At 52.5% G+C, this 57,671-nt stretch carries 40 protein-coding genes and 1 pseudogene (2 of these 41 running past the window's edge); 26 read left to right on the top strand and 15 right to left on the bottom strand.

Features of this window, described 5'->3' with window-relative positions:
* Window positions 1-589, bottom strand: the 5' portion of a protein-coding gene (plsY, locus tag EO763_RS17955; protein WP_161529770.1) for a glycerol-3-phosphate 1-O-acyltransferase PlsY. It extends 47 nt beyond the left edge of the window; the window shows 589 of its 636 coding nt (coding positions 1-589); the start codon lies at window positions 587-589; its stop codon lies beyond the left edge, outside the window.
* Between the two features lie 128 nt (window positions 590-717).
* On the opposite strand from plsY, the gene folB reads away from it, so the two are divergent.
* Together folB and bacA are read left to right on the top strand one after the other, a co-directional pair.
* Complete coding sequence (folB, locus tag EO763_RS17950; RefSeq protein ID WP_010287496.1) at window positions 718-1,071, top strand: bifunctional dihydroneopterin aldolase/7,8-dihydroneopterin epimerase; 354 nt, start codon at window positions 718-720, stop codon at window positions 1,069-1,071.
* A gap of 271 nt (window positions 1,072-1,342) precedes the next feature.
* Window positions 1,343-2,161 (top strand): undecaprenyl-diphosphate phosphatase, encoded by an 819-nt coding sequence (gene bacA, locus EO763_RS17945; protein WP_161529769.1) that lies wholly within the window; start codon window positions 1,343-1,345, stop codon window positions 2,159-2,161.
* A 71-nt stretch (window positions 2,162-2,232) separates the two neighbouring features.
* On the opposite strand, the gene EO763_RS17940 is transcribed toward bacA, so the two are convergent.
* Complete coding sequence (locus tag EO763_RS17940) at window positions 2,233-3,477, bottom strand: multifunctional CCA addition/repair protein (protein WP_161529768.1); 1,245 nt, start codon at window positions 3,475-3,477, stop codon at window positions 2,233-2,235.
* Window positions 3,478-3,770: 293 nt separating this feature from the next.
* A complete protein-coding gene (locus EO763_RS17935; RefSeq protein ID WP_161529767.1) occupies window positions 3,771-4,391 on the bottom strand; it encodes a TIGR04211 family SH3 domain-containing protein in 621 nt (206 codons plus the stop codon).
* A 264-nt stretch (window positions 4,392-4,655) separates the two neighbouring features.
* On the opposite strand from EO763_RS17935, the gene EO763_RS17930 reads away from it, so the two are divergent.
* From EO763_RS17930 to EO763_RS17910, 5 genes are all read left to right on the top strand, one after another.
* A complete protein-coding gene (locus EO763_RS17930) occupies window positions 4,656-5,993 on the top strand; it encodes a CYTH domain-containing protein (protein WP_161529766.1) in 1,338 nt (445 codons plus the stop codon).
* Window positions 5,994-6,045: 52 nt separating this feature from the next.
* On the top strand, window positions 6,046-8,901 hold the full coding sequence (gene glnE / locus EO763_RS17925; protein ID WP_161529765.1) for a bifunctional [glutamate--ammonia ligase]-adenylyl-L-tyrosine phosphorylase/[glutamate--ammonia-ligase] adenylyltransferase: 2,856 nt from the start codon (window positions 6,046-6,048) through the stop codon (window positions 8,899-8,901).
* Window positions 8,902-9,284: 383 nt separating this feature from the next.
* Window positions 9,285-10,721, top strand: a complete 1,437-nt coding sequence (gene hldE, locus EO763_RS17920) for a bifunctional D-glycero-beta-D-manno-heptose-7-phosphate kinase/D-glycero-beta-D-manno-heptose 1-phosphate adenylyltransferase HldE (protein ID WP_161529764.1) — start codon at window positions 9,285-9,287, stop codon at window positions 10,719-10,721.
* A 335-nt stretch (window positions 10,722-11,056) separates the two neighbouring features.
* Complete coding sequence (locus EO763_RS17915) at window positions 11,057-13,012, top strand: BRCT domain-containing protein (RefSeq protein ID WP_161529763.1); 1,956 nt, start codon at window positions 11,057-11,059, stop codon at window positions 13,010-13,012.
* 152 nt (window positions 13,013-13,164) lie between these two features.
* Window positions 13,165-13,386 carry a DUF3820 family protein gene (locus EO763_RS17910; protein WP_103162284.1) on the top strand — a complete coding sequence of 74 codons (222 nt, stop codon included), beginning with the start codon at window positions 13,165-13,167 and terminating at the stop codon, window positions 13,384-13,386.
* A gap of 92 nt (window positions 13,387-13,478) precedes the next feature.
* Here the strand turns inward: EO763_RS17910 and EO763_RS17905 are convergent, their stop codons facing one another.
* The 4 genes and pseudogenes from EO763_RS17905 to garD all read right to left on the bottom strand — a co-directional run bounded on the left by EO763_RS17905 (window position 13,479) and on the right by garD (window position 18,788).
* On the bottom strand, window positions 13,479-13,835 hold the full coding sequence (locus EO763_RS17905; protein ID WP_109225242.1) for a FlxA-like family protein: 357 nt from the start codon (window positions 13,833-13,835) through the stop codon (window positions 13,479-13,481).
* Window positions 13,836-14,231: 396 nt separating this feature from the next.
* Window positions 14,232-14,642: a FlxA-like family protein gene (locus tag EO763_RS17900; protein WP_039490930.1), complete on the bottom strand. Its 411-nt coding sequence runs from the start codon at window positions 14,640-14,642 to the stop codon at window positions 14,232-14,234.
* 170 nt (window positions 14,643-14,812) lie between these two features.
* A complete protein-coding gene (locus EO763_RS17895) occupies window positions 14,813-16,348 on the bottom strand; it encodes a methyl-accepting chemotaxis protein (protein WP_167521850.1) in 1,536 nt (511 codons plus the stop codon).
* 866 nt (window positions 16,349-17,214) lie between these two features.
* Window positions 17,215-18,788, bottom strand: a pseudogene (gene garD, locus EO763_RS17890) (galactarate dehydratase).
* A gap of 543 nt (window positions 18,789-19,331) precedes the next feature.
* Between garD and EO763_RS17885 the strand changes: the two are divergent.
* From EO763_RS17885 to EO763_RS17860, 6 genes are all read left to right on the top strand, one after another.
* Window positions 19,332-20,684: an MFS transporter gene (locus tag EO763_RS17885; protein ID WP_161529762.1), complete on the top strand. Its 1,353-nt coding sequence runs from the start codon at window positions 19,332-19,334 to the stop codon at window positions 20,682-20,684.
* Between the two features lie 617 nt (window positions 20,685-21,301).
* Window positions 21,302-22,639 carry an enolase C-terminal domain-like protein gene (locus EO763_RS17880; RefSeq protein ID WP_161529761.1) on the top strand — a complete coding sequence of 446 codons (1,338 nt, stop codon included), beginning with the start codon at window positions 21,302-21,304 and terminating at the stop codon, window positions 22,637-22,639.
* Window positions 22,640-22,675: 36 nt separating this feature from the next.
* Complete coding sequence (gudD, locus tag EO763_RS17875) at window positions 22,676-24,016, top strand: glucarate dehydratase (RefSeq protein WP_161529760.1); 1,341 nt, start codon at window positions 22,676-22,678, stop codon at window positions 24,014-24,016.
* 69 nt (window positions 24,017-24,085) lie between these two features.
* Window positions 24,086-24,856: a 2-dehydro-3-deoxyglucarate aldolase gene (gene garL, locus EO763_RS17870; RefSeq protein WP_010309153.1), complete on the top strand. Its 771-nt coding sequence runs from the start codon at window positions 24,086-24,088 to the stop codon at window positions 24,854-24,856.
* 89 nt (window positions 24,857-24,945) lie between these two features.
* Window positions 24,946-25,830, top strand: a complete 885-nt coding sequence (gene garR, locus EO763_RS17865; protein WP_161529759.1) for a 2-hydroxy-3-oxopropionate reductase — start codon at window positions 24,946-24,948, stop codon at window positions 25,828-25,830.
* A 177-nt stretch (window positions 25,831-26,007) separates the two neighbouring features.
* Complete coding sequence (locus tag EO763_RS17860; RefSeq protein ID WP_161529758.1) at window positions 26,008-27,153, top strand: glycerate kinase; 1,146 nt, start codon at window positions 26,008-26,010, stop codon at window positions 27,151-27,153.
* Between the two features lie 537 nt (window positions 27,154-27,690).
* Here the strand turns inward: EO763_RS17860 and barA are convergent.
* Entirely contained in the window at window positions 27,691-30,486 is a 2,796-nt protein-coding gene (gene barA, locus EO763_RS17855) for a two-component sensor histidine kinase BarA (RefSeq protein WP_161529757.1), read from the bottom strand.
* 117 nt (window positions 30,487-30,603) lie between these two features.
* Here barA and rlmD point away from each other — a divergent pair, with 117 nt between their 5' ends.
* The 5 genes from rlmD to eno all read left to right on the top strand — a co-directional run bounded on the left by rlmD (window position 30,604) and on the right by eno (window position 38,702).
* Window positions 30,604-31,953 (top strand): 23S rRNA (uracil(1939)-C(5))-methyltransferase RlmD, encoded by a 1,350-nt coding sequence (rlmD, locus tag EO763_RS17850; protein ID WP_161529756.1) that lies wholly within the window; start codon window positions 30,604-30,606, stop codon window positions 31,951-31,953.
* 53 nt (window positions 31,954-32,006) lie between these two features.
* Window positions 32,007-34,244: a GTP diphosphokinase gene (relA, locus tag EO763_RS17845; protein ID WP_161529755.1), complete on the top strand. Its 2,238-nt coding sequence runs from the start codon at window positions 32,007-32,009 to the stop codon at window positions 34,242-34,244.
* Between the two features lie 387 nt (window positions 34,245-34,631).
* Window positions 34,632-35,444 (top strand): nucleoside triphosphate pyrophosphohydrolase, encoded by an 813-nt coding sequence (gene mazG, locus EO763_RS17840; protein ID WP_161529754.1) that lies wholly within the window; start codon window positions 34,632-34,634, stop codon window positions 35,442-35,444.
* Window positions 35,445-35,670: 226 nt separating this feature from the next.
* Window positions 35,671-37,308 carry a glutamine hydrolyzing CTP synthase gene (gene pyrG, locus EO763_RS17835; protein ID WP_010305827.1) on the top strand — a complete coding sequence of 546 codons (1,638 nt, stop codon included), beginning with the start codon at window positions 35,671-35,673 and terminating at the stop codon, window positions 37,306-37,308.
* A gap of 98 nt (window positions 37,309-37,406) precedes the next feature.
* Complete coding sequence (eno, locus tag EO763_RS17830; RefSeq protein WP_039490950.1) at window positions 37,407-38,702, top strand: phosphopyruvate hydratase; 1,296 nt, start codon at window positions 37,407-37,409, stop codon at window positions 38,700-38,702.
* Window positions 38,703-38,819: 117 nt separating this feature from the next.
* Here the strand turns inward: eno and EO763_RS17825 are convergent, their stop codons facing one another.
* From EO763_RS17825 to EO763_RS17815, 3 genes are all read right to left on the bottom strand, one after another.
* Window positions 38,820-39,620, bottom strand: a complete 801-nt coding sequence (locus EO763_RS17825; RefSeq protein ID WP_161530435.1) for a DUF1460 domain-containing protein — start codon at window positions 39,618-39,620, stop codon at window positions 38,820-38,822.
* A 235-nt stretch (window positions 39,621-39,855) separates the two neighbouring features.
* The gene (locus EO763_RS17820) at window positions 39,856-40,533 is read right to left on the bottom strand and encodes a type 1 glutamine amidotransferase domain-containing protein (RefSeq protein WP_010305804.1); all 678 of its coding nucleotides are present in this window, start codon (window positions 40,531-40,533) and stop codon (window positions 39,856-39,858) included.
* A 47-nt stretch (window positions 40,534-40,580) separates the two neighbouring features.
* The gene (locus tag EO763_RS17815) at window positions 40,581-41,999 is read right to left on the bottom strand and encodes a coniferyl aldehyde dehydrogenase (RefSeq protein WP_161529753.1); all 1,419 of its coding nucleotides are present in this window, start codon (window positions 41,997-41,999) and stop codon (window positions 40,581-40,583) included.
* A 155-nt stretch (window positions 42,000-42,154) separates the two neighbouring features.
* Here EO763_RS17815 and EO763_RS17810 point away from each other — a divergent pair, with 155 nt between their 5' ends.
* The 3 genes from EO763_RS17810 (at window position 42,155) to bglB (ending at window position 46,090) form a co-directional block, all read left to right on the top strand.
* Window positions 42,155-43,045, top strand: a complete 891-nt coding sequence (locus EO763_RS17810; RefSeq protein ID WP_161529752.1) for a LysR family transcriptional regulator — start codon at window positions 42,155-42,157, stop codon at window positions 43,043-43,045.
* 302 nt (window positions 43,046-43,347) lie between these two features.
* Window positions 43,348-44,907 carry an MFS transporter gene (locus EO763_RS17805; protein ID WP_161529751.1) on the top strand — a complete coding sequence of 520 codons (1,560 nt, stop codon included), beginning with the start codon at window positions 43,348-43,350 and terminating at the stop codon, window positions 44,905-44,907.
* 43 nt (window positions 44,908-44,950) lie between these two features.
* Window positions 44,951-46,090 (top strand): beta-galactosidase BglB, encoded by a 1,140-nt coding sequence (gene bglB, locus EO763_RS17800; protein WP_039494700.1) that lies wholly within the window; start codon window positions 44,951-44,953, stop codon window positions 46,088-46,090.
* Window positions 46,091-46,359: 269 nt separating this feature from the next.
* Here the strand turns inward: bglB and EO763_RS17795 are convergent, their stop codons facing one another.
* Window positions 46,360-47,343, bottom strand: coding sequence for an MBL fold metallo-hydrolase (locus EO763_RS17795; RefSeq protein ID WP_161529750.1), 984 nt, complete (start codon window positions 47,341-47,343; stop codon window positions 46,360-46,362).
* A gap of 196 nt (window positions 47,344-47,539) precedes the next feature.
* On the opposite strand from EO763_RS17795, the gene queE reads away from it, so the two are divergent.
* Complete coding sequence (queE, locus tag EO763_RS17790; RefSeq protein ID WP_039470261.1) at window positions 47,540-48,211, top strand: 7-carboxy-7-deazaguanine synthase QueE; 672 nt, start codon at window positions 47,540-47,542, stop codon at window positions 48,209-48,211.
* 84 nt (window positions 48,212-48,295) lie between these two features.
* Here the strand turns inward: queE and queD are convergent, their stop codons facing one another.
* Window positions 48,296-48,658, bottom strand: coding sequence for a 6-carboxytetrahydropterin synthase QueD (gene queD / locus EO763_RS17785; protein WP_010309068.1), 363 nt, complete (start codon window positions 48,656-48,658; stop codon window positions 48,296-48,298).
* Window positions 48,659-48,740: 82 nt separating this feature from the next.
* Window positions 48,741-50,075 (bottom strand): glycoside hydrolase family 28 protein, encoded by a 1,335-nt coding sequence (locus EO763_RS17780; protein ID WP_161529749.1) that lies wholly within the window; start codon window positions 50,073-50,075, stop codon window positions 48,741-48,743.
* 566 nt (window positions 50,076-50,641) lie between these two features.
* On the opposite strand from EO763_RS17780, the gene EO763_RS17775 reads away from it, so the two are divergent.
* Complete coding sequence (locus EO763_RS17775) at window positions 50,642-51,934, top strand: ABC transporter substrate-binding protein (protein WP_161529748.1); 1,293 nt, start codon at window positions 50,642-50,644, stop codon at window positions 51,932-51,934.
* Window positions 51,935-51,984: 50 nt separating this feature from the next.
* Here EO763_RS17775 and EO763_RS17770 read toward each other — a convergent pair whose 3' ends face one another.
* On the bottom strand, window positions 51,985-53,664 hold the full coding sequence (locus EO763_RS17770; protein WP_161530434.1) for a hypothetical protein: 1,680 nt from the start codon (window positions 53,662-53,664) through the stop codon (window positions 51,985-51,987).
* 354 nt (window positions 53,665-54,018) lie between these two features.
* On the opposite strand from EO763_RS17770, the gene cysJ reads away from it, so the two are divergent.
* The 3 genes in view from cysJ to EO763_RS17755 are tightly spaced (at most 12 nt apart) and all read left to right on the top strand, a layout consistent with a single transcriptional unit that may run on beyond the window.
* A complete protein-coding gene (gene cysJ / locus EO763_RS17765) occupies window positions 54,019-55,848 on the top strand; it encodes an NADPH-dependent assimilatory sulfite reductase flavoprotein subunit (protein ID WP_161529747.1) in 1,830 nt (609 codons plus the stop codon).
* Complete coding sequence (gene cysI, locus EO763_RS17760) at window positions 55,848-57,581, top strand: assimilatory sulfite reductase (NADPH) hemoprotein subunit (protein ID WP_039494689.1); 1,734 nt, start codon at window positions 55,848-55,850, stop codon at window positions 57,579-57,581. Before cysJ ends, cysI begins: the two co-directional genes overlap by 1 nt.
* Before the next feature lie 12 nt (window positions 57,582-57,593).
* A protein-coding gene (locus tag EO763_RS17755) for a phosphoadenylyl-sulfate reductase (protein WP_161529746.1) crosses the window boundary here: on the top strand, window positions 57,594-57,671 show its 5' end (the start). 657 nt of this gene lie beyond the right edge of the window; only the first 78 of its 735 coding nucleotides appear in the window; it begins with the start codon at window positions 57,594-57,596; its stop codon lies off the right edge, out of view.

The following is a 57,671-nucleotide window of genomic DNA, read 5'->3' as shown; positions in this document are numbered from 1 at the left end:
GTAGCTTATTCCAGATTTTACTTTCCTGTCCGCGCCAGAGGCGTTGGATATTGTCATGATGACGCATGAGGATCAGGCAAGAGAGCATTGCGACGGGGAAGGTAAACTGTGGCTTGAACCACCAGACATAAAACGGCGCGATGAGCGCACTGACAATCGCGCCAAGCGAGGAATAGCCGCTCAGCAGCACGGTCAGTAACCAGGTGCCGGTCATCAGGCCTGTTAGATCCCAGCCGATCGGGGCGATGGCGCCCAAAGCCGTTGCCACACCTTTTCCGCCGCGAAAGTGGAAAAAGACCGGATAGATATGGCCGAGGCAGGCGGCGATGGCGGTTAGCCCGAGATACAGCGGGGCAACGCCTAGCGCGTAAGCAGCCCAGACTGGCAGCATACCTTTCAGGACATCAAACACCAACACGGTTGCAGCTGCTGCTTTGCCGCCAATACGTAATACGTTAGTGGCTCCGGGGTTCCCAGAGCCATGCTGACGCGGGTCGGGTAGCCCAGCAATTTTGCAAAACAAAATCGCACTGGAAATAGAGCCACACAGATACGCGATTAACATCATACCAAGCGCGGTAACACTCATAACGCTATTCCGTTTAGTTTGTATAGAGAGACGTTTAATAAGGGTCGTTTTACTCTTCTCATCTGTGGATAATACGCACATTCCGTCGGAAGTGGTATCCGACAGCGACAAAAACAGAGAATGGCGTGATGGATATCGTATTTATTGAAGAACTTACTGTAATCACTACTATTGGTGTTTACGATTGGGAACAGACCATCCAGCAGAAACTGGTGTTCGATATCGAAATGGGCTGGGATAACCGTCAGGCGGCCGCCAGTGACGATGTTAATGACTGCCTGAGCTATGCCGATGTCAGCGAGGCGGTGATTGCCCACGTGGCAAACCAGCGTTTTGCGCTGGTGGAACGCGTTGCTGAAGAAGTCGCACACATGCTGATGCAGCGCTTCTCGATTCCCTGGCTGCGGATCAAGCTCAGCAAGCCGGGCGCCGTCGCGCAGGCGCGTCAGGTTGGCGTCATTATTGAGCGCGGCACGCGATAAATCTGATTTAACAGAATAAATACTGATTTACGTGCAACTAAACCGTAACCCAAATAGTCTATAAGCCAGTTATACCCGTCATACTTCAAGCTGCATGTGCGTTGGCTGCGTTACTCACCCGAATCACTTACCTGAGTAAGCTCATAGGGACTCGTTCGCTTGCTGCCTGCATGCAACTCGAATTATTTAGGGTGTGTAGCGGTTCGCGGAAGTACGCGGCCGCTTTTTTGTGGGCTGCATTTTCGTTTTTATTAAAGGCAAGGATTTTTAGATGACTGACCTGCATTCGCTGCTAATCGCATTTATTCTTGGTGTGGTCGAAGGGCTGACCGAGTTTTTGCCCGTATCGTCTACGGGGCATATGATTATTGTTGGTCATTGGTTAGGGTTTGCTGATGAGAAAGCCAAGACGTTTGAAGTTATCATCCAGCTTGGTTCGATTCTGGCCGTTGTCGTCATGTTCTGGCGCCGCCTCTTCGGTCTGATAGGGATTCACTTTGGTGACGTCCCGCACGAGGGGAAAACCTCTGGACGTCTGAAACTGACGCACATCTTGCTGGCAATGATTCCTGCCGTGGTGCTCGGGCTTATTTTTCATGACTTCATTAAGTCGCTGTTTTATCCACAGAACGTGATGTATGCGCTGGTAATCGGTGGCTTCCTGCTGTTAGCGGCGGAATGGTTCAAGCCAAAACAGCCGCGTGCTGTCGGGCTGGATGACATCACGCATCGTCAGGCATTTATGATTGGCTGTTTTCAATGTCTGGCGCTGTGGCCCGGCTTTTCACGTTCGGGAGCGACCATTTCCGGCGGGATGCTGATGGGCGTCAGTCGCTACGCGGCTTCTGAGTTCTCTTTTATTCTGGCGGTTCCCATGATGATGGGCGCGACCGTTCTGGATCTGTATAAAAGCTGGCATTTCCTGTCGCTGGCCGATGTGCCGATGTTTGCCGTGGGCTTCGTGACGGCGTTTATCGTGGCGCTGATTGCGATTAAAACCTTTCTGAAAGTCATCAAACGCATCTCGTTTGTCCCGTTCGCGATTTACCGTTTTATCGTCGCGGGCGTGGTTTACATGGTGTTTATGTAAGACTGAGAACGTCGATTTTAGGTAGACCGTTATAGAGAGAAGAGGCCACGCATTAGCGTGGCCTCTTTGTTTCAGGACGTACCCGAGCTATCCGGCTGTTGTGCTTTCCAGTCTGCCAGTGCATGAATGCGACGACGTGCCAGTTCGTTACGCACGTCAATGCCTTTAAACCCATCGGCGACGACGGCCGCACTGCTGACCTGACTGGCGACGCGGAAGGCTTCACGCAGGTAATCACCTTGTGGATACGGGTTCTCTTCAAAACCGGCACGGCCTCTGGCATCGGCTTCGCTCGTAAGCGCTAACTGTTCCAGACGCTGTGGTTTGCGCCAGACGTCAATCGCATCAAATAACTTCAGCAGGGTTTTGGGTTGCAGCACCTGCACGGTATGAACCAGGTCATGATATTCCGCAACCAGCTTTGCCAGATCGCGAATTGGGTTAGGCACACGCAGGCGCTGGCACAGTGCTTCAACCAGTTTGACACCCGCTGGGCCATGCCCGTGATGACGTGGCCACAGTTCGGGGGGCGTCAGCCCTTTTCCTAAATCGTGGCACAGCGTGGCAAAGCGTACGTCAATCTCAGGGCTGAGGCGGGCGGCCATTGCCACCGTCATCATCGTATGAATACCGGTATCAATTTCCGGATGCCATTTGGCGGGGGCGGGCACGCCGTACAGGTTATCGATTTCAGGGAACAGTACGGCCAGTGCGCCGCAGTCGCGCAGTACCTGAAAATAGACATCTGGTGACGACGTGCCGAGCGCTTTTTCCGTCTCTTTCCAGACGCGCTCTGGTGTCAGGTAGGCCAGCTCGCCCTCATGCGCCATTTTTTGCATCAGCGCCATGGTTTCTTCTGCAATCTGGAAACCGAGATGGGCAAAACGCGCGGCAAAACGCGCGACGCGCAGCACCCGTAACGGATCTTCGCTAAATGCGTCGGAAACGTGGCGCAGTACGCGATTTTCAAGATCGCGACGACCGTGATAGGGATCGATCAGATCGCCCCGTTCGGTGCGGGCAATGGAATTGATGGTCAAATCGCGGCGCAGCAAATCCTGCTCTAACGTGACATCGGGGGCGGCATGGCAGACAAACCCGGTATAGCCTTTGCCAGATTTGCGTTCGGTACGCGCGAGGGCGTATTCATCGCGGCTAACGGGGTGTAAGAAGACGGGAAAATCCTTTCCAACCTGCTGGTAGCCCTGCGCGAGCAGGTTCTCCGGCGTCGCGCCGACCACCACCCAATCTTTCTCGGTGACGGGTAAACCCAGCAGGCTGTCCCGAACAGCGCCGCCGACAAGGTAAATCTTCAACGTCGGGCTCCTGAATCAATAACCAATACTTCACCACATACTACCATCTTTGCGCCGCTGCGTTGGCCGCAAAGAAAAATGCCTGCAAGAAGCAGGCGCCGGACCGTTAACAAACCTATTTGTCGAGCGAAAACGGGAGTAACGGAATAGAAGAGTAAAGCGTTTGCGCCAGGGATGGCGCAAGCCGAGCGCACAGGGATGTGTTTACAGCGTCTTTACGGTCTATCCGTTGCTCCCGCTCTACGGACTTTGTCAGCAACCTCATGCCTGCGTCTCGCAGGCACGTATTCCGATTAGCTCATCCAGCGGTCATTTTTCTTTTTGCGAGGGATGATGTGCGGCAACAGCAGACCCAGCAGCAAGCCGATGCCAGCAACGCCGCCGCCATACATAAACCACTGTAAAATGATGGTGCGCTGCTTATCGTCAAGCTGGACATTCGCCGCGCTGACTTTCTTCTGCGCAACGATAAGCTGATTTTTCAGATCCTGATTTTCCTGACGTAATCCGTTGATAATATTATCGCTGGCAGCGACTTTCTGCTGCATATCTGCGGTACGTTGGTTCCAAGTCTGATCGATATTATTCAGTTTGTCAGTCAGGTCTTTGACCTGATTTTCCAGCTCCGGCACCCGCGTGCGCAGGCTCGGCGTATTGCTAAGCTGGTCGAGTGGGATCCAGGTCGTACGGTTTTTATCATCACGGATCTGCGCATAGCCCGCGCTTTCATTAACGCTGAGTAGCGTGACTTCAGCGCCAGCATTCACGGTGCCGACGATACGATATTGATTGCCCGGCCCGCTGTGGACATACGTCAATAACTCATCGGAAATGTAGCGTTTTTCTTCCGCCTGTGCGGTCCAGCTCAACGTGAGAGAAAATAAAGTAAAACAGAGTAAGCCTAATTTCTGCATAAGATCATCATGTTGCGTTAATGGTGGTCCGATAGTAGAGGCTTAAGTCTGACGAGGCAATGTATAAACCGAAATGAGAACAGTCTTAGAAGGCAGTGGGCGGCGTGTTTAAACGGGGAAAGTGGTGTCGTTGATGGCAGGTTTGCATAAGAAATGCGCGCTTGTTCGCAGGTGAAAAAGAGTGTGTGCGGTAAGAGTAGTAAGGTGAAGTAAAATGTTATTTACTGACATGATAATGAATGTGGTCTTGGTGTTGTGAATGCTATGAGTGAAGAAATTGAGCTGAAGTTTATTGTTCATCCCGACAGCGTTGAATCGCTGCTGACGCAACTGGCTGAATGGGAGAGTGATTACAGTCAGTATGAGCACATGCGTGCTCAGCGTCTGAGCAATACCTATTATGAAACGGCGGATAATTACCTGCGCCGCAATGGCATCGGCCTGCGTATTCGCGGCGAAAATGAACGCTACGAAATGACAGCGAAAACGGCCGGTAAAGTGATTGGCGGGCTGCATCAACACCCAGAATATAACGTTGAGCTGGAGAAAGCCGAGCTGGATCTCAGCCTGTTTCCGGTGGACGTCTGGCCGGAGGATTGCGATGTTATGGGGCTGCAAGCGTCACTCAATCCACTGTTTAGTACGGATTTTACGCGTGAAAAGTGGGTGTTTACTTACTATCAAAGCGTGATTGAGGTTGCGTTAGATCGCGGTGAAATTCGTGCTGGCGATCTGAGTGAACCACTGTGCGAATTGGAGATGGAACTTAAGATTGGGCAGACTACCCACCTGTTGGAGCTGGCAAAGGAAATCGCAGAGTTTGGTGGTATGCGGCAGGGTAGTCTGAGTAAGGCGGCGCGCGGATACCATCTGGCTAAAGGTAACCCGGTTCGCGAGTGTCTGCCTCTCAATCGATTGGTTGTGGATCCAAAGACCAATATCGATCAGGCCATCCGCGCGGCGCTGGAACTGGGGTTGAGTCACTGGCAATACCACGAAGAACTGTGGGTCAGAGGGAATGCCTCTGCCCGTGAAGCTCTGCCAGAAGCCAGTGCGTTGATGCGCGAAATGTTGGTACTGGTGGGAGGTGTCGTGTTACGCAAGGTCACCACGCTTTTTCGCTCTGCACTCGCCACTCTGGAGGCTCGGCTACAAGGCCCTGATGGCGCGGATGTGTGTTACAGCGCTGAGTACCTGCAAAGTAAGTTAGTACTGACTTCCTGGTTGGTCGAGTCTGGCTGGCGTGATCATATGGGTAATAAAGATCGCATTAAGTTACAGGGCTCATTCAAACGCTTTGCCGACATTATGCTAAGCCGCAGCACTGCGGAGCTGAAAAGTGCCTTTTCTTCTAAATTGACGGAAGCACAGTACGAACAGCAGATTCCTCGCCTGCAACGTAATATCTACGCTTTTCTTCTCTTATCCGGTGCCTATCCGGCGGAGCAAGTGGAAGCCTACGTTGAACACTGGCAGGCGTTACTGCACGAAATTGAGCGGCTCGCTGCTGGGCAGGCTGCTTCTGCGTATCTGGAAGCCTACCGTAAAGAGGTGCTGAACTTGTCCCCGTTCTGGCTACATAGCGGCGGACCATCACAGTAACCGTTAACTGCCGCTTGTCAGTGAGGATAGGCGGCGCATCAAGGGAACCCCCATGTCGATACTTCCTTTGCCCGCTTTACCTGTGCTTCTGACGGAACACTCTCAGCGTGCTCTGTCGCGTTTGCGGGAAGCCGCACCTGATGAGCTGATAACGGATAGCGATGCCGCTGTTCTGGCATTGAGCGATTTTGTCAGCGATGCGCTTGCGCTGCATCCTGACTGGTGGCAAGGAATTCATCAACAACCACCACAGCCCGAAGAGTGGCAGCACTACGCCGACTGGTTGAGTCACGCGCTGGCCGATGTGAACGATGAAAATGCGTTGATGGCGGCATTGCGTCGGTTTCGCCGACATATGCTGACGCGGATTGCGTGGTCGCAGGCGCTGCAAACCAGTACGACGGAACACACGCTGCGTCAGCTCAGTGAGCTGGCCGAGGTGGTGATCGTGGCGGCCAGAAGCTGGCTATATCAGGCCTGTTGTCGCGAGTGGGGTACACCTTGCAATGCGCAGGGCGTGGCTCAGCCTCTGCTGATTCTTGGCATGGGAAAATTGGGTGGGGGAGAGCTTAACTTCTCTTCGGATATCGATCTGATTTTTGTCTATCCCGAAAATGGTCATACGCAAGGCGGGCGGCGCGAGCTGGATAACGCGCAGTTCTTCACGCGTCTGGGGCAGCGGCTCATTAAGGTGCTGGATCAGCCGACCGTCGATGGTTTTGTGTACCGTGTGGATATGCGGCTACGTCCCTTTGGTGACAGCGGTCCGCTGGTGCTCAGCTTTGCGGCGATGGAAGATTATTATCAGGAGCAGGGCCGCGATTGGGAACGCTATGCGATGGTCAAAGCGCGCCTGATGGGGGGAATGGACGATGCCTACAGTCAGGAACTGCGCAGTACGCTGAAGCCCTTTGTCTTCCGTCGCTATATCGATTTCAGTGTGATCCAATCGCTGCGAAATATGAAGGGCATGATTGCCCGTGAGGTACGTCGCCGGGATCTGCGCAACAACATCAAGCTGGGTGCGGGGGGGATTCGTGAAATCGAATTTATCACGCAGGTTTTCCAACTGATTCGTGGCGGACGTGAACCGGGGTTACAAGGACGTTCGCTGCTGCCTACGCTCCAGCATGTGGGATCGCTGGGATTATTAACGCCGCAGCAGGTGCTTGACCTCAGTACCTCTTACCTGTTTCTGCGTCGTTTAGAGAACCTGTTGCAGGCCATTGCCGATGAGCAGACGCAAACCTTGCCAGGTGATGAACTGAATCAGCAGCGGCTGGCATGGGGAATGGGTTTCGACAACTGGGACGCGCTGCAATCCATGCTGGAACAGCATATGCAGGCGGTGCGACACGTATTTGATGACCTGATTGGCGATGATGCGCCGGACAATAATGATATCCCTGAACATGGCAGCTATAGCAGCCTATGGCAGGACACGTTGGACGACGGCGAACTGGCTCCGCTGACGCCGCATCTCTCGGAAAGCGTGCGTGAAAAGCTGATGCGGACGATTGTGGAATTCCGTCACGACGTAGCGAAACGCACCATAGGGCCGCGCGGGCGAGACGTGCTGGATCAGCTCATGCCGTGTTTGTTGGCGGAAGTCTGCGCTCGTCAGGAAGCGGATACGGTGCTGTCTCGTCTGACGCCGCTGCTGCTGGGGATCGTCACACGAACCACCTATCTCGAACTGCTGCTGGAGTCTCGCGCTGCGCTCGCCCAATTGATTCGCCTGTGTGCGGCGTCGCCGATGGTTGCCAGCCAACTGGCACGCTATCCCCTGTTGCTGGATGAATTGCTCGATGCGTCAACGCTGTATCAGCCGACGGCACCGGGTGCGTACGCCGATGAGCTACGTCAGTACTTGATGCGCGTCCCTGAGGATGACGAAGAACAGCAGTTGGAAGCGGTTCGCCAGTTCAAACAGTCGCAGCAACTGCGTATCGCCGCAGGAGATATCGGTGGCGTACTGCCCGTGATGAAAGTGAGCGATCACTTAACGTATTTGGCGGAAGCGATTATCGCGGCAGTGGTTCAGCAGGCGTGGGGGCAGATGGTGGCGCGCTATGGCCAGCCGTCGCATTTGCAGCATCGTGAAGGTCGTGGGTTTGCCGTTATTGCCTATGGCAAACTCGGCGGCTGGGAGCTGGGATACAGCTCCGATCTGGATTTGGTGTTCTTGCTGGACTGTCCATCGGACGTGATGACGGATGGCGAACGCAGCATTGATGGTCGCCAGTTTTACCTACGCCTCGCACAGCGGGTGATGCATCTGTTTAGCACTCGGACGTCATCAGGCATTTTGTATGAAGTGGATGCCCGTCTGCGGCCATCGGGCGCGGCGGGTATGTTGGTGAGTACGGTAGAAGCGTTTGATGACTATCAGCGCAATGAGGCATGGACGTGGGAGCATCAGGCGCTGGTGCGCGCGCGTATGGTGTACGGCGAAAGTGGCGTGCAGCAGACATTTGAGTCTATTCGCCGCAACATTCTGTGCGCAGAGCGTGACGCGGAGACTCTGCGAACCGAAGTGCGAGAAATGCGGGAAAAAATGCGTCAGCATCTGGCGAACAAAGATAAAGCACTCTTTGACATCAAAACGGATGCGGGCGGTATTACGGACATTGAATTCATTGCCCAGTATCTGATGCTGCGTTACGCCGCTCAGGAACCGCGTTTGACCCGTTGGTCAGACAATGTGCGTATTCTGGAACTGATGGCGCAATATGGCGTGATGGAAGAGAGTGAAGCCAACGCGCTCAAGCTGGCCTACGTCACCATGCGCAATGAACTGCACCATCTGGCCTTGCAGGAACTGTCCGGTCGGGTCAGCAAAGATCGGTTTGTTGCGGAGCGGGAGCAGGTACTGGTGAGTTGGAATAAGTGGTTAGTGGGAGCGTAAGTTCCTATACCCGTCATATTTCAAGCTGCATGTGCGTTGGCTTTGTTACTCGGCCAACTTATGGCCTCGCCCTAAAGGGCCGCCGCAAGCGGCGTTCAAATCAGCTAGACGCTGATTTGTCGCTCACCCCAGTCACTTACTTATGTAAGCTCCTGGGGATTAATGGACCTCATTTATGAGGTCCACCCTTCGGGCCAGCGCTAGCGCTGTTCAAATCGGTCTCGAACCGATTTGTCACTGCGTCGCCGCCTTCATGCAACTCGAATTATTTAGGGTATATCTCAAAATGTATTGTGCGGTGAAGAGCCGCACGGCAGTGGCGTGTATGATACGTGCCTATGATATTATTACGCGCATTATGCGAAATAAGCTTGGAGTAGAGGATGAAAGTGACGCTGCCTGATTTCCGTCAAGCGGGTGTGTTAGTGGTGGGTGATGTCATGCTGGATCGTTACTGGTATGGGCCGACCAGCCGAATTTCACCAGAGGCACCCGTGCCTGTGGTCAAGGTTGATACGATCGAAGAGCGCCCAGGCGGCGCAGCGAACGTCGCCATGAACATCGCTGCATTGGGCGCGGGCTCGCGTCTGGTGGGGTTAACGGGCATTGACGATGCTGCTCGCGCACTGAATGCCAAACTTGGCGAAGTGAATGTGAAGTGTGACTTTGTCGCTGTTCCTACGCACCCGACGATCACCAAGCTGCGCGTGCTGTCGCGCAATCAGCAGTTGATCCGACTGGATTTCGAAGAGGGTTTTGAGGGGATTGATCCTCAGCCGATTATCGAACGTATTCAACTGGCGCTGCCAAAAATTGGCGCACTGGTGCTGTCTGACTATGCAAAAGGCGCGTTAGCGCATGTGCAAACCATGATTCAGACGGCAAAAGCGGCTGGCGTTCCGGTGCTGATCGACCCGAAAGGCACGGATTTTTCCCGCTACCGTGGCGCGACATTGCTGACGCCGAACCTGTCTGAGTTTGAAGCGGTCGCAGGGCGTTGCAAAACGGAAGAAGAGCTGGTCGAGCGCGGTATGCAACTGGTGGCTGATTACGATCTGTCCGCGTTGCTGATTACCCGTTCCGAGCAAGGGATGACGCTGCTACAGCCGGGCAAGGCGCCACTGCATTTGCCGACGCAGGCGCAGGAAGTGTATGACGTGACCGGTGCGGGCGATACGGTGATTGGTGTTCTGGCCGCTGCGCTGGCGGCAGGTAACTCACTGGAAGAAGCCTGTTTCCTGGCGAATGCTGCCGCAGGCGTCGTCGTTGGCAAGCTGGGTACGTCAACGGTCACGCCGATTGAGTTGGAAAATGCGATCCGCGGCCGTGCCGACACCGGATTTGGTGTGATGACCGAAGAACAGCTGAAGCATGCTGTTGAACTGGCGCGTCAGCGTGGCGAAAAGATTGTGATGACTAACGGCTGCTTCGATATTCTGCACGCCGGACATGTGTCTTATCTGGCAAACGCTCGCAAACTTGGCGACCGATTAATCGTGGCGGTAAACAGCGATGCCTCAACCAAGCGTCTGAAGGGGCCAACTCGTCCCGTCAACCCGCTGCCGCAGCGGATGATCGTGCTGGGTGCGTTGGAAGCTGTCGATTGGGTCGTGCCGTTTGAAGAAGATACGCCGCAGCGTTTGATTGCCAGCATTCTGCCAGACATTCTGGTGAAAGGCGGCGACTACCAGCCACATGAAATCGCCGGTAGTGAAGAAGTCTGGGCCAACGGCGGTGAAGTGAAAGTCCTGAACTTTGAGGATGGCTGCTCCACGACGAACATCATCAACACAATTAAAGCCAACACGTCTAAATCTTAAACGAAATAAAACTGACGGTGCTCGAAAGGTTTCGACGCCGTTAGTCCGCAAGCTAATGATTCTCGCTCTGGTAAATCGCGCCAGTCAGGGCTGAAGTACTCGATTTTTATCGTAAGGTGAACAAACTCGTAGTACATCAGGCTTTGATATTGACGACTGCGCCGTTAAAGCTGACTAGTTAGTGTTGCAGGAGCGGTTAGAAGAGTAGCTCTTACACCTTGCTGGGAGCAGTTCGGAAGCGTTATTCATTAAGCTGAACTAAGTATTTCAAATCACTGTCTATATAAAGTACAGTTTTTAACATAGAGCTACATAAGATAAAACGGTAGAAGAAAATGTCTGTATTTAAGCTAACTAAAGAGCAACTTCTAGTTCTTGATAAGAATAATTTGAAACACAATTACAAGTTAATTGAAAAAACAATCAGAGATGATGTTTTTTACTCATTGAACGATAATGATATGCTTTACTTTCTTAAAGTATCCAATGCATTATATCGTCAGGGGATGCCGATAGTTTCTGATTTTGAATATGATAAGAAAAAAAGTTGGTTTGATGAAAATAATCCTAATAATTATTTTTCAGAATCTGTAGAGTCGGATCTTAAAGGGGAGGGTAAAACGGTTAAGTTGCCTCAAAAAATGTTGTCTACAGACAAAGCCTATTCAAAAGAAGAAATTAATAAATGGCTAGATCGTATAATTAAAGTGGCGTTATCATTGAATATTAGTAGAGAGGATGTCCATATTCGAGTAACTCCAAAATTGGATGGTTACGCCGCTTTTGATGACGGAGAAAGACTTTATACTAGAGGTGATGGCGTAAAAGGACAGGATGTTACTAGGGCTTTTGACAGAGGGTTGCAAGTTGCACATCGAAAAGAACGAGGACTTGGTGCTGGTGAGATAGTTATCGATAAGGTTTTTTTTGAAGAGGAATTAAGCCAATATTTTGAGAACTCCAGAAATATACAAGCAGCTATTATTGCTGAAAAAAATGTTGATGAAAAAATACAAAAAGCCATCAATGATGGATATTGTGTTTTTTATCCATTCTCATTGCTTTATGATTGGACTGGTTATTATGAAGATCTAATGAGAGATTTTGAAAATATAATCGGCGAGGTTTGGAATAAGGAACCATATGACGTTGATGGGGTTGTTCTCGAAGTTACGGATACTCGTATCAAAGAAAAAATGGGTTCTACTAGGAAGTTTCATCGTTGGCAAATAGCCTTCAAGGTTAATCAGGAAACTGCGGAAGTTGAAGTTGTTAAGGTGATCCCACAAACTTCCAGAACCGGGAGGGTTTCGCCAGTAGCGGAGTTAGTTCCTACTAAGATCAGCGGTGTGACTATCAGTAGAGTTACGGTTCACCATTACAATATGGTTAAAGTTAATGGTGTTGGCCCTGGGTCTATAGTTCAAGTTGTTAGAAGTGGCTTGGTTATCCCTAAAATTGAGAAGGTCATCAAAGCCGTTGAGCCTCAAATTCCTGATTATTGTCCTAGCTGCCAATCTAAATTAATTTGGGAGTCAGACCATTTAATCTGCCCTAATAGGAGTGATTGCCCAGCTCAAGCTGAAAATACGATTATCCATTTCTTTAAAACTCTAGGGAATAATGATGGATTTGGAACAAAAAATATTGAAAAACTGAGCCGTTTGGGTATCAAACATATACATGAAATTTATGAAATAAAAGCGCACCAATTCGCAAGTTATGGTTTTGGTGAAAAGACATGTAAAAATTTATTTGATCAACTTCAAGCTAGTCGAAAAATTGAGATTGAAGATTGGCGCTTCCTTTCTGCCTTTGGTGTCAGCCGTTTAGGTGGCGGGAACAGTGAAAAACTTCTTCAACATCATTCGCTACTAGAATTATTTAATCTTTCCGTAGAAGATATCCAAAAAATTGATGGTTTTGCTCGTCTGAGTGCAGAAGCAATTGTTGAAGGTTTGAAGAATATAAAAGATGAGTTTTTTAAAGTGTATACATTGGGTTTTAATTTAAGTATTACGCCTAAAGCGTCAGATAAAAAAAATTCTGCGTCTCCTATATTTGGTACCGTGATCGTGTTCACTGGAACTATGCTCCAAGCAAAAAGAAATGATATGGAAAAGCAAGCTAAATCTCTTGGTGCAAAGGTTGGCTCATCAGTGACCAGCAAAACAACTTATCTTGTGGCTGGAACGAAAGTTGGAGAAACCAAAATAAATGACGCAAAACAAAAAGGAGTCAAAGTGCTTTCTGAGCAAGAGTATCTTGATTTGATAAATAAAAGTCAGTAGTTAAGTAAACTCTTAGTGATGGAACCTGTAAATAATATTTTCTAATAGGAAATTTATTAGTTAGCTTCGCTAAGCGGTCACCGAATTTTGGAAAATATCACTAAAAATCGGAGGGGCTACAGTTACAATCCGACTATTGGGGGCGTAAACGGATGGAAAAAGAAGACCTGATAGACATTGCTAGGATGCAGATGCCGTTTGGTAAATACAAAGGGCGAGTGCTGATTGATTTACCAGAAGAGTACCTGCTGTGGTTCTCCCGCAAGGATGAATTTCCTAAAGGTCGCTTAGGGGAATTGATGCAAATTACGTTGGCAATCAAGATAGAAGGTCTGCAAGGGTTGGTCACGCCGCTGAAACGGCCCCGTCCCTGATTATCCATTTCCTGTCGTAACCCTCGATGAAAAAAGGTCGCTTCAGTGAAGCGACCTTTCACGTTTACTGGCTACCCCATCCCTGACGCAGACTACACGTAGATATTAATCTGGTTGTCTTCTGTCGGGCGGTTAACGCCCTCTTGTTTAGCACTTTGAGTCGGAGCAGAGGAATCAGACTGCTGTTCTGATTTTTCACTCTGCAAGCGGGCAATTTGTGCTTGTAACGCCTGAATCTGTGCCTGAATTGCCTGTTGTTGTTGTTCGATCAGTTTACGTTCTTCATCACTTTCTGCGCTGGAAGCGGATTCGGTCAGTTTACTGACCTGTTTGGTAAGCGCCTGAACCTGCTTGGTGAGCTGCGCAATTTGCTGCTCTGAGGTGTTGCTGCTTTTACTGCTGCTTGCTGTTGTTGTCGATACGCTGATACTGCTGATGGTGTTTGACATTTTCCCTCCTGAAAAGATGCCGATATACCCGTCATACTTCAAGTTGCATGTACGTTGGCTGCGTTTAAATACTCGGCCCGTCGTGGGCCTCGCCCCAAAGGGCCGCTGCAAGCAGCGTTCAAATCTGCTCCCGGCAGATTTGTCACCCGAATCACTTACTTGTGTAAGCTCATCGGGATTCGCTCGCTTGCCGCCTGCCTGAAACTCGAATTATTTAGGGTTTATACCCGAATTATTCGGGGTACAAGCCGTTATATCGGCAATTTAAGCACTTTCTCGAAGGGGATATTGTTGGCAATGAAACATGAAATACTCACTTTCCTGATAGCTCATGTAACAAAATGTATCAATCAGGAAAGAGAGAGAAAAAAGAGGGGAATGTGTCAGATATTGCAGTTAGACGTAGATATCAACACCGCCTTTTTTGTCTTTATTTTCAGTTTGTTGTGATGTTGTTTTTGATGCTTCTTCCATCGCTTTCTTTTCCGCTTCTTCTTTTTGGATGCGGGCAATTTCGGCATAGAGCGCTTGGATCTGCGCCTGAATCATCTGCTGCTGTTGTTTGATGAGTTTACGCTCGGCTTCGCTTTCCGCTTTTTCGGCCGATGTACCCAGCTCTTTTAGCTTGTTAGTCAGCTGCTTGATTTGATTTTGTATTGCGGCGATTTTTTGTTGAGCACCACTACCCGTATTGGCGGTAGAGGCAGCTTTACTCTCTGTATTAGATGAAGCCTTATTCGCTGCAGGCTTATTGGCCGCAGAGGCCGTCGCTGTTACGTTTGACACCGTATTCATTGTAATGGACATCACTTCCTCCTGAAATAAGTCAATTCTCCGACTATTATCGGCTGTGTCGTGCTTTTCTTTACGAAAAATTTACAAATGGGTGGGGTTACTGTGCGTTTGCTGGAAGGAAAAAAAGCTGCTGGCAAGGGCGCTGTCCTACTCCCTTGCCAGAGTTGAAGAGATGATGCTCGTTAACTACCGTACACGTTAATTGCGCTATTCAGTCGTCTGGCCTGAAGGTTGAGCCCTTCAGCGGCTTCTGTAGAGTGCGTAACCATATCGGTGTTGCGCTGTGTCATTTGTTCTATCTGTGCAATAGAGGTATTGATCAGGCCCAATGCCGAGGTTTGCTCATGCGTTGCGTTGCTGATCTCTTTGATCATGGTGGAGACCTGCAAGACTTCATCAACGATATCGCTGATATGTTTGCCCGCGTTTTCGACCATTGTGCTGCCCTGTTTCACACTTTGGACGTTAGCATCGATCAACGTTTTAATCTCTTTGGCCGCAGAGGCGGAATGCTGTGCCAGATTGCGAACCTCAGCGGCTACCACCGCAAATCCGCGCCCTTGTACGCCAGCACGAGCGGCTTCAACGGCCGCATTCAGCGCAAGGATGTTAGTCTGGAAGGCAATACTGTCTATCACGCCAATGATATCAACGATTTTATCGCTGGCGCTGGAGATGGAATCCATCATACCGATGGTTTCCTTCATGATATTGCCACCTTTAAACGCGGTGTTGCTGGCGGCTTCTGCCATGGTGGTGGCCTGTGCCGCCGTTTCTGCACTCTGCTGCACGGCAACGGTAATTTCTTCAATGGCGGCGGCAGTTTGTTGCAGATTGGCCGACGTCTCTTCCGTTCGGCTATTCAGATCGACATTGTTTTCCGCCAGCTTATGGCTGACGTTGGTGATGCCGTTTACCTGTGTACTGACGTCGTCGACAAGCGAATGCAGGTTCAGGGCAAACTGGTTAACAGAGCGTAGCAGCAAGCCAATTTCGTCGACCCGGTTCAGGTGGACATGCTTGACTTTACGGCCCGATACCACATGCTGAGCCTGCTTGAGTATCATCCTGATTGGCTGTGCAATTTGCTTTTGCAGAAACTGATCCATGATGACGATGAGTAACAGCGTCAGTGCCAGCAGCCACAGCGGATTCATGCCGCTGAAAGCAAGCAGTGCGGGAATGAGGCCCACCGCCAGTACTGTCAGGCGCAAGCGCCAGCGGACTGACAATTTCTGCAAGAGCGACAGTGGCGAAAAGAGTCCAGTGCGAACGACTAATCCTTTGTAGAACTTACGGCTGCCCGCCTGTTTTTTCTGCACGGCGCTATACAGCGTTTCGGCATACTTGATTTCTTCGGCGCTGGGCGTGTTACGTACCGAAATATAGCCTGCGAGCTGCTCCTGCTGGTAGACAGGCGTAACGTTGGCGCGAACCCAGTAGTGGTCACCGTTGTTGCGACGGTTTTTCACTAATCCGGTCCAGCTATCGCCTTGTTTCAATGTAAACCACATGTCGGCATAGGCTTCCACGGGCATGTCGGGATGGCGCACAATATTGTGAGGCTGGTTGATGAGCTGCTCTTCGGAAAAACCGCTAACCGTAATAAAGGCAGAGTTGGCATAGGTGATGTGGCTGTGAATATTTGTCGTGGACATCAATATGGTGTCCATGTCTAACAGATACTCCTGCTGTGTAACAGGTGTATTCAATCTCATTAGAAACCCCGGCGTACGTATCCCGCTCAGTTTCCAGGTTCAGCCACGCCGACTGCTTTTCTCGTCTCTGCTGCTCTGTTTATTACAGAGGCTGAAACGCAGTGTCGCTGCCGAATGGTGAGTCCCGTGAAATCTGTCAGGCATATTGCTGTGTAAATATTCAAGTTATTCAAATGGGTATACTGAAATTTTTTGGGCGGCTTGCTCATTTATATAAAATAATGTTATGCATTATTTATGAGCGGGCTATTTACCCTATATTGTGCGTGATGGAGATTTTGTAACTGTATCCGTCATACTTCAAGTTGCATGAGCGTTGGCTGCACTACTCGGCCCACTTCCGCGGACCTCGCCCCGTTGGGGCCGCTGCAAGCAGCGTTCAAACCTGCCTCTGGCAGATTTGTCAGTCACCCGAATCACTTACTCAAGTAAGCTCATCGGACTCCTTCGCTTGCCGCCTTCCTGAAACTCGAATTATTTAGGATATATATTTTTGTAACAAATATGTCATCAGTGTTAGCACGCTTTTTCAGCACGCGTAAATCTATGATGAGGACGATTATCTGTCAATTGATTCATTTTATTGGCAATAAATAATTGGTAAAAAATGATTAAAAATAGGTGGGAAGTAAAATAGGGATTTTTCTTAAAAGGTATTTTAGAGTAGATGAATTTGACGCTAAAAAGAATGACTTGTTAAGTTTTTTTTATCTTTTCTTTGCATGAATGAAATTAAATGTTGCTGCTCTGCGGTTTATTCTTTTAATTACAGCCTTTCTTCTATTTTTATTGACGCTGAATTTATTGCAGATCAAATAACGCTATCCGCAGACCAGATAATGATTCTGGCCTGCGGAGAACGATAATCAGGTTACTGGCGCCGGATTGAAAACGGCCAGTGCGTTATGCAGCCCCCACTGATCGGACCAGGTTTTTTTCCTGCCGCTGGCGATATCCAAAATGAAGTGGAAAAGCTGCCAGCCTACGTCTTCGATCGTGGCCTCTCCGGTAGCAATGGTTCCGGCATCAATATCCATCAGATCGTGCCAGCGGTTTGCCAATGCGGTTCGGGTCGCCATTTTGATCACAGGGACAGCCAGCAGGCCATAAGGGGTACCGCGACCGGTGGTGAAGACTTGCACGGTGATACCGGAAGCAAGCTGCTGGGTGCCACACACGAAATCACTGGCCGGTGTTGCGGCGTAAATCAAGCCACGTTTAGTTGGACGCTGACCGGGGGACAGGACTTCGACAATCGCGCTGGTGCCGGATTTGGCGATGGATCCGAGCGCTTTTTCCACCACGTTCGCGAGGCCACCTTTTTTGTTGCCCGGCGATGGGTTGGCGCTACGATCGGTCTGGCCGCTGTCGAGGTAGTTATCGTACCAGGCCATTTCTTCCAGCAGGCGTTTACCGACTTCTTCATTGATGACGCGCGGCGTCAACAGATGAATGGCATCGCGTACTTCGGTCACTTCGGAGAACATGACGGTCGCACCGCAGCGAACCAAGAGATCGGATGCAAAACCAACGGCAGGGTTCGCGGTGACGCCGGAGAACGCATCGCTGCCGCCACACTGCATGCCGACAACCAGCTCAGAGGCCGGACAGGTTTCACGCTGACGTTTGTTCAACCGTTGCAGGTGCTTGTCTGCCATCGTCAGAATGTCATCCACCATCGATCTGAAACCAACGTGGTGTTCATCCTGCAAGCGGACAATGCTGGTGTCGTCGAGGGAGATGGCTTGTACATCAGGCGTCCCTTCCAGCAGGCGCTCCGGCTGTAATTTTTCACAGCCCAGGCCGACCACCAGTATTTCGCCGCCAAAATTCGGGTTCAGCGCCAAATTGTGAATGGTACGGATGGGAACCACCGCAGCAGGGGCATTGATTGCCACGCCACAGCCATAGAGATGGTTGAGCGCGACCACGCCATCGACGTTGGGATATCTCGGTAATAAATCGCGTTCGATAATTTTGACGACATAGTCCACGACGCCCGCGACGCAGTGCACGCTGGTGCTGATGCCCAACAGGTTTTTCGTGCCTACGCTGCCATCGGCGTTGCGGTAACCTTCAAAGGTATAGCCTTCCAACGCAGGAAGCGCGGGGGGATTTTGGTCGCTAACGGCAGGGTTTCCAGCGCGGGGGCCTGAGGTAATTCGACCAGAGATTCATCGATCCAGCTTCCTTGGGCAATATCGCGCAGCGCATACCCGATAATTTCACCATAGCGGATGATGGCACCTGATTTGGCGATATCCACAAGGGCCACTTTGTGACCTTGCGGAACATGCTCAATTAATTCCAGATCATCATTAAAACGGGTTCCGGCACGTAAGCCATTATTATTAACAACAATGGCAACATTATCAGAATCGTGGACCTTAATATAAAGTGGCTGCTCTTGTGCAGCATTACTTTCTGATTTATCTGACATGATGCAAGCCTTTATTATTGGTTTATCAGAAACACGGTGGTAACTATTACCACGCTATTACTTCATTGCTCGCTAATGAGTATACGTGAGGTTCCCTTCTCGTACATTATGCAATTGACCTAAGCCAGCGCTTTTTGTTTCTGATTTATCAGGCGAAGACCCAATTTTTAGTGAGTTTGATCACATTCTTCCGGCGCACGGTTTTTAAGTCAGAAATGAAAGTAATGTGTATGAATGTAAAAAGAGAATAGCGGCGTTTTTCGTGAAACACCTCGCACTATATAGGGCAAGTGCACCAACATATTCAAAAGGACATTTTTAATGTTGTGCTTTTAGCTAGTGAGCAGTCAGTGGGTAAAAATTATAATGTTCCTGCGAGTTGAAGATGTCAGCTAATTACTCTGATGCTATATAGCCTGGCTATTCGCAAAAAAAATAAAAATGGGAATGTTAACTATCCACTGATCTTCATTCTGATAACCCTACACCGTTATCTGTTATTCGGAATGAATGAGCGAACCGCGATTGAAGCAGGAGTTCATCATGAATACAGTAAGCTCAGCAGCTGGCGCGATACAAAAGAGAACAAACGCCCGCTACTGGATTGTCGTGATGTTGTTTATTGTCACGTCATTTAACTATGGGGACCGCGCAACCTTGTCCATTGCTGGTTCAGCAATGTCTAAGGAAATTGGGCTGGATGCAGTGGGGATGGGCTATATCTTCTCTGCTTTCTCCTGGGCATATGTTATTGGGCAAATACCCGGAGGCTGGCTGCTCGATCGCTTTGGTTCAAAGAAAGTCTACTTCTATAGTATTTTTACCTGGTCGATTTTTACCTTATTACAAGGTTTTGTCGATATCTTCAGTGGGGCGGGCATCGTCATTTCCCTGTTCTTGCTGCGTTTTATGGTTGGTTTGTGTGAATCACCCTCCTTCCCGGGGAATAGCCGAATTGTAGCGGCCTGGTTCCCTGCACAAGAGCGCGGTACTGCTGTCGCGATATTCAACTCGGCACAATACTTCGCTACCGTGATTTTTGCTCCTATCATGGGCTGGCTGGTACACGCCGTGGGTTGGGCGCATGTGTTCTGGTTCATGGGCGGATTGGGGATCATTCTGAGCTTTGTCTGGCTGAAAGTGATCCACGATCCTAAAGATCACCCTAGCGTGAATCAGGCTGAACTGGATTACATCGAGGCCGGTGGCGCACTGATCAATATGGATGCCAAAGGGTCGAAGAAAGCGACTGAGAAGGGTGAAAAATGGCACCAGATCAAGCAATTAATGCAGTCCCGTATGATGCTTGGTGTTTACATCGGTCAATATTGTATTAACGCACTGACCTACTTCTTCATCACCTGGTTCCCGCTTTATCTGGTTCAGGCGCGCGGTATGTCGATCCTCAAAGCAGGATTTGTCGCCTCGGTGCCTGCTATCTGTGGTTTTGTCGGGGGCGTTCTGGGCGGCATTATTTCCGATTACCTGATGCGCCGGACCAATTCACTGACCTTTGCCCGTAAAACGCCTATCGTCCTCGGTATGTTGCTCTCCATGTCGATGGTGATTTGTAACTACGTTGAAACCGAGTGGGTTGTTATTGCGGTGATGTCTGCCGCCTTCTTCGGTAAAGGCATTGGTGCGCTGGGCTGGGCGGTGATGGCCGATACTGCACCGAAAGAAATCAGTGGGTTAAGCGGTGGGCTGTTCAATATGTTCGGTAACGCGTCTGGTATCGTGACGCCGATTGCGATTGGCTACATCATCGGAATGACCGGTTCTTTCAATGGTGGTCTGGTGTATGTCGGGATTCATGCGCTGGTTGCGATCTTCAGTTACCTGTTCATTGTGAAAGAGATTAAACGTGTCGAATTGAAGCCGTTCGTTAAGAATTAAGGCCATTCGTTACGGCGCTAATCTGAATGTGGGCAATACACAAAACGCTGTGCCGTCATACTGATGGCGCAGCGTTTTACTATATAGGTTTGTCGTTTATTTATGTCATGAAAAGTAGGGGATTACCTATTTGAAATTGGATACCAAGGGTATGTATTCCGGTGTTTATAAGGCAGAAATTTGCTTTTCCCTGTTTTCGTGAAACACCTCCCATTGGCCTGTGATAATGACATATTTAATCTGCATTTCGACAGGGAATGCTGTGCTATTGCCCAATGAGTTGTGAAATAAGAAAACTTATACTTTTTACTGAGGTTGGTAAGGCGGTACGGATTACAACATCGCTTTCCTGACTGGTTTATTTCGGTATCGGGACAGTTATAACCTGTTTTTATTCTGATAACCCTACAAGCAGTGTTCAGTTCAAATCAGAGTAAAAACAAGGTCGCGCTAATAAAGTAGGAAAACAACATGAAATCATCTACTGGTGCACCATCTGCTTTTTATTTCTGTATGACTGAATTATTTTCATCCGCCTCAGCGCGCCCCTGCGTTGTGGCAACCATCGGAAACCTAAGCGCCAATCCTGTGCGATCCATTCATGGCGGGAGCCTGTCATGACAAACTTTTCAGCAACGCCTGTGATTACCGACATGAAAGTCATCCCCGTTGCGGGCTATGACAGCATGCTGCTGAACATCGGCGGTGCGCATGGTGCTTACTTCACGCGTAACCTCGTCATTTTAACCGACAGCGCCGGGCATACCGGTGTCGGCGAAGCGCCCGGTGGTGAAGTCATTTACAACACGCTGGTTGAAGCCATTCCTCGTGTGAAAGGCGAACAAATCGCCCGCATGAACCGTCTAGTTCATGACATTCATGTCGGTAACCAGTCTTCTGATTTTGATTCCTTCGGCAAAGGTGCCTGGACGTTTGAACTGCGCGTGAATGCGGTGGCGGCACTTGAAGCGGCGCTGCTCGATCTGCTGGGGCAATTCATGGGTGTCCCCGTTGCCGAGCTGCTGGGGCCGGGTAAACAGCGTGATGAAGTCACCGTGCTCGGTTATCTGTTCTATATCGGCGATCGCACGAAGACGGATCTACCTTATTTAACTGGCGAAAAAGGCAAGCACGAGTGGTATCACCTGCGTCACCAGCAGGCGATGGACAGCGACGCGATTGTGCGTTTGGCCGAAGCCACAACTGACCGCTACGGATTTAAAGATTTCAAACTCAAAGGTGGTGTACTGCCCGGCGAGCAGGAAATTGATGCCGTGAAAGCGCTGAAAAAGCGTTTCCCGGATGCGCGTATTACCGTCGATCCAAACGGTGCCTGGCTGCTGGATGAAGCGATCGGCTTGTGCAAAGACATGAAGGGCATTCTGACCTATGCGGAAGACCCGTGTGGTGCCGAACAAGGTTTCTCCGGTCGTGAAGTGATGGCGGAATTCCGTCGTGCTACCGGGCTACCGGTCGCAACCAACATGATTGCGACCAACTGGCGCGAAATGAACCATGCCGTGATGTTGCAGGCGGTCGATATCCCGCTGGCCGATCCCCATTTCTGGACGATGCACGGCGCGGTGCGCGTCGCCCAACTGTGTGATGAGTGGGGTCTGACGTGGGGCTGCCATTCTAATAACCACTTCGATATCTCTCTGGCGATGTTCACGCACGTGGGGGCTGCCGCACCGGGTAACCCGACGGCGATTGATACGCACTGGATCTGGCAGGAAGGGCAGCATCTGACCAAAGAGCCGCTGCAAATCGTCAACGGCAAGATTAAGGTGCCGGATCGTCCCGGTCTGGGGATTGAGCTGGATAGGGAACAGGTCATGAAGGCTCACGATCTCTACAAAAAATTACCGAGCGGGGCACGCAATGATGCCGTCGCCATGCAGTACCTGATTCCTGGTTGGAAATTTGATCGTAAACGCCCGGTTTTTGGCCGCTAACCCTACATAGAAAAATGAGAGAGAAAGGATAAGAAAATGACATTGCAAAGTTCAACGCCGGTGATTACCCACATGCAGGTTATTCCGGTTGCAGGTCACGACAGTATGCTGCTCAACCTGAGTGGTGCACATGCACCTTATTTCACTCGCAACATTGTGATTCTGAAAGATAACGCTGGGAATACTGGCGTCGGAGAAATTCCTGGCGGTGAGAAAATCCGTCAGACGCTGGAAGATGCTGCCGCGCTGGTGGTGGGCAAAACGCTGGGCGAATACAAAAACGTGATGACAGCGGTGCGTGCGCAGTTCGCCGACCGCGATTCTTCCGGGCGCGGTTTGCAGACGTTCGATCTGCGTACCACCATCCATGTCGTCACGGGAATCGAAGCCGCCATGCTCGATCTGCTGGGGCAATTCCTCAACGTCAGCGTGGCCTCGCTGCTGGGTGATGGGCAGCAGCGTGATGCCGTCGAGATGCTGGGTTATCTGTTCTACATCGGCGATCGTAATAAAACCGATCTGCCTTACCAGAGTCAGGCTAACGAGAAAGGCGACTGGTATCGCCTGCGTCACGAAGAAGCGCTGACGCCAGAAACCATCGTGCGTCTGGCTGAAGCCGCGTACGAAAAATATGGTTTCAACGATTTCAAACTGAAAGGCGGCGTACTCGCTGGTAGCGAAGAGGCCGAAGCGGTGACCGCGCTGGCGAAACGCTTCCCACAGGCTCGCATCACGCTGGATCCGAACGGTGCCTGGTCGCTGGATGAAGCTATCGGCCTAGGCAAACAACTTCGTGGTGTGCTGGCGTATGCAGAAGATCCGTGCGGCGCGGAACAGGGTTTCTCCGGCCGTGAAGTGATGGCGGAATTCCGCCGTGCGACGGGGCTGCCTACTGCGACCAACATGATCGCCACCGACTGGCGACAGATGGGTCACACTATTTCGCTGCAATCGGTCGATATCCCGTTGGCCGATCCGCACTTCTGGACGATGCAAGGTTCCGTACGTGTGGCGCAGATGTGCCACGAATGGGGCTTAACCTGGGGTTCTCACTCCAATAACCACTTTGATATTTCACTGGCCATGTTTACGCAGGTCGCTGCGGCGGCTCCGGGCAAGATTACGGCGATTGATACGCATTGGATCTGGCAGGAAGGTAACCAACGCCTGACGAAAGAACCGTTGCAGATTGTTGGCGGCATGGTGGAAGTGCCGAAGAAACCGGGTCTGGGCGTCGAGCTGGATATGGATCAGGTGATGAAAGCACACGAACTGTATAAAAACATGGGATTAGGCGCACGTAACGACGCCATGGGAATGCAGTACCTTATTCCTGAGTGGACGTTTGATAATAAACGTCCGTGTCTGGTTCGCTAACGTTCTGATTTTCCGTTTTTTGAGCGCGCCGCTTCAGGCAAGCGGCGCTGGAATGACCGAGGATAAAAAATGAAGACTCCGCTGTTACCTAACCGTTTTCGCCAAGATTTGCTGCAGGGGAAAACGTTGATTGGCTGCTGGTGTGCGCTGGGCAACCCGATTTCAACCGAAGTGCTGGGGCTGGCGGGATTCGACTGGCTGGTGCTGGATGGAGAGCATGCACCTAACGATATCGTGACGTTTATTCCTCAGCTCATGGCGCTGAAAGGCAGCCACAGTGCACCTGTCGTCCGTCCGCCGTGCAATGAGCCGATCATCATCAAGCGACTGCTGGATATTGGGTTCAATAACTTCCTGATTCCTTTCGTGGAAACGGCGGAAGAAGCTGCGCGTGCGGTCGCGTCAACCCGTTATCCGCCAGCGGGCATCCGCGGCGTTTCCGTGGCGCACCGTAGCAACTGCTATGGCACCGAACCGGACTATTTCGCCAAGATCAACGACAACATCACCGTCGTAGTGCAAATCGAAAGTCAGGACGGCCTCGACAATCTGGATGCAATTATTGCAGTAGACGGCGTAGACGGCGTGTTTGTTGGCCCGAGCGACTTGTCTGCGGCGCTGGGCTACCTCGGTCAGCCTAATCATCCTGACGTGCAGAAAGCGATCCGCCACATCTTCGATCGTACCGCTGCGCATAACAAGCCGTGCGGCATTCTGGCACCGGTTGAAGCCGATGCGCGTCGCTATCTGGAATGGGGCGCAAGCTTCGTTGCGGTCGGCAGCGATCTGGGCGTGTTCCGCAGCGCAACACAGGCGCTGAGCGACAAGTACAAGAAGTAATGCATTAATTCCGTGCGAATCGGATCCGCCATGAGGCGGGTTCATCGTGAATTGAAGTGATATCTACATCAGACAATGAGGTTAGGGCGATGAAAATTGGTTTTATTGGATTGGGCATCATGGGAAAACCGATGAGTAAAAATCTGCTGAAAGCAGGTTACTCATTAGTCGTGATGGATCGAAATCTGGACGCGGTCGCGGAAGTGGTTGCAGCGGGCGCTACGGCGGCTGAAACGCCGAAACAGGTTGCGGAGCTGTGTGATGTCATCATCACCATGCTGCCTAACTCTCCACACGTTAAAGAGGTGGTGCTGGGTGAAAACGGCGTCATCGACGGTGCGCGCGCCGGAAGCATTGTGGTGGATATGAGTTCAATCGCCCCGCTTGCCAGCCGTGAAATTGCTACCGCACTGGCGGTGAAAGAGATCGCTATGCTGGACGCGCCAGTCAGCGGTGGTGAACCGAAAGCGATCGACGGTACGCTGTCTGTGATGGTCGGTGGCGACAAAGCCCAGTTTGAGCGCTGCTTTGAGATTCTGAAATCCATGGCGGGTTCTGTTGTACATACTGGTGATATCGGTGCAGGTAACGTGACCAAACTGGCGAATCAGGTGATTGTGGCGCTGAACATTGCCGCCATGTCCGAGGCGCTGGTGCTGGCGACGAAAGCAGGGGTTAACCCGGATCTGGTTTATCAGGCGATCCGCGGTGGATTGGCGGGCAGCACCGTGCTGGATGCGAAAGCGCCGATGGTGATGGATCGTAACTTTAAGCCGGGTTTCCGCATCGATCTGCATATCAAAGATTTGGCGAACGCGCTGGATACCTCACACGGCGTCGGCGCACAGCTGCCGTTAACGGCTGCGGTGATGGAAATGATGCAGGCGCTGAAAGCGGACGATCTGGGATCGGCCGACCACAGTGCGCTGGCGTGTTACTACGAGAAGCTGGCCAAAGTTGAAGTTACGCGATAAGCCGTGAAGCGATAGTCACGAGGCTGGCACAGGATGCCAGCCGACTGGCAGATAATCACTCTGACCTACCTACTGGGTTTCAGGATATGCTGCCCTGAACGTTGGCAGGTATAAGCGCCGTTTCATGAGCGCGCGGATTATTGATGCAATCGGAACGTTGATGAAATCGGATCGTTTATGAAAATAGTGATCGCACCGGATTCTTATAAAGAAAGCCTGTCTGCACAAGAGGTTGCTACGCAGATTGAAAAGGGATTTCGTGAAATATTTCCTGATGCCTGCTATGTCAAATTGCCTGTTGCAGATGGTGGAGAAGGCACCGTGGAAGCCATGGTCGCTGCGACCGATGGCAAGATTGTGAATGTTAAGGTGACAGGACCGTTAGGCGATAACATCGACGCGTTCTTTGGCCTGTCTGGCGATGAAAAAACGGCTTTTATTGAGATGGCGGCAGCGAGCGGTCTGGAACGAGTGCCTTCGCAACTGCGCAATCCGTTAAAAACGACCAGCTATGGCACGGGCGAGTTGATTCGCTGCGCGTTAGATCACGGTGTTCGACACTGCATCATCGGCATTGGCGGAAGCGCAACCAATGACGGCGGATCGGGCATGGTGCAGGCGCTGGGCGCGAAGTTGCTGGATAAGCAGGGCGAACAGATCGGTTTTGGCGGGGGGGAACTCGACAAACTCGCTCGCATTGATATCAGTGAGCTGGATGAGCGTATTAAAAATTGTCGCTTTGAAGTGGCCTGTGATGTGACCAATCCGTTGACGGGGAAACAGGGGGCGTCGGCGATTTTTGGCCCCCAGAAAGGGGCCACGCCGGAGATGATTGAACAGCTGGATAATGCGCTAAAGCATTATGCGACGGTGATTCGCCACGATCTGGACATGGACGTGGAACACGTTCCCGGTGCGGGGGCGGCGGGCGGTATGGGGGCGGCGCTACAGGCTTTTTGCGGCGCTGAGCTGCGTCAGGGTATTGAGATTGTCACAGAAGCGTTGGGGCTGGATGAGCTGGTACGAGATGCCACGCTGGTGATTACCGGGGAAGGGCGCATCGACAGTCAGACGATCCACGGTAAAGTGCCGATTGGTGTGGCGCGGATCGCCAAACAGTATAACAAACCGGTGATTGGCATTGCCGGCAGCCTGACGGCAGATGTCGGCGTGGTGCATGAACATGGTCTGGATGCCGTATTCAGCGTGCTTTACAACATCTGCTCATTAGAAGAAGCACTGGATAATGCGGCAGAGAATGTGCGGATGACGGCACGTAATATCGCCGCCACGATCCGACTGGCGCAGTCTGTGTCGCGCTGAGTGTCATCGTGATGCGGTGACGTTACGGTTAATCAGCGCCTTTTATCTACACGTTTTTATGCAGATGCGGAGGCGGTTTCGTGCGCTTGTCCCTTAAACGTTCAGCGTTAGATTCTCCCTCTGTCAGGCTGCTGTTTCTTATACGAATGCAGCGACATTGTGGGTTTTGCCGTTATCCGGCGTAAAAATTATGCTGAGGAGATAGCTGGCTTCGGATGAGCCGCAGGACGCGGCGAAAGCTTGCGCCACGTCGGACAAAAACGTCAGAGACGTTTTTGAACAGCACGTGTGCTGGCCCGGAGGGCGAGCCCCATTTATGGGGTGAGTAATCGTGTCGCAAGTGGTCCGTAAAGCCAGATACCGACGAAGGCCCCGCGTTAGCGGCATAATTTCCGCCAAAAAGCCTGGGGTCACGGGGCGAGCGGCGCTTGAGCCGTCCCGTGTCGGGCGCGTGCTGCGGAGGAGCATGGAATAGCCATATTGTAAGCGCACGAAACTGTCTCCACAGCCACATAAAATATGACGTGGGGATATTGATTATGAAAGCATAGGTTTGATATGCGGCTGGGCGGCTTTGTTGACGTTGTCGATTTCGTCCAGCAGCTCTAGCCATTCGGGTTCCAGATCGCTGGCGTGAACGCCTTTACGCAGCTGTTGTTCCAGATAGCGGCAGATGCGTTGCAGACGCGGAACGCCGCTGTAGCTGCAACTGCCGTGCAGTTTATGAACCAGCTCGATGATGCCATCATCCGTCTGGCCCTTCAGCACGTTTTCTATCTTCCGCTGAACCTCTGGCAAGAAATCCAACAGCATTTGCAGCAGGTCACGTGCCAGTTCCGGCTTGTTGGCCGCCTGTTGTTGCGCCAGCGCCCAGTCGAGTGATAGCTGGCTATCGTCGTGCTCGTTCAGTAATCCCGTAATCTCGCCCCGATTGCGCTTCAGCGGATCTCGCCGTGCATGACGCGTCAACACGCTTTTCAGCATCTGCTCGTCTATTGGTTTCGCCAGATAGTCATCCATACCCGAACGCAGCAGATGCTCGCGTTCACCTGTCATGGTCTGCGCCGTCACCGCAATGATAGGCGTGGTGGCATGGTGAGGGATCTGACGGATCAGCTCGCTGGCGCAAATGCCGTCCATACCCGGCATCTGAATATCCATGAGAATAACATCGCACTGACTCAGCTCTGCCTGTGCAATCGCATCTTGTCCGCTTTCGCACAGGATAACCGTCTCGACCTGCTCTTCCAGCAGCGTGCCGATCAGTTTCAGATTAGCTGGATTGTCATCCACCGCCATCACCCTCAACGGTAAACGGGCTAGATGGCGTGCGGCACTCTGATGCGATGCAGTATCGTCCGGCAGAAAAGAGAACTGGAACAGCGTGCTGTCCTGTAACAGCGGCAGCAGGCGTGACGCGGCGAGCGGTTTGCTCAGGCAGGCATGTACGCCGAAGGTTTTCAACTGCTCGGCATCCATTTGCGCCAGACTAGGCAGCGCCAGAATCACACAGGGCGAGCGGCGGCAGATATCGCGCAGTCTGGGCGTGTAGTCGAGCAGCGTATTACGGTATTGCACGGGAATACCGAGCAGCAGGATATCAAATTCCCCTTCCGGCAGTTGCTCAAACGTCGGGCTGTAGCTCACGATGAGCGGCGTCTGACTCAGGATATCCAGCGTGGCCTGCGCGGCGATGGGATGGTACTCCACGTAGGCTAGATGTTTGCCTTGCAGCATCGTGTAGGCGGGATCGGTCGGTATCGCGTGCGGGTTGAGCGGCAGCGTGATGTGGAACCAGAAGGTCGATCCCTTGTTGAGCTCGCTCTGAAAACTGATGTCGCCACCCATTTCTTTGACCAGACGTTGGGTGATGACCAGCCCGAGTCCCGTGCCGCCATGACGGCGTGAAATACTGGTGTCGGCCTGACGGAAAGCTTGGAACAGCTGCGATTGCTGCAACTCGGCAATACCGATGCCAGTATCGCGTATTTGCACTTCTAACTGCACCTGATGAAGTTCCTGTCGACGCTTCTCCACCCGAATATCGATGTTGCCCTGTTCGGTAAATTTAATCGCGTTACCCAGCAGATTGGTGATGATTTGCTGAATCCGTAGCGGATCGCCGACAAACTGTTCGGGTACGTCATTCTGAATACTGAGCGTCAGCTCCAATCCTTTTTCATGTGCCGTGTGCGCCAGCAGCATCACAACGTCGTCCAGCGTGTTGTGCAGCGAGAACGGAATATCCTCCAGCACCAGCTTTCCGGCTTCTAGCTTCGAGAAATCCAGCACATCGTTAATAATCGTCAGCAAGTTATTGGCGGATCGCTCGATGGTGAGCAGATAGTCCGTCTGTGTCGTGTTCAGCGGCGTTTTCAACGTCTGGCGGGTGAAACCGATCACGCCATTCAGCGGCGTTCTCAGTTCGTGCGACATATTCGCCAGAAACTCAGACTTGATGCGGGCGGCTTCCTGCGCGCGCTTTTTGGCCAGATCCAGCTCAACGTTTTGGATCTCCATCTGCTCCAGCGTTTCCCGCAGATCGTAGGTCGCCTGATCGATATTTTGCTGCATTTCTTCGTGGTAGGCGGTCAGCGACATCGCCATCGAGTTGATGCCGTTTTTCAGCATATCCAGCTCGCCGAGCATGTAACCTTCGACTCGGCTATCCAACTGCCCACGACGAATACGATCAACGGTATCCACCATATTGCGAATCGGGGTGGTGACATCCCGCATCAGACGATAGGCAAAGATGACGGCGGCACCCAAAGATAACAGCAGCAGGAGCGCGGCGATGAAAATTTCCTGATACTGCTGAAGCCGAATGGTGCTGGTATCCAGCTCGATCACCAGATAGCCGAGAGGTGTGGCGGTACCAGGCAGCACGGGCGTTGTTCCACCCTGCATGAATTCGCTGTCAGTGACGATCGGCATGTGCAGAATCAGCGCGTCATTTGTGTGGTGCAGGTGCAGCTTATTGTGTGCAAGCGCATCGCTGCTGAGCGACTGTAATGCCACATTGTTGCGGACGTTGGTGGTGGCCAGGAGCTGATTACGCGCATCGAACACGCTAATGGTACGAATAATCGCGGAGTGACGGCGATGGAGCGTATTGATTAATGCGGGAATCGTGTCCATCTGGCGATGAGTAATGGCATAAGCGCTGATGGTTGCCAGCGGCTCAATGATACTGGTGCCCGAATCGGCCAACTGCGACTGCAACTGATTGTAACGATGGATGACGAAGAACGAACTAAGCAGCAGCCCGATCATCAGCGTCGGTGCCAAAATCAGTATCAACATCCGTGCACGAAGACTGTATTTGGTCATGGGGTTCCAATGTGGGAGAATTAGAGGATGCTAGGCACCCAATGATGTAATTAGTTATCGGGTACTGCATGTACCGGTTACAGCCGTTCAACTCAAGAGATCAATCGATAGTACATTATGGCGCAATTCTACTCTCCAAACCGGCGTGTGACGACCCGGAAAGCAATTCCTGCTAAGAACCTCACTGTTACGGTCACGTCGCTTGATCCGTTTGGGCAGGGGGTGGCGCGTCACGAAGGTAAGACGGTGTTTGTCACGGGAGTACTGCCGGGAGAGCAGGCCGAGATCCAACTGACGGAAGAGAAGCGTCAGTTTTCGCATGCAAAACTTAAACGTCTGCTGACGCCTAGCCCGCAGCGCGTTACGCCGCCGTGCCCGCATTTTACCCGCTGTGGTGGCTGCCAGCAGCAGCACGCGGACATCGCGCTGCAACAGAGCAGCAAAACGGCTGCATTGATGCGTCTGATGACGCGGGAAACGGGCGCTGAGCTGCCTGAAGCCTCGCTGATTGCTGGCACACCTTATGCCTATCGGAGGCGCGCGCGGCTTGCGTTATACTTTCAGGCAAAAGAGCAGCGTCTGTTGATGGGCTATCGGCAGTCAAATTCTCATGATCTGGTGGATATCAAAGCCTGTCCGGTGCTGCGCCCCGAACTTGAAGCGCTGCTGCAACCGCTGCGCGACTGTCTGAGCCGATTAAAGGCGGTGAAGCGCCTTGGGCATGTGGAGCTGGTGCAGGCGGAGAACGGTCCGCTGCTGGTGCTGAGGCACCTTGATCCACTCCATTCATCGGATCAGCAGGCGCTGCGTGATTTTGCGCAGCAGCAGGGCGTTTCGGTTTATCTGGCACCGGATGCCGATTCGCTGACGTGTCTACAGGGTGAAGAGCCGGTTTATCACGTTGCCGGGCTGACGCTGGCCTTTAGCCCGCGTGATTTTATTCAGGTCAATGATGCGGTGAACCAGCAGATGGTCGCGCAGGCGCTGGCATGGTTGGATGTGCAACCGCAGGATAGAATATTAGATCTGTTTTGTGGCATGGGTAACTTCACGCTACCGCTGGCACAGCGTGCCGCCAGCGTTGTCGGTGTAGAAGGGGTAACCGCGTTAGTTGAGAAAGGACGCGAGAATGCCCGACGCAATCGGCTGTCCAATGTCACATTTTTTCACCAAAATCTTGAAGATGACGTCACGCAGCAGCCGTGGGCGGCTCAGGGTTTTGATAAGATATTACTTGATCCGGCACGTGCGGGCGCGGCAGGCGTGATGGAGCAGATAACCAGACTGGCACCGAAACGCGTGGTGTATGTCTCCTGTAACGCCACGACGCTAGCACGCGACAGCAAAGTATTACTGGCAGCCGGTTATCGGCTGGCGAATGTCGCGATGCTGGATATGTTTCCACATACCGGTCACCTTGAATCGATGGCACTGTTTTTGCACGATACCGGCACGCGAAAGGCGTAATAGGCAGCAAAGCGGCGTCGTTTGCAAGGTGAAGGGTAACGTAGGGAGAAATTATGGTTGCGGTAAGAAGTGCGCATTTGAATACGGAAGGTGAGTTTGTCCCTGACGCGTGGATTGCTTCACTGGGTATTTCCAGCCAGCAATCGTGTGAACGTTTAGCCGAAACCTGGCGTTACTGTGAGCAGCAAACGCAAGATCACGCCGATGCGTCGCTACTGCTGTGGCGCGGCATTGAAATGGTGGAAATCCTGTCCACGCTGAGTATGGACAATGACAGCATGCGCGCGGCGCTGCTCTTTCCGCTGGCAGACGCGAACGTGGTCGATGAGGCGACGCTGGAAGCCGCGTTTGGTAAAAACATCGTTGATTTGGTGCATGGCGTGCGCGATATGGATGCAATTCGCCAGCTCAAAGCCACGCAGAATGATTCCGGCGCGTCTGAGCAGGTCGATAACATCCGCCGCATGCTGCTGGCGATGGTGGAAGATTTCCGCTGCGTGGTCATCAAACTCGCTGAGCGGATTGCGCACCTGCGTGAAGTGAAGGATGCCCCGGAAGAAGAACGGGTATTGGCGGCCAAAGAATGTACCAATATCTATGCGCCACTGGCTAACCGCTTAGGTATCGGCCAGTTAAAGTGGGAGCTGGAAGATTTCTGCTTCCGCTATCTGCATCCTGATGAATATAAAAAAATCGCCAAGCTGCTGCACGAGCGCCGTATCGATCGTGCGCAGTACATTGACGATTTTGTCAAAACGCTGCGCAACGCGATGAAAGAAGAGGGCGTGCAGGCGGAGATCTACGGTCGTCCTAAGCATATCTACAGCATCTGGCGCAAGATGCAGAAGAAAGCATTGTCGTTCGACGAGCTGTTCGATGTCCGTGCGGTACGCATTGTCGTTGAGCGTTTGCAGGACTGCTACGGGGCGCTCGGTATCGTGCATACCCACTATCGCCATCTGCCGGACGAGTTTGACGACTACGTCGCTAACCCCAAACCAAACGGTTATCAGTCCATTCACACGGTGGTGTTAGGGCCGGGTGGAAAGACGCTCGAAATCCAGATTCGTACGCGACAGATGCATGAGGATGCCGAACTGGGCGTCGCAGCACACTGGAAATACAAAGAAGGCTCCTCCGTGGGCGGGCGTTCCGGCTACGAAGGCCGCATTGCCTGGCTGCGGAAACTGCTTGCCTGGCAGGAAGAAGTGGCGGATTCGAATGACGTACTGGACGAAGTTCGCAGTCAGGTGTTTGACGACCGGGTTTATGTCTTTACGCCAAAAGGCGATGTGGTGGATCTCCCCACGGGCTCCACGCCGTTGGATTTTGCTTATCACATCCACAGCGATATCGGGCACCGCTGCATCGGAGCGAAAATCGGTGGACGTATTGTGCCGTTTACCTACCAACTGCAAATGGGCGATCAGATTGAAATCATCACCCAGAAGCAACCGAACCCGAGCCGTGACTGGCTGAACCCGAATCTGGGATATATCACCACCAGCCGTGGGCGTTCCAAGATTCAGAACTGGTTCCGTAAGCAGGATCGTGACAAGAATATTCTGGCAGGTCGGCAGATTCTGGATGATGAACTGGCACACCTAGGCGTTAGCCTGAAAGCGGCGGAAAAATTGCTGCTGCCGCGTTATAACGTGAATTCGCTGGATGAATTACTGGCCGCTATCGGCGGCGGTGATGTCCGTCTGAATCAGATGGTGAATTTCCTGCAATCGCAGTTAAAACAGCCTACTGCGGAAGAGCTGGATCGTGAAGCGTTGCGCCAGTTGACGCAGAAGTCACATCAGCCGCCGGTACGCAGTAATAATAAGGATAACGGCCGCGTGGTGGTGGAAGGTGTAGGTAATCTGATGCACCACATTGCCCGCTGCTGCCAGCCGATTCCGGGTGATGAGATCACCGGGTTTATCACGCGCGGACGGGGCATTTCGATTCACCGCGCCGACTGTGAACAGTTGGACGAACTGCGCGCCAGCTCACCGGAGCGCATTGTGGATGCGGTATGGGGCGAAAGCTACTCCAGCGGCTATTCGCTGGTGGTGAGGGTGATTGCCAACGATCGTAGCGGCCTGCTGCGGGATATCACCACGATTCTGGCGAATGAGAAGGTTAATGTACTGGGCGTCGCCAGCCGCAGCGATACCAAGCAGCAACTGGCCACGATTGATATGGATATCGAGATCTACAACCTGCAAGTGTTGAGCCGCATTCTGGCGAAGCTCAACCAACTGCCGGATGTGATCGATGCGCGGCGCCAACAGGGGGCGTAAATGGTGGTTTCACCATCTGCCAGTTGAAAACCTTGGCGGGTGTGGTGAACAGTTTCGTGCGTGATTAGCCATATTGTTCTTTGTGGCACCATTGCCACGCCCGACTGAGGGATGCTCAGACGCCGCATCCCTCAGAACCCAGGCTTTTGGCGAAAATTGTGCCGCGATGCGGTTCCTTCGATGAACATGCCCGCTGTCGAGCCGCCTGTGACGCGTTCCATACGCGGCACAGGCTTTCGCCGCGTCCATGCGGCTCACTCGGCGGTCATGTGCATCTCAGCACAATTTTTTACGCCGTTGAAATGAAAATAGTGATGTCTTTGCGCTTTTTAGCCGAAGTTGGCTGCCGTGTTTTGCTATTTTTATACACATTTTTTCAGGAATATTATGACCGTATCTTTGACGAATTTATCCTCCGTCGAGCGCCTGCTCGCCATCATGAAAACCCTGCGCGATCCTGAAAATGGTTGTCCGTGGGACAAGAAACAGACTTTTGACACTATCGCGCCTTATACGCTAGAAGAAACGTATGAAGTGCTGGATGCCATCAGCCGTCAGGATTTTGATGACTTGCGCGGTGAGTTAGGGGATTTACTGTTTCAGGTGGTGTTTTACGCGCAAATGGCGCAGGAAAAGGGCTTGTTCGATTTCTCCGACGTGTGTAACGCCATCAGCGACAAGCTGGAACGCCGCCACCCGCATATTTTCGGCGACTTGACGCTGACGGACAGCGATGCCGTGCTGGTAAAGTGGGAACAGACTAAAGCGCAGGAGCGGGCGGAGAAAGATCGTCATTCGCCGTTGGACGACATTCCTGATGCGCTGCCTGCCTTAATGAAAGCGCAAAAAATTCAGCAGCGTTGTGCCTCTGTTGGCTTCGATTGGGACAGCTTGGGGCCGGTGCTCGATAAAGTGTACGAAGAGATCGATGAGGTGATGTTTGAGGCGCGGCAAGCCGTTGTCGATGAAGAAAAATTAGGTGAAGAGATTGGTGATTTATTGTTCGCTACAGTCAATCTCTCTCGCCATCTGGGACACAAGGCCGAGACGGCGTTACAGGCAGCAAATCGTAAGTTCACTCGACGTTTTCGTGAGGTAGAACAAATCGTTACGGCATCGGGGAAAACGCTGGAACAGGCAACACTGGACGAAATGGAAGCCGCATGGCAGCAGGTGAAAAAACAGGAAATAGGCCATTAATCCGTTTTTAATCACAAACTCTGTTTTTATCGATTTTAATGATTTTATTCTATTGTTATTAAAGGTAATTATTGGTTTTGGTGAGAGCGGTTTTACTTCGCCTTCGAGTGTGTTGGAATCGCCACATTGTGTAAAACGAACATTTGTGGCGTTCATCAGGTTCAGGTATACTACTTTCCCGTCTTGGTACCTCCATCGTCTTTAAACCTAAACTCTCAGGTTCAGCATGACAACTAATTATATTTTTGTGACCGGCGGGGTCGTTTCCTCTCTGGGTAAAGGCATTGCCGCAGCCTCTCTGGCGGCTATTCTTGAAGCCCGTGGCCTCAACGTTACCATCATGAAACTGGACCCGTACATCAACGTGGATCCGGGCACGATGAGCCCGACGCAGCACGGTGAAGTGTTTGTCACCGAAGACGGCGCCGAAACCGATCTGGACTTGGGTCACTACGAGCGGTTCATCCGCACCAAAATGTCGCGCCGCAACAACTTCACCACTGGCCGTATCTACTCTGATGTCCTGCGCAAAGAGCGCCGTGGCGACTATCTGGGCGCGACCATTCAGGTGATCCCGCATATCACCAACGCGATTAAAGAGCGCATCATTGAAGGTGGCGAAGGTCACGATGTCGTTCTGGTAGAAATCGGCGGTACCGTCGGCGATATCGAGTCTTTACCGTTCCTTGAAGCGATTCGGCAGATGGCGGTGCAAGTGGGCCGCGAACACACGCTGTTTATGCACCTGACGCTGGTGCCGTATCTGGCGGCGGCGGGCGAAGTGAAAACCAAGCCGACGCAGCACTCCGTTAAAGAACTGCTTTCTATCGGTATTCAGCCTGATGTGCTGATTTGCCGTTCCGATCGCACTGTGCCTGCCAACGAGCGTGCAAAAATTGCTTTATTCTGTAATGTGCCGGAAAAAGCAGTAATCTCCCTTAAAGACATTGATTCAATTTATAAAATCCCGTCGCTATTGAAATCACAGGGGCTGGACGATTATATTTGTAAACGATTCAGCTTGAACTGTCCCGAGGCCAACCTGTCAGAATGGGAACAGGTTGTGTATGAAGAAGCGAATCCGGGCGGTGAAGTCACTATCGGTATGGTCGGCAAATATGTTGCGCTGCCGGATGCCTACAAATCCGTTATTGAAGCCCTGAAACACGGCGGGCTGAAGAACCGTCTGACGGTAAATATCAAACTGATCGACTCACAGGATGTTGAAACCCGTGGCGTCGAAGTATTGAAAGATTTAGACGCTATTCTGATTCCGGGCGGTTTTGGCTATCGTGGCGTCGAAGGGAAAATCATGTCGGCGCGTTACGCCCGTGAGAACAATATCCCTTATCTGGGCATTTGCCTGGGGATGCAGGTCGCATTAATGGAATTTGCCCGTAACGTTGCCGGAATGGAAGGCGCAAACTCAACGGAGTTTATGCCAGACTGTAAGTATCCGGTGGTTGCGTTGATCACAGAATGGCGTGATGAGAACGGCAATGTTGAAGTCCGTGATGAAGCCAGCGATCTGGGCGGCACCATGCGCGTTGGCGGGCAGCAATGCCATCTGACCGAAGGCAGTCTGGTGCGTCAGATGTACGGTGAGCAGACGATTATCGAACGTCACCGTCATCGTTATGAAGTTAACAACATGCTGTTGAAACAGATTGAAGCGGCGGGATTACGGGTTGCTGGTCTTTCCGCCGACCGCAAACTGGTGGAGATTGTTGAATTACCCGATCATCCCTGGTTCGTTGCCTGCCAATTCCACCCGGAATTCACGTCAACGCCGCGAGATGGACATCCCCTGTTTGCCGGCTTTGTGAAAGCCGCTGGCGCGTACCAGAAGCGTCAGGTGAAGTAAGAGTTATATCAGCAACGCGCGATCGCTATCGCGCGTTGTTCGTCTAGGGTTTTAGTTCTATCTAAAGTTTTAGTTTAACTTGTACTGAGGAAAATCTAATGTCCAAAATTGTTAAAGTCATCGGCCGTGAAATCATCGACTCACGCGGAAACCCAACTGTTGAAGCGGAAGTTCATCTGGAAGGTGGTTTTGTAGGTCTGGCTGCTGCGCCATCAGGAGCTTCTACTGGCTCTCGCGAAGCACTGGAACTGCGTGACGGTGACAAATCCCGTTTTCTGGGCAAAGGCGTAACGAAAGCCGTTGCTGCTGTTAACGGCCCGATTGCTCAGGCTGTACTGGGTAAAGACGCGAAAGATCAGGCGAACATCGACAAGATCATGATCGACCTGGACGGCACTGACAACAAATCCCAGTTTGGTGCTAACGCTATTCTGGCTGTTTCTCTGGCAGCCGCTAAAGCCGCAGCAGCGTCAAAAGGCCTGCCGCTGTATGCTCACATCGCTGAACTGAACGGCACCCCAGGCAAATACTCTATGCCACTGCCAATGATGAACATCATCAACGGCGGCGAGCATGCGGATAACAACGTTGATATCCAAGAGTTCATGATTCAGCCTGTTGGCGCGAAAACCCTGAAAGAAGCCATCCGTATGGGTTCTGAAGTGTTCCACACCCTGGCTAAAGTTCTGAAATCCAAAGGTATGGGTACTGCTGTTGGTGACGAAGGTGGCTATGCGCCAAACCTGGGTTCCAACGCCGAAGCGCTGGCTGTTATCGCAGAAGCGGTAAAAGCAGCAGGCTACGAGCTGGGCAAAGACATCACGCTGGCGATGGACTGCGCAGCGTCTGAATTCTACAAAGACGGTAAATACGTTCTGGCTGGCGAAGGCAACAAAGCATTCACCTCTGAAGAATTCACCCACTTCCTGGAAGATCTGACCAAACAGTACCCAATCGTCTCTATCGAAGACGGTCTGGACGAGTCTGATTGGGCTGGCTTCGCTTACCAGACCAAAGTTCTGGGCGACAAAATCCAGCTGGTTGGTGACGATCTGTTCGTAACCAACACCAAGATCCTGAAAGAAGGTATCGATAAAGGCATCGCTAACTCCATCCTGATCAAATTCAACCAGATCGGTTCTCTTACCGAAACGCTGGCTGCGATTAAAATGGCGAAAGATGCAGGCTACACGGCTGTTATCTCTCACCGTTCAGGCGAAACTGAAGATGCCACCATCGCTGACCTGGCTGTAGGTACAGCGGCTGGCCAGATCAAAACCGGTTCTATGAGCCGTTCTGACCGTGTTGCTAAATACAACCAGCTGATTCGTATCGAAGAAGCGCTGGGTGATGCTGCACCGTTCAATGGCCTGAAAGAAGTTAAAGGCCAGTAATGACGTCTCTGGCGTTATCTGGTAGCTGAGAAAGTGGCCTGATACGCGCCCAGCGTGATTAACTATAAAAATCCAGAAGCGTGAAAACGTTTCTGGATTTTTTTCGCCTGTATATTGTTACTGAGTGCGGAGAACCACAATCCCCGGTTTTGATTGCATATATTCAAGAAACGGTGAATCGATAACCTTTCTGTTCGCTTGAAGTGAAGAAGCGTGCCTGAGCCATACTTCGTCACCCTGGCGGATAACAATGCCTATATGTGAAACATCCAGTCCCTCCAGCGGTGAATAAACGCCTACATAATCACCTGTTTTCAGATGGTTCAGTACATGAATATCAATTAAATCCCCAGGAATATAATTTATTTTCCGCGCGGTAATTCCCAGTCCTTTAACATACTCCCCACCCTGTGGTGGGCGGTTAAGTTTTTTATCAACAGTGACATAAGCAGGGCTGATATCCCGAGTGACATCAATAGCGTTACGCGGCGTGGTGGCGTACCAGTCAGTAAAAAAGTGGCGACGGGTGAGGTAGCTGACATGGCTGTTGGTATAGCGTGTTCTGGTCAGATTTTTCAGAAATGACTTTTGATCCTGACTTCGGCTGAGTGCTTCAACGTAATCTACGAGCGTGAAACAGTCTACACCGTTGAAATTAGCCACCAATACTTCAGGTTTGTCAGGAGACCCAATCAGTGAGTTCGCTTTGTAGGGGGTATTGAGAAAGGCTGATGATACCTGACGGATAATTTCTCCGTGACTTTTACCTGATGCTGGAATGACCTCTGAGGCAATAATCATGCTGGCTTTTTTGGCGGTCGCCTCATCTATGGCTGTACGATATGTTTGGGCATTGGGTGAAGCACAGGAAATTAAACAGGCTGGAATAAATAGGAACGCGAGCATTGATGTTTTCATCATATTTTCCTGATAAATTTAATTGAATTAGGATTATTATCTGGAAATGATCTTTTGTTAGGATGAAAAGGTGTTTTATTTGGCTTTTGTTGAGGTAAGAAACTATTTGAGAATAAGGCCTGTTCTTCCCCTTAATGTATCTGGGAAGTTTCATTGGATAGCAGAGTAGGGCCGCATCACTAGACTGATGCGGCGCTGTTTTTTTAGACACAGATGAATGAGGGGATAGCGCGGGTTAAGCCAACTGCTTGAGAATCGCTTTAGCGACCACTTCCGAGCTGGCCGGGTTCTGACCGGTGATCAGCTTGCCGTCTTCAACGAGGTACGGTGCCCAGTCTGGGCCTTTTTCGTAGAGCCCACCGAGTTTCTTGAATTCATCTTCAATCAGGAAAGGTACGACGTCCGTCAACTGAACCGCCGCTTCTTCACCATTGGTGAAGCCCGTCACTTTGCGGCCTTTAATCAGCGCATCGCCATTTTCTGCTTTTACATGAATCAGTACGCCCGGCGCGTGGCAGACAAAACCGGTCGGTTTGTTGGCGCGCACAAAGGCTTCGATGAGCGCGATAGAGACTGGCGATTCTGCCAGATCCCACAGCGGGCCGTGACCGCCGGGATAGAAAACGGCATCGAAATCCTGTTCGCTGACGGTATCCAATTTTACCGTATTCGCCAGTTCCTGCTGCGCAGCGGGGTCTGCTTTAAAACGATGCGTCAGCTCAGTTTGAAAATCGGCCAGATCGCTTTTCGGGTCAAGAGGTGGCTGGCCGCCAGCAGGGGAGGCGAGCACCAGCTCGGCACCTGCATCTTTAAAGGTGTAATAAGGAGCGGCAAACTCTTCCAGCCAGAAGCCGGTTTTATTACCCGTGTTGCCCAGTTTGTCGTGAGAAGTCAGTACCATTAAAATTTTCATCATTTTTCTCTCTAGGGTTGCAGGATGATCGGGTGAATAGACGCCGGTTACCCTTTCAGGACGGCGACAATCGCGTCTTGTTTCTCATGGTAAGGCGCACGCAGTGTCAGGTTAGACGCGCCATCTTCACTTTGTATGACAATCGGTTTGGCGTGGCTGAAACGGCGGAATCCGTGAACGCCGTGATACGCGCCGATGCCGGATGCGCCAACGCCGCCGAACGGAAGTGTGTCGATAGACACGTGCGTCATTACATCGTTGATGACCAGCGCGCCTGATGTCGTTCTGCTGGCGAAGCGTTGCTGCATGGCTTCATCGTTGCTGAACAGATAGGCCGCCAACGGACGTGGATGCGCATTGATGTAGTGAATCGGTTCCTCTGCGGCCTGATAGGTTTTGATGGGCAGCAGCGGGCCGAAAATTTCTTCCTGCATGATCGTCATCTCATCGCTTACGCCGAACACCAGATGCGGGGCAATCTTACGGCTTTTGGCGTCGTAGGGCGCTTCGCCTTCCGGTGCCAGACTGACGACGGTCGCGCCTTGCTGCTCAGCCTCTTTCAGGATGCGGATCAAACGATCGTAATGTCTGTCAGCAATGATAGACGTGTAATCTGGATTCGCCTGTAACGTCGGGAAGCTTTTCTGCATAAAGGCTTTTGCGGCATCGCGGAAAGCCTGCTCCTGACCTTCGGGCAGCAGAACATAATCCGGTGACAGGCAGATTTGCCCAGCGTTGAAGGTTTTCACCGTCAGCGTGCGTTCAACGGCTTCGGTGATATCCGCGCTGCGATCAATCACGACCGGCGATTTGCCACCCAGCTCCAGCGTGACCGGCACCAGATTCTCTGCCGCTGTGCGCATCACCTGTTTCCCCACGGCGGTGCTGCCAGTGAACACCAGATGATCGAATGGCAGTTCGCTGAATGCCTGACCGATTTCTGCATCACCCAGCACCACGGCCAATTCCAGCGGATCAAAATAGTGGGCAATCAATTCCGCCAGCAGCTCAGACGTATGCGGCGTGAGCTCTGACGGTTTCAGAATTGCGGTATTACCGGCGGCAAAAATGTCAGCCAGCGGGCCGAACGACAGATTCACGGGGAAGTTCCACGGGCTGATCACCCCGATCACGCCCAAAGGCTGATGTTGAATCCATGCCTGCATGCCGGGAGCGGGTTCATCCACGGGTTCTGGCTGCATCCAGCGTTCAACGTTATCGATGGCGTTCTGGAGTATTTTCAGCGTGATGCCGATGTCGGCGGCGAAAGAGTGATACAGGCTGCGATGGCCGAAATCGTCACTCATGGCCTGTGCGAGCGCCGCATGGTTTTCACGAATCAGATTGATGCTGCGCTGTAAGCGGCTTTTACGCAGCGCGGCATCGGCGGAGCCAGAGGCAATATGAGCACGCTTCATCGTATTCAGGATGGCTTGTAAATCCTTTTTGGATTGTTGTGTCGACATGTTTTGTCTCCTTTTCGTCGTCGAGTACCAGAGAAAACAGAGAGTTAGCCGGGGGTTCCGGGTCACTCAAGATGGGATAAAGGATACGGCAGGGGTTGATCCGCCCGCCAACAAGATTATTATTCGGGGGGTATAAATAATTTTATAGGTATCGTATGTCACTCATCCGCCTACGCACGTTTGTGGAAGTCTATCGGCAGCGCTCAATTAGCGGCGCGTCACGCGCGCTCAATCTGACCCAGCCGGCGGTGTCGCAGCACATTGCCGGGCTGGAAGTGGCGGTGGGGCGGCGTCTCTTTGAGCGTCAGGCAAATGGCGTAACGCCAACATCGGCGGCAGACGACTTAGCGGCGGATCTGGGAGACAAGCTCGATGAAGCTGAAGCGGCGCTGGCCTCTGCTCGCGCGAGGTCAATGGACGTCGCAGGGACGCTGCATATCATTGGTCATGCGGATTTCATGGCTGAAGTGGTGTCGGAACAACTATTGCCGCTGCTTGAAGCGGGTGTGCGGGTACATATGCATACCGGCGACGGTGAGTTGATTAAACAAATGCTGCTTGAAGGGCATTGTGATTTGGGCATAACGGCGCACCCAGTGACGGATAAGCGGTTGAAAAGCGATCTGCTGAAGAGTGCGACATTGCAGGCGGTGGCGGCACCTGCAATCGTCGAGCGTCTATTGCAGACGGGCGATTTGCCGCAGGCGCTGGCGCAGGAACCGATGCTGGCGTATGACCTTGAGTTTCCTCTGATCGATCACTGGTTGAAGAAGAACCACATGGAGGATAAGGGACTGGTACCTGCCGTGGTGAGTCAGGATCTGCGTGCGCTGCGTCGCGTGCTGACCAGTGGATTTGGTTGGACGGTGATGCCGGTGTATTTATGTCAGGATCTGCTGGATGCCGGAGAGCTTGCCATCATTCCACCTCCCGTTGGCACAACGCAGTTGGATTACTATCTGGCCTGGGTGCCGGGCGCGCTGCGCCAGCCGCGTTTAGCCCACGCGCGGCAAACCTTTCTGTGGCGACTACAGCACGCTAAATAGCGCTATTCTCTGCTAAAAAAATCGCCATTTTTCAATACATCACAAGGCAACGTCCGTTGGCGACGTTGCCCTTCTTCCCGCTGACTTCCTATCTTCTATCCTGTGATCGCCATAAACGAACTGCTGGTTTCGTTCAGTTAAAATCGCTTTTTATAAAATCTTTGAAGCGGATCGCACCAATCTTCCCTGTGCTGCCAGCGTGGGGCGCGTGGTGGCAAAAGCGCAAAGGTTTTCACGATCGCCGGGCGCTACCGTATCAGCGTGACACCTTCATAATTAAAAATGTTCGGGGAAGGATGGCGATGAAAACGCGTAAGATCGGTTTGGCTAACTATTTAGCCTACGGTTCAGGGGACTTTCTTGGTGCGGGTACCACCGCGCTGACGGCTGCCTGGTTACTCTATTTTTACACCACGTTCTGTGGCTTAACGCCGATTGAGGCAACGTTTATTTTTGCGATGGCGCGCGTGCTCGATGCCGTCGTTAGCCCGCTGATGGGCTTCCTGACCGATAACTTCGGTTCAACCTGGCTGGGCAAACGCTTTGGCCGCCGTAAGTTCTTTATTCTGCTCGGTATTCCCTTCGTGTTCAGCTACAGCTTCATGTGGGTTGGGGATATGAGCTATTGGTACTATCTGCTGACGTACCTGCTGTTCGATATCGTCTATACGATGGTGCTGGTGCCGTATGAAACGCTGGTGCCGGAAATGACTGACGATTTCAAACAGAAGACCAAGTTTTCTGGCGCACGCATCGCGCTGGCGCAGCTGTCTGCGATTTTGGCCGCGTTTCTGCCGGGCATCCTGCTAGGCTACTTTGGCAAAGACAATGCGGTGTCCTTCTTCTATTCGAGTCTGGTGTTCTCCGTTATCTGTGCGCTGGTGCTGACGCTGGTCTATTTCTTTACCTGGGAACGGCCACGCGATCAGATGTCGGAAGCGTCGCTGCGGGCGGAGAAAGAGCGGCAGTCTCTGACGTTAGGCCAAAGCCTGAAACGGCTGAACGTCGAGCTGGTTTCCACGCTGCGTATTCGCATCTTCCGTCAGCATCTCGGAATGTATCTGGGCGGGTATATCGCGCAGGACGTGTTTAACGCCGTGTTCACTTATTACGTGGTCTTTGTGCTGATGCAAAGCCCGACGATGGCGTCGAACCTGATGGGCACCATGGCGATTCTGCAATTCATTGCGGTGATCGGCATGATTCCGCTGTGTATTCGCTTTGGGCCGGCTCCGTCTTACCGCTTGGTCGTGTGCCTGTTTGGCGTGAGTGCGCTTTCCTATGCCGCCTTGTGGTACAGCGGTCTGCATGACACCTTCTCTCTGCTGCTGTTGATTTCTGCGCTGGCGGGTATCGGGCGCGGCGGGATCAATTACGTACCGTGGAACACCTACACTTATATTGCGGATGTGGATGAAGTGATCACCGCACAGCGTCGCGAAGGGATCTTCGCCGGGATCATGACGCTGACTCGCAAAGCCTCTCAGGCTGGTGCGGTGATGCTGGTGGGCGTGGTGTTACAGCTCTCCGGCTTCGTATCCGGCCAGAGCGTACAAGCACCGAGCGTTAGCCACACGATTCTGATGATTTTGAGCGTTGGCACCGTGGGCGTGCTGGCGCTGGGCTTCCTGGTTTCTCTGCGCTTTAAACTCAACCTGCAAACGCACAGCGTGCTGCGGGAAGAGACGCTGAAAATGCGTGAAGCCGGGCGTCCTGTGCCGGAGAAGATTACGCCGCAGGCGCGGGCAACGGTCGAAATGCTGGCGGGTATGCCGTATGAATCGCTGTGGGGCAACAACAATATCGGCTACCTGAACCGCCACAAAGGCGACAAGCTGGTCACGCACGCCACGCAGCCGTAACTGTATTGAACTGTTAACTGATAACTCAATTGGATGAATGACTATGACCGTATTCAGTGTAAAACATAGCCCGCTTTTACGTCAGCCAGAACGCTTCATCTCCCGTGAGGATCTGAAGGCGCTGATTTGCCGTATCACCGACAATCTGGTGAATATTGAGGATAAAACTGGTGAGTTCTTGTTACGGCTGGACGATGGTCGGGTGATTGATACCAAAGGCTGGGCGGGTTGGGAATGGACGCACGGCATCGGGCTCTACGGAATTTACCAGTATTACCAGCAAACGGGTGACGAGCAGATGCGCGCCATCATCGACGACTGGTTTACCGAGCGTCTGGCGGAAGGTACGCCGACGAAGAACGTGAACACCGTATGCCCGTTCCTGACGCTGGCTTATCGTTATGAAGAAACGGGCGATGCCCGCTGGCTACCGTATCTGGAGCGCTGGGCGGAGTGGGTGATGTATGAAATGCCGCGCACGGACAAGCAGGGCTTGCAGCACATTGTTTATAACAATGAAAACCACCAGCAGATGTGGGACGACACGCTGATGATGAGCGTGCTGCCGCTGGCGAAAATTGGCAAGCTGTTAAACCGGCCTGAGTTTGTGGAAGAAGCCACATATCAGTTCCTGCTGCATGTGCAATATCTGATGGATCGCGAAAGCGGCCTGTGGTTCCACGGTTGGACGTTCGAAGGGCAGCACAACTACGCTAAGGCTCGCTGGGCACGTGGCAACAGCTGGCTGACGATCGTTATTCCTGAATTTATCGAACTGCTGGATCTGCCGGAACACAACGCGACGCGTCGCTTCCTGTTGCAGGTGCTGGAAAGCCAGATTGAAGCATTAGCGAAATATCAGGATGACAGCGGCCTGTGGCACACGCTGATCGACGATCCGAATTCGTACCTTGAAAGCTCGGCAACCGCCGGTTTTGCCTACGGTATCCTGAAAGCGGTGCGCAAACGCTACGTCGACCCGAGCTACGCTGAGGTGGCGGAGAAAGCGATTCGCGGCGTGATTAATCACGTCAATAAGGATGGTGAACTGACGCAGGTGTCATTCGGCACCGCGATGGGCAACGATCTGGATTTCTACCGCAACATCGCCCTGACCTCCATGCCTTACGGTCAGGCGATGGCGATTCTGTGTCTGGCGGAATATCTGCGGGTCTATTTGTAACAGGTCATCGCAACTCTTATATCCAAATGCTGCGAGTTTTTATGGTTTGGCCGTTATCCGGCGTGAAAATTATGCAGCGGTGCGCTTGACCGCCGAGTGAGCGACAGGACGTCGCGAAAGCCAGTGCCGCGTCGGGAACGCGTCACTGGCGGCTCGACTAGCGGTCAAGCACATCGATGGGACCGCGTAGCGGCATAATTTAGCCGGAAGCCTGGGTTCGTAGGGCGGCGGCGACGGAGCCGCCCCCTGCTTGAGTGACGGTAAGGAGATTATTGCGATAATCCTGCCACACTGTAATTCGCCGGAAGCCAGCGATAGCCGTTGGTGGTGCCGTTGCGTTCCAGACGCGTGCCTACGTGGCCGATGCCGGGGAAGGGCAGGTGAGCACCTGCAACCCAGTAACCCTGGCTGGCGGCGTCGGCCAGCGCCTTATTACGGGATTCCGTCGCCTGATCCATATTTGAGTCAAAGCTGATGGTGGTAGCCGGTAAACTCATTTGCACCGCTTCTGCATGAATGATGTCTCCCCAGGCTAGCAATTTTTTGCCTTCGCTCTCGATCAGAAAAGACGTGTGCCCCGGCGTATGTCCCGGACTCGGAATGGTGGTGATGCCAGGTAACAATGTGGCTTGCTGAGCCGGGAACGTTTTCAGCTTGTTCTCTTTGCGAATGACATCAAAGGTACTTTGCACGCGTTGAAATGCGGATTTTCTGTTCTCTGGTGCGTTCTTCAGGTTATCCGAGCTGAGCCAGAAGTCGGTTTCTGGCTGGCTGACATACACGGTGGCATTCGGGTAGTTCAGTTTCTTGTCCTGCACCAGACCGCCAAAATGGTCGCCGTGCAGGTGAGTCATCAATACGGTATCGACCTGTTCAGGTTTGTAGCCCGCCGCAATCAGATTCGGCAGCACTTTTCCGACCGTCGGGTTGTTCTGCTTGCCGTTACCGGTGTCTATCAAAATCAGGTGTTTGCCAGTATTGACCAAATAGGCGTTGATAGAGGTTTCCACCTGCGGCGTCAGCGATTTCTCTGCCAGCAGTTCGGTGATTTTTTCCGGCGGGGTGCGCTGCAACAGTTTATCCATCGGCATGGTGTTGGTGCCGTCAGACAGGGCGGTAATTTCAAACTGGCCGAGCATGATGCGGTAATAGCCCGGCTGAGTTTTAATCTGCGCGATATCCTGTGCCTGTGTAAATACAGGCACGAATGTGCATGAGACGAGCAATAAGGCTAGAGGCTTCAATAACTTCATTTATTTTTGTCCTTGTTAATAATGAAAGCAGGCGAAATCGTAACAACAGATTGATTATTGACGCATGGGGCGAATTACTCAACTGTCCCACGGTTTGGCGTGTTCCCGCTGAGTTTTCCACGGCGCAGCCGCTCGCCTGCAACGCGAATGATTTAGGGTATAATGTGTTTTTTAAGTGAACGAGACAGTGAAAACCATGCAGTACCCGATTAATGAAATGTTCCAGACGTTACAGGGCGAAGGCTATTTTACCGGGGTTCCGGCGGTGTTTGTGCGCCTGCAAGGGTGTCCGGTAGGCTGTAGCTGGTGCGATACCAAACATACCTGGGACAAACTGGCAGAGCGGGAAACCTCATTGGATCAGGTGCTGGTAAAAACGGAAGAAAGCGATGCCTGGGGCGCGGCGAGCGCGGACGACATTCTGGCGCTGATGGCGCAGGAAGGCTACACGGCACGCCACATTGTGATCACCGGTGGTGAACCCTGCATCCACGATTTAGCACCGCTAACGCTACAGTTGGAAAAGCAGGGTTTCAGTTGCCAGATCGAAACCAGCGGCACGCATGACGTGCGCTGTTCGCCCAAAACCTGGGTGACGGTATCGCCGAAGGTGAATATGCGTGGCGGTATGAAGGTGCTCGATCAGGCGCTGCAACGTGCGGATGAGATTAAACATCCAGTGGCGCGTGAGCGTGACATTGAGGCGTTGGATGCATTACTGGCGCGGCTTGATGATGATAAGCCGCGGATTGTGGCGCTACAGCCGATCAGCCAGAAAGACGATGCGACCAAACTGTGTATTGAGACCTGCATCGCCCGCAACTGGCGGCTGTCTATGCAGACACATAAATACCTGAATATTGCCTGATATTCATCTACTGATAATAGCGACCGATCGTAGCGGCGTGAGAGAAGGATGCTCACGCCAGACTACAGCACCACCACTTCTCCGTTACTCGCCTTTATAGACGCAGCCAGCAGTACAGGTTTCTTTCACCATCACAGCGCTGAGTAGCGGTAATGTCGGCTTTAACTGGTGCCAGATCCAGTGCGCCAGCACTTCGCTGGTCGGGTTTTCCAGACCGGGGATCTCATTCAGATAGTGGTGATCCAACCGTTCCCACGTAGGTTTGAAGGCGGCTTTCAGCTCGGAGAAATCCATCACCCAGCCAGTATACGGATCCACTTCACCGGTAATTTCCAGTCTCACCATGAAAGAGTGCCCATGCAGCCGCCCGCATTTGTGGCCGTCTGGTACGTGGGGCAGATGATGCGCGGCTTCAAACTGAAAATCTTTAAATAGCGTAGTGACCATAGCGATGTTCCCGGTTTCGTTCTGAAAAAGGGGCTTTCAGAATAGAGTATGCAAAAAACCGTCGCATACTACCCGAAAGTGCTTATTCTTCCAACTGCACGATCTCGGCATGATGCCAGCCTGATGGCAGCGGATCGGGGCGGTGGATCGTCATGTGGCTGGTGGTCAGGTTCACAACGCCACGGGCAAAGAGCGCGGGCATGCCGCCTGGGTAATAGTCGACACCGAAGGCGCGGCCTGTCGCCGGATCGACCCGATACGCATTGTCCAGTCCCATGCCTGTCGGGCGTTCTGGGTTACAAGGGGGACGGACATCGTACATCCCCTGTTCCGGTGAGTCGCTCTGCCGCTGTTCGAGGTGAACGGCATGGAAATGGATATCGCGAATGTAGCCTGTGGGCGTGCTGTGCAGGTTAATCGCCCCCTCGCTGATCCCCGCGATCTGGGAAAACTGTACCGCTTCGATCCGGCCTGGTTCGACGGCAGGATCGCGATAGCGCACGGAGATAAAGATCGGATCGGCTTTGCCCCAGTGGCAGGGATGTGCGGCGACGCACTGGAACGTAATGTTGCTGAACTGCAGGCGTCGGAACGCACCGCCATCGCGCGAGATTAGGCCGATCGCGCGGTTAGTATCGTAAATGGCGCAGTTGCTGACGGAAATATCTTCAATGTCGGCAAAGGTTTCGGTGCCGATCTTCAGGGCACAACTCTTGGATCGCAGCAGGCAATTACTGATGACGACTTGCTGCACCTTACGCTGTAGATGGGGCGGCTTATGGGTGGTTTTGATGCACAGCGCATCGTCGGCGGCACTCAGCGAGCAGTTGCTGATTTGCACCTGCTGGCAGCTATCAAGATCCAGCGCGTCGGTATTTGCCATGCTCAGATCGTTATCAATCGTCAGTCGTTCGACGATGATTTGGCGACAGCTAACCAGATGCACGGTCCACATCGGAGCGTGTTCAATCGTAAAATCACACAGGCGGACGTGTTCGCAATCCTCAAAGACCACAATGCGTGGGCGATGCTGTGCAGGCAGGCGATAGCCTTGATCGTCGGGTTCCGCAGAGAAATAGGCGTCGGCATTTCCCATGATCTTACCCTGACCGCAGATCGTAATATTGCGTTGTTGGTAGGCATAAAGAAACGCGCGGTGCGACAGCTCGGCCATGCTGATCGTCGTGGCCTGCGCAAACTGTTCATAGTCACCGCTGACGATGAGCTCAGCGCCCGCCTCCAATTGCAGACAAAAATTGGAAGGTAGCAACAATCCCCCTAACAGATAGCGCCCCGGTTCCACCGTCAGGGTGCCGCCGCCCTGTGCCGCAATCCGATCGATAGCCTGCTGAAAGATGGCGGTATCCGGCGTGATGCCGTCGGCGGCGGGGGAGTATGACTGAATAGAGTGCTTCATCGCGTTATCCTATCTGATCGAGCCTGTTCCGATTGCAGCACGTTTGCGGGTTTTTAGCTGTGTCTGTCATGGTGAAATCTGCGGAGGTTGGAGCGGGCTTCACAGCGCACGGCGTGCGGCGTAAGGGAATGTGAAAGGCATAACGAAGCGGACGATGCGGCGCGTTATGCCGTGTGTGTTTCATCACACTTTTGCGCCGTTTTCTCGCTTTTGCCGCGTGCATGGCGTGGTTTTGTTGTTTTTATGTTTCTTATTTGTGAATCAAATCTCTTTTTGGTGTGGTGCGCCGGTTAATGATGTGAGGCACCTCCCTGCCGCATCATATAGGGCTCACTCCGCGTGGTTGAAATGCCCGCTAACGTGATGCGGTCATCAGCATTTCTTCCGTCAGCCCCGCAAATCACGCGTTTTCCCGTCGTGGTGACTAGCGCGATAAAACGGGTTCTGCCTATCTTGTCAGGGTCGAGAAATGGTTTGATTCACGGCTATGTACCTACCTGCTTTCTCATCTATATCGCCACACCAGTACGCCAAACACACACAATAATAATGTCGTTGGGGGAAAAATGAGATTACCTGGACTGATTGTTATCGCCTTCTCTGCGCTCTGTTCGTTCGCGCAGGCTGCGGAACCCGTGGAATTACGCCTCTCCTGGTGGGGAGGAAACAGCCGTCATCAGGCGACCTTGACGGCGCTGGAAGCGTTTCAGAAAAAGTATCCGAACATCAGCGTGAGACCAGAATATACCGGTTGGGACGGGCACCTATCCCGCCTGACGACGCAGATTGCCAGCGGTGAAGAACCGGATGTGCTTCAGGTAAACTGGAACTGGCTGCCGATTTTTTCCAAGACGGGCACCGGATTTTATGACCTGAATAAGCTGACCGATACGCTGAAATTACAGGATTTCCCCGAAGATGCGCTGAAGCCTGCGACCATCGACAGCAAGGTGAACGCGATTTCCACCTCGCTGAATGCGCTGGTGATGTACTACAACACGGAAACCTGGAAGAAGGCTGGGCTGCCGTATCCCACCACCTGGGATGAGCTGTTCCATGCGGGCAAGGTGTTTAAAGAGAAACTGGGTGATAACTATTTCCCTATCGCCTCGCCTGCTCAGGACAGCGGCGAAGGTGTGCTGGAGTTGATCAACTATTACATGACGCAGAAATACCAGATCGGCATGATCGATGAAAAGAACAAGCGCTTTAACTACAGCGAGGCGCAGTGGATCGAGGCGTTTCGCTTCTATAAACGTTTGATCGACGAACATGTGATGCCGTCTTCGAAGTATTACAACGCATTTGGCAAAGTCGGGATGTATGAAACACGCCCCTGGATTAACGGGGAATACGGTGGGGCACACCTGTGGATTTCGGTCGTGAAGAAATACGCCGATCCGCTGGCGGCACCGAGTAAGCTCGAATTAGGGCCCTACATCATGACGCCGGGATCGGATAACTCCGGGCAGTTCTTCAAACCGTCGATGCTGTTTGCCATCAGTAAGAACACCAAACACCCAAAAGAAGCGGCACTGTTGCTGAATTATCTGATGAACGATTCTGAAGGCGCGCTGCTGATGGGCACCGAGCGCGGCATTCCGCTCAGCCGTATCGCCAGACAAACGCTGGAAGAAAAGCAGAAGCTGGATACAAACGATCTGTCGGTTGCCGGATTATCGCTGGCGCTGCAAAAACCGATGCAAACGCCCGTGTCCTCGTATCTTGAAGATCCACAGCTGGCCAGCCTGATCCTGCAAACCATCGAACAGCTCGACTATGGCAAGAAGAGCGTGGAAGAATCGGCGAAAAACTTCAGCAGTTCAGGTGAGCGCATTCTGAAACGGGTGATTCGCTAGATCGTTACTGATTAAGATCGTGATTAATTAAGGTAGGGGCTGCCGGTGCGTTACGTGAGTTCAGTCAACTGCTGTTGCAGGCTATCGGCTAACGTGCGTGGACGCCCGGCATCAAACATCACATGCAGGCTCACCGGATAATCCTGGTGTTGCAGGCAGAAATCCTCCATTTCATGCCCAATCCCGTACAGCGCCTGAATATTGGTTTTGGCGATTTCCCGCAGCGTCCAGTTGTTCTCTACCTGTTTGCAGTAGTGCAGCGTAAAGAAGGCTTTCTGCGCGTGAACAAAGGCGCGGCAATACAGCGTCAGACCGCGCCATTCCTGCTGCCAGCGCACTCTCAGCACTTCTGGCATCGTGTGCTCGCGGGAGAATTGGAGTGCGGCCTGCTGGCACTGTTCCGCCAACTGCCAGGCGGCATCTTTCTCTTTCGCAATGTCATAGAGGTTCTGCGAAGCTAGCTCTGCATGTTGCGGATCGAACGTAATATCTTGACCGGAACCCGGCAGCCAGTGGTTACGGTTGAGCTGGCCGTACAGGCTCCAGATCGCCTGACCAAAGCTGGTCGGCAGCAGGCTGTGGCGATGGAAAACGTGGTGACGTGCATACAGCGATAGGGAAATGGCCTGATGGGCCTGATCCAACAAGGCGAGCATCGCATGCAGCGTGGTATCGTCCGGCTGCCATTGGTAACGCGTCATTAACCACTGTGCAAACAGCGTGCTTTCGTTTGCCGCTGCGGTTTGATTAGTCAGCAGTCGCGAACAGGCAAACAGTGTGAATTCGCTGAGTGTGCCGATCACGCTGTGATTATCCACCCCTTCCCAACTGATGCGGCATAGCGCGCTGACAATCGCGGGATTTTTCTCTCGGCACCACAACAGCCTTCCTTGAACTTCGGTGTAGCGCAGGAAGGGGAGATTGCCCCAGCCGACCTCTTCGCCAGCCAGATCAAGCTCAACCCAGACTTCACGTCCGTTGATGTCCAGCAGCGCGGGGTTATTGGGAAACTCGGGCCAGAAGCGTTCCGGCGTGACTTTGATGGCGACAGAGACGGATTCCGGCAGCGTGCGAATGGCGTTCAGGACATTACCGATATCCTGATGGCTGGCGGGAAACGCACGCAATACCAGATGGCGCTGGTGGTAGTGCATCACACGGGCGACGGCGGAGAATAAGCGGTGATAGATCTGCTCGCTGTCGGCGTTGGTCGGCCAGTGCGTGGTAACGGGAACGACGCCGTTGATCGCATCGCCGGAAGGGGCGGAAAAGCGCAGCAGGCTATCGCTGTTGGAGATCGCCAGCAGCAGGCCGCTCAGCCGTGGAATTTGCTGCATCAACAGTTCGACTTTGGCGGCAAGGTAGTCGCACCAAAAATCGGTATCCATGCGAAGGCTATGTGTGTCGTCCAGCAATTCCGGGTGATGAAGCAGTAGATCCGTGGGAAACGACAGCTCTTTGCATTGCAGATACAGCGCCAGCCCTTGTTCACGGCAATGCGCTGCGACCTGATTCAGGTAAACACAGCGGGAGCGCTGTTGGCTGCTGATGCGATCGTCAAAACGCGCATTATTGTAGGCTTCCGGCGTCACCAGTTTATCCAGCAAATCCGCTGCGCCTAGCACCAGCGTAGTAAAGCCGTGCTCACGGGCATAATCGACGACCGAGATGACCTGTTGCCAGTGCCAAATGTCCTGCGTATTGAGCTCCAGTGCGCGTCGTTGCCACATCATTTTTCTCCCGTTGCCACTGGCGTGAGTATCGCATTGATGTGTCATCGCCAAGGATAAATTCCTGAAGCGAACACCAGAAATGTGAGCCTGTTCGCTTCTTTATAGAAGAGCGGTCAATACTGGATAATTTCAAAAATAGGCTCTCCAGAGGCGTCCAGTCAGCTATAACACTTTAAGCAATAAGGATTATCAGAAAAACCATTTAGTCATTTTGGTTATTTAATATTTCCATCATTTCTTTAATTGTTAAGATGCAGATCGTTACCCTTATCCTCCATCCATCTTTTTATTGCCTATTTTTGTATTAGCGTCGTTGGCTAACAGTACAGGCACAAGGAAACAGAAATCACAATGACTACTCCGGTTTCCCCCACTTCATTGCTTCCGCTGAGTGTGGAGCAATTAACGCGTTTACAGGCGGCAACCGGTGATTTCTCATCGACGCAGCTAGCCTGGCTATCCGGCTATTTCTGGGGTTTAGTTCAGCAGCCAGGGAATGTGCAGCCGGGGGCGATCGCTGCCACGGCAACGACAGCATCCGCAGTCACGGTGCCGGTACAAACGATTACGCTGATTTCCGCCTCACAGACCGGCAATGCACGTCGGGTGGCGGAACAACTGCGTGACGATCTGCTGGCAGCCAAGTTGTCCGTCAATCTGGTCAATGCGGGTGATTACAAATTCAAGCAAATCGGGCAGGAAAAGCTGCTGCTGATTGTGGCCTCGACGCAGGGGGAAGGGGAGCCGCCAGAAGAAGCCGTCGCGCTGCACAAGTTCCTGCTGTCCAAAAAAGCCCCAGAGATGAAAGACACCGCGTTTGCCGTGTTTGGTCTGGGTGATACTTCTTATGAATTCTTCAGCAAGGCGGGTAAGGATTTCGATAGCCGTCTGGCTGAGCTAGGTGCGGAACGCCTGCTGGATCGCGTTGATGCCGATGTCGATTATCAGGGGCTTGCCGAACAGTGGCGACGCCAACTGGTGGACATTTTACAGGCGCGGGTGCCGGTTCAGGGTGACGCCGTGGCGCAGATTGCCGCTCAGGGCGCACTGGATGAAATTACCAGCAGCCCGTACAGCAAATCCTCGCCGCTGCATGCCTCGTTTGCCGTTAATCAGAAAGTGACTGGGCGTAACTCCGAAAAGGATGTTCGCCATATCGAGATCGATCTGGGTGATTCTGGTTTGCGTTACCAGCCGGGAGATGCGCTGGGCGTGTGGTTCGATAACGATCCTGCGCTGGTGCAGGAATTGCTGGAACTGCTGTGGCTGAAAGGCGATGAGTCTGTCAGCGTTGACGGCAAGACGCTGCCATTATCGCAGGCGTTGAAAAGCCACTTCGAGCTGACGCAGAACACGGCACCGATTGTCGAGAAGTATGCGGCACTGTCGCGTAATGAAACTCTGCTGTCGCTGTTGGCCGATAAGCCTGCGCTTCAGCAGTTCGCACAGCGGACGCCGCTGGTTGATATGGTACGACAAGCGCCGACGGAACTGACTGCGGAGCAACTGCTGGGTCTGCTGCGTCCGCTGACGCCGCGTCTTTACTCTATTGCCTCCTCGCAGGCGGAAGCCGAAAGTGAAGTGCACATCACCGTTGGCGTGGTGCGCTACGAATACGAAGGCCGCGCGCGTGCCGGTGGCGCATCCAGCTATCTGGCCGACAGGCTGAGCGAAGACGACGAAATCCGCGTCTTCATCGAACATAACGATAACTTCCGTTTGCCTGCGAATTCCGACGCGCCGGTCATCATGATTGGGCCGGGCACCGGCATTGCGCCGTTCCGTGCGTTTATGCAGCAGCGCGATGCCGAAGGGGCAGAAGGGAAAAACTGGCTGTTCTTTGGTAACCCGCACTTTACGGAAGATTTTCTGTATCAGGTTGAATGGCAGCGCTACGTCAAAGATGGCCTGCTGACCAACATCGATCTGGCCTGGTCACGCGATCAGGCGCATAAAGTTTACGTGCAGGACAAACTGCGGGAAAAAGGCGCGGAAGTCTGGCGCTGGATTCAGGACGGTGCACACTTGTACGTGTGTGGTGATGCCAACCGTATGGCAAAAGACGTCGAGCGGGCACTGCTGGATGTGATAGTTGAGCATGGCGGCATGGACAGTGAACAGGCCGATGAATTTTTAAGCGATCTGCGCCTTGAGCGCCGTTATCAGCGAGATGTGTACTAATGAGTGAAAAATACGTTTTCAGTGAAAAACACCCTGGCCCCTTAGTGGTAGAAGGGAAACTCGCTGACGCAGAACGCATGAAGACAGAAAGTAACTTCCTGCGCGGCACGATCGCTGAAGACCTGAATGATGGTCTGACCGGTGGCTTTAAGGGCGATAACTTTCTGCTGATCCGTTTCCACGGTATGTACCAGCAAGATGACCGAGATATTCGCGCCGAACGTGCCGAGCAGAAGCTGGAGCCGCGCCATGCGATGCTGCTGCGCTGTCGTCTGCCCGGTGGCGTGATGACGCCAGAGCAGTGGCTGCGGATCGACAAATTTGCGACTGAAAATACGATCTACGGCAGCATTCGTATCACGAACCGTCAGACGTTCCAGTATCACGGCATTCTCAAATCGAACGTGAAACCGGTACACCAGATGCTGAATAGCATCGGGCTGGATGCGCTGGCGACGGCGAATGACATGAACCGTAACGTGCTGTGTACGTCTAACCCGATCGAGTCCGAACTGCATCAGCAGGCGTATGAGTGGGCGAAAAAGATTTCTGAGCATCTGCTGCCGCGCACGCGCGCCTATGCTGAGATCTGGATGGATCAGGAGAAAGTGGCAACGACGGATGAAGAGCCGATTCTGGGCTCGACGTATCTGCCGCGTAAGTTCAAAACCACGGTCGTGATCCCGCCGCAGAATGATATCGATCTACATGCGAACGATCTCAACTTCGTTGCGATTGCCGATAATGGTCGTCTGGTGGGCTTCAACGTGCTGGTGGGCGGTGGGCTTTCTATTGCGCACGGCGATAAAGAAACCTATCCGCGTACCGCCAGTGAACTGGGCTACATTTCCATTGAGCATACGCTGGCCATCGCGGAAGCGGTGGTGACTACGCAGCGCGATTGGGGTAACCGGACTAATCGTAAAAACGCGAAAACCAAATACACGCTGGAGCGTGTGGGTGTAGACAACTTCAAGCAGGAAGTGGAAGCGCGTGCCGGTGTGAAATTTGAAGCGGTGCGCCCTTATGAATTCACCGGACGTGGCGATCGCATTGGCTGGGTAAAAGGCATCGACAATAAATGGCATCTGACACTATTTATCGAAAACGGCCGTGTTCTGGATTATCCGGGTCGTCCGCTGAAAACCGGTCTGGCGGAAATTGCCAAGATCCACAAAGGGGATTTCCGGTTAACGGCGAACCAGAATTTGATCATCGCGGGCGTGCCTGCGCGTAGCAAAGCGAAAATTGATGCGCTGGCACGTGAGCACGGCCTGATTGATGACGGTGTCAGCGAGCAGCGCAAGAATTCGATGGCCTGTGTGTCGTTCCCGACCTGTCCGCTGGCAATGGCGGAAGCCGAACGATTCCTGCCAGAGTTCGTCACGAAAGTGGAAGGCATCATGCAGCAGCACGGCGTGGGCGATGAACATATCGTTCTGCGTGTGACGGGGTGCCCGAACGGCTGCGGCCGTGCGATGCTGGCAGAAATCGGCCTGGTGGGCAAAGCGATGGGGCGTTATAACGTGCACCTTGGCGGGAATCGCGAGGGGACACGCATTCCCCGTATGTATCGCGAAAATATTAATGAAACTGAGATCCTCGCGGAAATCGATCGACTAATCGGGCTGTGGGCGCAGGATCGCCAGCCGAATGAAGGCTTCGGTGATTTCGTGATTCGTACCAACATCATTAAACCGGTGCTGGATCCCGCTCGCGATTTTTATGACTGACAGGAGAGCCTGATGGCCGAATTTAATCTTGAGGCGCTCAACGCGTTACCGAAAGCGGAACAGGCCGCAGCGCTGGCTGTCGTAAATGGT

The organism is Pectobacterium odoriferum (assembly GCF_009931295.1).
GTDB classification, from domain to species: Bacteria; Pseudomonadota; Gammaproteobacteria; order Enterobacterales; family Enterobacteriaceae; genus Pectobacterium; species Pectobacterium odoriferum.
The sequence above is the reverse complement of the archived record's forward strand: the minus strand, read 5'-3'. Positions and strand labels throughout refer to the sequence as shown.

Coding starts and splice junctions, on each gene's coding strand:
- folB (WP_010287496.1), top strand. CDS start 718: ATGGATATCGTATTTATTGAAGAACTTACTGTAATCACTACTATTGGT.
- bacA (WP_161529769.1), top strand. CDS start 1,343: ATGACTGACCTGCATTCGCTGCTAATCGCATTTATTCTTGGTGTGGTC.
- EO763_RS17935 (WP_161529767.1), bottom strand. CDS start 4,391: ATGCAGAAATTAGGCTTACTCTGTTTTACTTTATTTTCTCTCACGTTG.
- EO763_RS17930 (WP_161529766.1), top strand. CDS start 4,656: ATGAGTGAAGAAATTGAGCTGAAGTTTATTGTTCATCCCGACAGCGTT.
- glnE (WP_161529765.1), top strand. CDS start 6,046: ATGTCGATACTTCCTTTGCCCGCTTTACCTGTGCTTCTGACGGAACAC.
- hldE (WP_161529764.1), top strand. CDS start 9,285: ATGAAAGTGACGCTGCCTGATTTCCGTCAAGCGGGTGTGTTAGTGGTG.
- EO763_RS17915 (WP_161529763.1), top strand. CDS start 11,057: ATGTCTGTATTTAAGCTAACTAAAGAGCAACTTCTAGTTCTTGATAAG.
- EO763_RS17910 (WP_103162284.1), top strand. CDS start 13,165: ATGGAAAAAGAAGACCTGATAGACATTGCTAGGATGCAGATGCCGTTT.
- EO763_RS17905 (WP_109225242.1), bottom strand. CDS start 13,835: ATGTCAAACACCATCAGCAGTATCAGCGTATCGACAACAACAGCAAGC.
- EO763_RS17900 (WP_039490930.1), bottom strand. CDS start 14,642: ATGTCCATTACAATGAATACGGTGTCAAACGTAACAGCGACGGCCTCT.
- EO763_RS17895 (WP_167521850.1), bottom strand. CDS start 16,348: ATGAGATTGAATACACCTGTTACACAGCAGGAGTATCTGTTAGACATG.
- EO763_RS17885 (WP_161529762.1), top strand. CDS start 19,332: ATGAATACAGTAAGCTCAGCAGCTGGCGCGATACAAAAGAGAACAAAC.
- EO763_RS17880 (WP_161529761.1), top strand. CDS start 21,302: ATGACAAACTTTTCAGCAACGCCTGTGATTACCGACATGAAAGTCATC.
- gudD (WP_161529760.1), top strand. CDS start 22,676: ATGACATTGCAAAGTTCAACGCCGGTGATTACCCACATGCAGGTTATT.
- garL (WP_010309153.1), top strand. CDS start 24,086: ATGAAGACTCCGCTGTTACCTAACCGTTTTCGCCAAGATTTGCTGCAG.
- garR (WP_161529759.1), top strand. CDS start 24,946: ATGAAAATTGGTTTTATTGGATTGGGCATCATGGGAAAACCGATGAGT.
- EO763_RS17860 (WP_161529758.1), top strand. CDS start 26,008: ATGAAAATAGTGATCGCACCGGATTCTTATAAAGAAAGCCTGTCTGCA.
- barA (WP_161529757.1), bottom strand. CDS start 30,486: ATGACCAAATACAGTCTTCGTGCACGGATGTTGATACTGATTTTGGCA.
- rlmD (WP_161529756.1), top strand. CDS start 30,604: ATGGCGCAATTCTACTCTCCAAACCGGCGTGTGACGACCCGGAAAGCA.
- relA (WP_161529755.1), top strand. CDS start 32,007: ATGGTTGCGGTAAGAAGTGCGCATTTGAATACGGAAGGTGAGTTTGTC.
- mazG (WP_161529754.1), top strand. CDS start 34,632: ATGACCGTATCTTTGACGAATTTATCCTCCGTCGAGCGCCTGCTCGCC.
- pyrG (WP_010305827.1), top strand. CDS start 35,671: ATGACAACTAATTATATTTTTGTGACCGGCGGGGTCGTTTCCTCTCTG.
- eno (WP_039490950.1), top strand. CDS start 37,407: ATGTCCAAAATTGTTAAAGTCATCGGCCGTGAAATCATCGACTCACGC.
- EO763_RS17825 (WP_161530435.1), bottom strand. CDS start 39,620: ATGAAAACATCAATGCTCGCGTTCCTATTTATTCCAGCCTGTTTAATT.
- EO763_RS17820 (WP_010305804.1), bottom strand. CDS start 40,533: ATGAAAATTTTAATGGTACTGACTTCTCACGACAAACTGGGCAACACG.
- EO763_RS17815 (WP_161529753.1), bottom strand. CDS start 41,999: ATGTCGACACAACAATCCAAAAAGGATTTACAAGCCATCCTGAATACG.
- EO763_RS17810 (WP_161529752.1), top strand. CDS start 42,155: ATGTCACTCATCCGCCTACGCACGTTTGTGGAAGTCTATCGGCAGCGC.
- EO763_RS17805 (WP_161529751.1), top strand. CDS start 43,348: ATGAAAACGCGTAAGATCGGTTTGGCTAACTATTTAGCCTACGGTTCA.
- bglB (WP_039494700.1), top strand. CDS start 44,951: ATGACCGTATTCAGTGTAAAACATAGCCCGCTTTTACGTCAGCCAGAA.
- EO763_RS17795 (WP_161529750.1), bottom strand. CDS start 47,343: ATGAAGTTATTGAAGCCTCTAGCCTTATTGCTCGTCTCATGCACATTC.
- queE (WP_039470261.1), top strand. CDS start 47,540: ATGCAGTACCCGATTAATGAAATGTTCCAGACGTTACAGGGCGAAGGC.
- queD (WP_010309068.1), bottom strand. CDS start 48,658: ATGGTCACTACGCTATTTAAAGATTTTCAGTTTGAAGCCGCGCATCAT.
- EO763_RS17780 (WP_161529749.1), bottom strand. CDS start 50,075: ATGAAGCACTCTATTCAGTCATACTCCCCCGCCGCCGACGGCATCACG.
- EO763_RS17775 (WP_161529748.1), top strand. CDS start 50,642: ATGAGATTACCTGGACTGATTGTTATCGCCTTCTCTGCGCTCTGTTCG.
- EO763_RS17770 (WP_161530434.1), bottom strand. CDS start 53,664: ATGTGGCAACGACGCGCACTGGAGCTCAATACGCAGGACATTTGGCAC.
- cysJ (WP_161529747.1), top strand. CDS start 54,019: ATGACTACTCCGGTTTCCCCCACTTCATTGCTTCCGCTGAGTGTGGAG.
- cysI (WP_039494689.1), top strand. CDS start 55,848: ATGAGTGAAAAATACGTTTTCAGTGAAAAACACCCTGGCCCCTTAGTG.